This window comes from Niabella digestorum, from assembly GCF_036409055.1.
Lineage (GTDB): Bacteria > Bacteroidota > Bacteroidia > Chitinophagales > Chitinophagaceae > Niabella > Niabella composti.
This window is the reverse complement of the sequence record NZ_JAZGLY010000008.1, coordinates 57,192-114,862: the sequence shown is the minus strand read 5'-3', so window position 1 is coordinate 114,862 and position 57,671 is coordinate 57,192. Positions and strand designations below refer to the sequence as shown.

The window sequence follows — 57,671 nt, the reverse complement described above, 5'->3', positions numbered from 1 at the left end:
CAGTACTATGCTGTCTGGTCGTATCGCTGGGTTGGTAGGCGTACAACGTTCGGGTTTGCCGGGTAGTAACTCTGCCGATATCTGGATTAGGGGTATTCAGACATTTGGTGGAAATGCTAGTGGTGCACTGGTGATCATCGATGGTATTCAGGGTCGTGATTTGAACAGTGTGGATCCGGAAGACATCTCGTCCTTTACCATCCTCAAGGATGCGGCGGCTACTGCCGTATATGGATCTTTAGGTGCGAATGGTGTAATTCTTATCAACACTAAGAGAGGTAAATCTGGTAAGGTAAACCTTATGTTTAACTATAACGAAGGTATTACCATGTTTACCAAAGTGCAAAAGATGGCCGATGCTAAGACCTATATGGAGCTTAAGAATGAGGCTATGATTGCGGCAGGATATGCACCTCAATTTTCTCAGGCTTATATCGATAGCACCTTATCCGGAACAGCCAATCCATACGTTTATCCCAATGTGGATTGGTTAGATCTTCTGTTTAAGGATGTAGCTCCTAATCGTCGATTTAACTTTAGCGCATCGGGTGGTACGGAAAACACACGCTTTTATACTTCGCTTGCTTACTATTCAGAAGATGCGTTGTTGAGAACCGATCCTGCAGTAACCTACGATGCCAATACGCGTTTTCAACGATACAATTTTACTTCCAATATCGATATGAATTGGACGAAGACTACTAAGTTCTATCTGGGCATTAGTGGTTATATAACCGATTATAATCAACCAGGGGCCGGAGCTACACAAGCATTTAGTCAGGCAATGAATGCAAGCCCCGTGTTCTATCCGCCTATGTACCCCGGAAACTTAGTAGCGGGTATTGCTTATGGTAGTACTCCTTCTCCTAACCCTTGGGCTGCAGTAACGCAAACCGGATATACCAATAGGTTTACCTCTAAGCTGAACTCTAATGCCAGCATTACACAGGATTTGAGTTTTTGGGTAAAAGGTTTGTCGGTGAATGCCATGTACTCATTCGACTTATATAATGAGTCTTCCCATAGCAGAAGACGATCTAGAACGCTTTATTATCTGAATCAGGCTCAGCCTTATAAGCCGGACGGCAGCCTGAATCTGGAACAAATGCTTACGGGTTCTGATAACTTAGACTTTAGTACGTCTAACTATGCTAACCGCCAGTTTACCTTACAGGCACAGGCGATTTACGATAGACATTTTAATGATCACCATATTTATTCCATGCTGGTGTATAATCAGTTGAGTCAGATTTATCCATTTACCAGCTCTTGGACTGACTTTATTCCTCACCGTCAGCAAAACTATGCCGGGAAAGCTACCTATTCTTTCCGTCAGAAGTATTTTGCCGAATTCAACGTGGGGTATAACGGTTCGGAAGATTATGCACCTTCACGCAGATTTGGTTTCTTCCCTTCTGTGGGTGTGGGTTGGGTATTATCTAAAGAGAAATTCTTCGAACCTTTATCTAATATTTTCCAGTTCTTCAAAATCCGTTATTCGAATGGTATTGCCGGTGCCCCCGGAACCGGATTGCGTTTCGGTTATTTAACGCTGATTACCACAAATGCACGCGGTATTACTTATGGTAAACCTGGTAGCAGTACAAGTGTTTCAGGTATTAATATTTCTCAATATGGAGCAGATGTAAGCTGGGCTACTTCACATACTCAGGATTTAGGTTTGGAATTTAATATTCTGAACAACAAGCTTTCGTTTGTTCTTGATTATTTCAGATCTCATCGTACTGGTGTATTCCTTACCCGCGCTGATTTTCCGGGATATGCAGGCTTGCAATACAATCCTATTGGAAACTATGGTATTGTAGATGCATCGGGTTTCGATGGTACTGTTGAATTGCAACCCATTCAGTTGGGTCTTAAATCGACAATATCCTTTAGAGGAACTTTCTCTTACAATAGAGACCGACTGGTGGAAAACAGACAGGCGCCTTATGCGGACCCTTATCAAGAAAGAAGAGGACAGAACATTCTGGCACAGTTTGGTTATGTAGCTGAAGGAATTTTCCAAAGTCAGGAAGAAATTGATAATAGCCCCGATCAGTCCTATTTGGGTAATCCCAGAGTGGGGGACTTAAAGTATAAAGATTTGAACGGCGATGGTGTGATCAATGCTTATGACCAGACCAAGATTAGCCGTGGCGATGTTCCCGATCTGGTATATGGTTTTGGATTTAATTTCACCTTAGGACGTTTTTATCTGAGTGCCTTTTTCCAAGGAATTAGTGGTGCCTACCGAACCTTAAGCGGTATTGCACGTGCACCTTTCTCTGGTGATGGAAACGATGGTAACGTATATGCTATCGTAACCGACAGATGGACAGAAGATAATCCAAAGGCTAATCCATTCTATCCTCGTCTGGCTTTTGGTAGCGTGGCTTCTGCCAATAACAATGTGCCTAGTACCTGGTGGGTGCGGGATATTGATTTCATAAGATTAAAAACTGTGGATTTTGGATATAATTTACCTAATGGAACTTTAAAGAGCATCGGTTTGAAAAATGCACGCATCTACTTTTCCGGTGTAAATCTGCTTTACTGGAGCAAGTTTAAGCTGTGGGATCCGGAAATGAATACCGGTGACGGTAATACTTATCCCAACACAAGAAACTTATCATTAGGTATACAGGCTAATTTCTAATACATTGAAAATATTATATAAAATGAGAAACCGAATTTTATTGATAACAGCCGTTCTGAGTTTATTCCTTGCATCATGCAGCAAGTTCCTGGATCAGGTTCCTGATGATGTACTCAAGGAAGAAGACATCTTTAAGTCCTTAGTAAATACAAGGGCTTATCTGGCACAGGTATATACGAACATGCCTGATGAATTTAGTTGTCGGTTTGCCCCCAGCAACTACGCCGGACCTTATACAGGCGCCTCTGATGAGGCCAACTATTGGTCTCTATCTTGGGTTATGTCCAACTCTATGAACCAAAGTACATGGGATAATACGGCAGGGGGTACGTTTTGGATCAACTGGTACAAACCGGTAAGAACCGCTACAGACTTTATCAAGAAAATAGATAACGCCAACCCTGCAGAAGTAAGTGACATGATCAAATTGCACTACAAAGGAGAAGCTAGAGCTATGCGTGCTATCTTCTATTTCTGGATGATGCGCTTATATGGACCTATCATTATTTTGGATAATGAAGTGCCTGTGGATGGCACAGGAGATGAGATATTCTTTGCGCGCCGTCCGTTTGATGAGTGTGTTGATTATGTAGTAGAGCAATTAGACTCGGCTTATATGGAGATTAAACAGTCTGTGCAAGGTACCGGACAGCGTCATGATAAACCGCTTACTTATAACAACGTGGTAGAATATGGTCGTGTCACATCAGGTGTTTGTAAGGCATATAAATTACAGGTGTTAATGCTGGCTGCAAGCCCGCTATTTAACGGTAACACCCGTTTAGCAAGTTTGAAGAATCACGATGGTACTCAGCTGGTAAGCCAAACTTACGATCCTAATAAATGGGTGCGTGCTGTAAATGCTGCAAGAGAATTTCTAGAGGAGTTCGATGGACTTACCTATACGCTATACCGTGAGTCTGATCCCGATCCTTGGGTTGCAGCTTACAAGTCTTGTAAAAATGTAATTGTTACAGATTGGAACGACGAATGGATTTTTGGACGTCCGATGTCAAGTACCGGAGATTACTGGTATGATATTACACCTAAATTGGTGGGCTATTCCTCATCTGTTGCTAAAGGAGCCGGTTTCTTGTCGGTAAACCAATCTATGGTGGATGCTTATGAAATGAGAAACGGATTGCGTATTACTAATCCGCTTTCAGGATACGTAAGCTCTGGTTTTTCAGATTTTAAGTCTCCTTATGATGTAAGGGAAAGACGTACATTCAATCAATGGGTAAACAGAGAAGCCCGTTTTTACGTAGGGATTACCTACAACAGAAGCTACTGGCAAAATCAAGCTGGCGATGTCGAAGTGATTCCTGTATTTGAAAAGAGCGGTAACTCCGGAAGAAGTCAGAGTACTTGGGATGTAACTTCTACCGGATATATTGTAAGAAAGCAACTTGCTACTACCGGTTCGGCCAGCAGGGGATGGGTATATTTAAGACTCGCACAGATTTATCTTGACTACGCTGAGGCCTTAAATGAAGTAGAACCCGGTCATCCCGATATTCTAAAATACCTCAACATGATAAGAGAAAGAGCCGGGCTGCCAGGATATGGTAGCGGACCAGGTCAAATTGAAGCTCCTACAACACAATCGGGTATAAGAGAGATTATAAGACACGAGCGTCAGATTGAGTTGGCATTTGAAAACGTACGTTACTTCGATGTACGCAGATGGTTGATTGCCGAGGAAACCATGGGTGCTGATGTATATGGTATGAATACTTTTGCTGATGGAGATGACTTTTATGAAAGAGTGTTGGTGCAAAAGAGAAGATTCTTGCCAAGAGATTACTTATGGCCTATTCCGCACGATGAAATCTTAAAGGATAAATATCTGGTGCAAAATCCTGGTTGGTAATAATCAGATTATTCAACAAAGTCTGAAGCGTAAAAAACAAAGAACATGAAATCAAATAACTATATAGAAAAGGCCAGACTGTTTAATATAAAAGGTTTGACAGCCTTGGCATTAGCCACATCTCTTTTGTCGGCCTGTGTTAAAAATGATGATCTAGTTTCTCCTCAGGAAGGAACCATATATATGCCACAAGCATATCAAGATAAATCCGTTATGACGCTCTATAAAATGGATGATCCGCAGAAAGTTACATTCGGAGCTTATTATGCGGGGTTCAATGGAGCACCAAGCGATATTACAGTAAAGTTCGAAGTGGATCCTGCCTATGTAGATTGGTACAACGAACTTAACTCTCATTTGAGTTACAGATATCATCTGTTTCCCGATAGTACTTATAATCTCACTGGCTTGGAAACCGTTATCAAAGCAGGTAAGAAAACTTCCGAACCACTTGCTATAGAGATTGAAGGCAAGAAACTCCAGTTTGGATACAAGTACATGCTTCCCATAAGAATTGTAAGTGTATCTGATGGAACAACTGATAGTTCACTATCCGTTACTTATTTCAGGCTGGATACTTTGCTGACACGAGTAAAAGACTTTACTTCTGAGGCTACTTTAACAGTAAGTGATGAAAACCGCAACGGGGCCGGTTCGGCAGAGGGGTCTCCTAAGCTGGTTGATGGTAGTGTGGATACTAAGTTCTTGAGTTTTGATTATCACTCTGAATTCTGGATGCAGCTTTCATTCAGCGAACCGAAGTTCATTGATGCCTATGATATGACCTCTGCTAATGATGCTGTAGAACGCGATCCACGCGACTGGCAACTATTGGGATCTAATGATGGCACTAACTGGACGGTGCTGGATACAAGAATAGATGAAGCTTTCCCTGACAGGAAGTTTACGCGTCGCTTCAATATTGAAAACCCCGGTAGTTACAGACATTATCGATTGAAGGTAACTCGTAATATGGGGGCTACATTATTCCAGATGGCCGAATGGCGTTTGTTGCAGTTCTATTAATAGATTCCCGATCATGAATGGAAGGATAAGACTTGCTTTTCTCCTATGGAGCGGCAAGTCTTATTTTTACCATATTTAACGATTGTTCCACTATCAGCAGTAGTAAATGAAAAAACTCATTTTAAATATCCTAGCTCTTATTCTTTGGACAAGCAGTTTTGCTCAAGAAAAAACAGCATTTCAGATAGCTGCTCCCTGGAGCGAAGTTTATGATGTACGCTCCGATATTGCTATTGTCTACGGTGTTAATGATGCGGGTGGCCATTTTGAAGAAAGGGTTAAAGGCTGGCGCGATAAGGGGTACCAGGTTCACTTTATGACCGGTGTAGCCTGGGGACAGTATCAGGATTATTTCTTAGGGCATTATGATGGCAAGAATCATTTGGATGAAGGCCAGGTTAATCGTAACGGTGATACGATATGGCATGGGAAAAATGTTCCGTATATCGTTCCTTCTGCAGGGTTTATTGCCTATTTAAAAACACATCTAAAGCGGGCTATTGATGCCGGGGTGACGGCTATACATCTCGAGGAGCCGGAATTTTGGGCTCGTGCTGGTTACAGTGAAGCTTTTAAAAAGGAATGGAAGAAGCACTATGGATTTGATTGGATGCCTCAGCATGAATCTCCTAATGCAACTTGGCTATCATCCAAACTTAAGTACCAGCTTTACTATAATGCTTTGAAAGAATGCTTTGCATTTGTAAAAGAATATAGTAAAAAGCAGGGTAAAGAGGTTGCTTGTTATGTGCCCACCCATTCCTTATTGAATTACTCTGCTTGGAGTATTGTAAGTCCCGAAGCAAGTTTAGCTTCTATAAAAGATGTGGATGGTTATATCGCCCAGGTATGGACCGGAACTTCAAGAGAACCCGTATATTTTAATGGGGTTAATAGGGAAAGAGTGTTTGAGAATGCTTTTCTGGAGTATGGAAGTATGATATCTATGATTCAGCCCACGGGAAAGAAAATTTTCCTTTTAACAGATCCCATTGAAGATAGATCTCGCACATGGGATGATTATAAGAGAAACTATCAGGCTACTTTTACTGCTAAACTCTTATATCCCTCGGTTGCAGATTATGAAGTAATGCCTTGGCCTGATCGTATTTATCGAGGAAGATTTCCGGTAGAAAATAGCAATGAAAGGCAACCTATCTCACCTGATTATGCAACACAGATGCAGGTAATGGTGAATGCGCTGAACACAATGCCCATTTCGACTAATAAAGTCAGCGGAAGTCAGGGGATAGGAGTGTTGGTATCCAACTCTATGATGTTTCAGCGATTCCCTACCCACGAAGGATACGAAGATCCTCAATTGTCTAATTTTTATGGAATGGCTATGCCGCTTCTCAAAAGAGGAGTGCCGGTTGAGATTGTGCATATGGAAAATCTAACGCATGAAAATGCATTAAAAGACATTCGAGTGTTGATCATGAGCTATTCCAATATGAAGCCTTTGAGCGAAACTTATCATAAAGCTTTAGCAGATTGGGTGAAGCAGGGTGGTATATTGGTGTATTATGGACGAGACAATGATCCTTATCAACGTGTGAACGATTGGTGGAATACTAAAGGGAAGAAGTATAAAGCTCCGTCAGAAGATTTATTTCACAAATTGGGACTCTCTCATGAAAATCATTTTTCAGGACAGTTTATAAAAATTGGAAAGGGCATGGTGTGTGTGAAACGTCAAGATCCCAAGGAATTGGTGATGCTGGCAGGAGGCGATCAGGAATATATCGCTTTAGTAAAAGAAGCCTATGAAAAATATGCGGGCAACGCAGAACTAATACTAAAAAATCATTTTACAGTTCAAAGGGGCGCGTACATTATTGCTGCGGTAATGGATGAGTATGATGAGCAATCATTGAAGATTAAAGGACCTGTAATTGATTTGTTTAATCCTATGCTGCCCGTACTGGATACTAAGGAAGTAGCTCCGGGCGAACAGGCGTTTCTACTGAATCTAAACATGATTCGCTCCGATGCCCCACAAGTATTGGCTTCAGCATCGCGTATTTATGAGGAAACGACCACGAAAAATAGCTACTCGTTTATAGCTAAAAGCCCGTCAAATACTATTAATGCACTGCGAATAAAACTTCCTCGAAAACCTACATCTGTATCAGCATTGAAAGGTGCTGAGGTTCTTAATTTAATTACGAATGCATGGGATGCCCGTTCCCAAACTTTATTGCTACGTCTTCCTAATTATAGCGAAGGCGTGAAGATTACGCTAGCTTGGTAACAAGCTATAAAGCGTCAGGTTTACTAATTTCTTAACGGTTTCATCAGAAAGGAAATGATTAAAAAGGGTTTTTTATTGCTGCTATTGATATCGTCATGGACGGTTTTTGCTCAAACACATAATTTAGTACGTTATGTCAACACGCTTCAGGGCACCAACTCTAGTTTTGAGTTAACACATGGAAATACTTATCCTACAGTAGCACTACCATTTGCCATGAATACTTGGACACCACAAACGGGTAAGAATGGCGATGGCTGGAAATATCAGTATACTAAAAATACTATTAGGGGGTTTCAACAAGCTCATCAGTGTAGCTCTTGGAGTAATGATTACGCAGTATTTTCTTTTATGCCTGTTATTGATAAGCTTGTTGTTAACGAGGATCAGCGTGCAACAAGCTTTAGTCATGATAATGAAATCGGAAAGCCTCATTATTACAAAGTGACATTAGATAATCAACTTGTAGTAGAAATATCACCTTCGGAGCGCGGTGCCCATTTGCGGTTTACTTTTCCTAAAGGACACACTAGTTATCTTGTATTAGATGGGTATACAGGACTCAGCGGAGTGAAAATTTATCCGGAGCAAAAGATGATTACCGGATATGTGAATAATGGAAGGGGCATGCAAAAAGGATGGAAAAATTATTTTGTGGCTTATTTCGACCAACCTTTTGAGGATTACGGTACTTGGGAGAATGAGAAAAATACGATAACTCCGCGGTCGAAAGAGGCTGAAGGTAAGGGACGGGGTGCGTATATTCAATTTAAAGAAGGCGCGAAGGTTCAAGTAAAGGTAGCTTCCTCGTATATCAGCGAAGCACAAGCCCAGCTGAATTTAAAAAAAGAACTAGGTAGTGATGCATCGCTAGAAGCTACCAAAGCTAAGGCTGCAACCATATGGAACAAGCATCTGGAAAGAATATTGGTGGAGGGTGATTCGGAAGATGATAAAGCCACTTTCTATTCTTGTTTTTTCAGAGCTAGCCTTTTCTCCAGAGCTTTTTATGAGATAGATGAAAATGGTAAGCCGTATTATTTTAGTCCTTACGATGGCAAGGTGCATAGCGGATACATGTTTACCGATACGGGTTTCTGGGATACATTTAGAGCGCAATTCCCCTTAAATATTATTTTGTACCCTACTATGCATGGTCGTTATATGCAGGCATTATTGGATGCTCAGGAGCAATGCGGATGGCTGCCTTCATGGAGCTTTCCGAATGAGCAGGGCAGTATGATTGGTAATCATGCCATTTCATTACTAGCCGATGCTTGGATAAAGGGTGTACGTACTTTCGATCCGCAGCGCGCTTTAGAAGCTTATTATCATGAAGCTAATAACAAAGGACCTTGGGGGCCGGCAAATGGTAGAGATGGTTATAAGGAGTATAATGCATTAGGTTATGTACCTTACCCCGAGTACAGAGAAGCTACGGCAAAAACGCTGGAGTATGCTTATGACGATTTCTGTGGGTATCAGTTGGCAAAAGCTGTGAATAGTAGAAAATATATGGATGCCTTTGGCCCCAAAATGTATAACTATAAAAATGTCTTTAATCCGGCTACAAAGTTTATGGAGGGTAAAGACAGTAAAGGTAATTGGAAACCAGATTTTGATCCTGTAGAGTGGGGCGGCCCCTTTACCGAAGGGAATGCCTGGCATTGGGTATGGTCTGTTTTTCATGATATCAACGGATTGATTCAACTGATGGGAGGAGACAAGCAGTTTTGTGCAAAGTTGGACTCGGTGTTTACAGTTCCTAACGATGTAAAAGTGGGTACTTACGGCTTTATGATTCATGAGATGACGGAAATGGTGAAAGCCAATATGGGGCAGTATGCTCACGGGAATCAGCCTATTCAGCATATGCCTTATTTATACACTTATGGTCGCCAGCCTTGGAAAACGCAGCTGCGTGTGCGGGAAGTGATGCGTCGGCTATATAACGCTACGGAAAATGGTTATCCAGGCGATGAAGATCAGGGGCAAACCTCCTCTTGGTATGTACTCAGTGCTTTGGGCTTTTACAGCGTATGTCCGGGCACTGATCAATATGTTTTAGGCAGTCCAATGTTTAAGAAGATTACCGTTACGCTGGAAGACGGTAAAAAGTTTATAATAAAGGCAGATAAGAATAGTGATACGAATGTATATATCCAGCGTGCTAAATTGAACAATCGCACATATACAAAGAATTACATTACTTACAGTGATATTGTGAAAGGAGGGATATTGCACTTGACGATGGGGCCCCGGCCTAACTATAACAGGGGTATTAAGGATGCAGATTTGCCGTTTTCTGTTTCGAGAAATAATTAAAGCAATTTTTTGTATATTCGATAGCAGCCCGATAGGGCTGCTTTTTTGATTGTATAAGCCTTTTATTGATAGGTAGTTAAAATGTTTACGTTTTGTAAATATAAATTTTGTCGCTATTACATAATATTTATCTTTACGGCAAAAACGATTTTGCTTTAAATGTGAAGTAGGGAAGTAAGAAAAGGTATATTGTTGGTTAGTGATATGTTTGTATTGTTCTATTACAACGCGAGTGCTTGCATCGAATAACTGCGGTGGAGGAATGCGCTTATGAAATATTTTTTATAAACTGAAATACATGAATCGTAAGGATTTTTTACAACAATCAGCCCTGTTAGGTGCAGGATTTGTGGCAAGCGGATTTTCGTTTGCGAAACCTTCTAATGATTTTCCGGTAGTACGGGTTCCTGAATCGAAGCGACATTTCAGAAGTGAAGCTATTGAAAATGCCATCAAAGCATTTCAGAGGAAGGTTAAGAATAAAGAATTGGCTTGGCTATTTAACAACTGTTTCCCGAATACTTTAGATACCACAGTATTTTATAATGAGGTGAATGGTAAGCCGGATACTTATGTAATCACCGGTGATATTGATGCTATGTGGTTGCGCGACAGCTCGGCACAGGTATTTCCTTATTTGCAATTTGCTAAGCAGGATACAAAGCTTCATAAGCTGATTGCCGGTGTCATTAATAAGCAGGTACATTTTATCTTGAAAGATCCTTACGCCAACGCCTTCTTTAATGATGATAATCGGGTGAGTGAATGGAAAGACTCTGATATAACCGATATGAAGCCCGGTGTTCATGAACGCAAATGGGAGATCGACTCTCTCTGTTATCCCATTCGTTTGGCATGGCATTTCTGGAAACAGACAGGCGATACCACGCCTTTTGATTTGCAATGGAAAGAAGCAATAGCTTTAACGTTAAGAACATTTAAAGAGCAGCAGCGTAAAGATAGTTTAGGCCCTTACAGCTTTCAGCGTAAAACATCCTGGGCCACAGACGGTGTTCCTATGGGAGGGTATGGATATCCCGTCAAACCCAATGGGCTTATTTGTTCTATGTTTCGTCCTAGTGACGATGCAACTATTTTCGCTTATCTGATTCCTTCCAATTTCTTTGCTGTAGTGAGTTTACGTCAGGCGGCGGAAATGGTAAGTGCTATTCATAAAGATGCCCGACTAGCGGCTGATCTTAAAGCATTGGCAGATGAAGTATCGGCAGCTTTGCAACAATTTGCTATTACAACACATCCCAAGTTCGGAAAAGTGTATGCTTATGAAGTGAACGGTTTTGGAAGTTATGTGTTGATGGATGATGCGAATGTGCCTAGTTTATTGTCCTTACCTTATTTGGGAGCAGTGTCGGCGGCAGATCCTATTTATCAGAATACGAGAAAATATGTATGGTCTGATAGCAATCCGTTTTTCTTTAAGGGCAGTGCAGGAGAGGGTATAGGAGGACCACATATTGGTTTGGATATGATATGGCCAATGAGCATTACCATGAAGGCTTTGACCTCAAAAAATGATCTGGAAATCAAGCAATGCATTCAAGTATTGCAAAAGACGCACGGGGGTACTGGATTTATGCATGAGTCATTCCATAAAGATAATCCCGAAAAATTTACACGTAAATGGTTCGCATGGGCTAATACTTTGTTCGGAGAGTTGTTATGGAAGACTTTCAGTGAAAAACCTCATTTGCTTGTATAAAAAATAAGATGTAACCCAATGGGTGTTGATGCTTTTGTATGGTATTGTGCTCGGAGAGAATCCAAACCATCAATTATAGTTTATAAATATTAGAACTCATTACATGAATAGAAAGTTGGTAAAATCAGCTGTGGCATTGTTGGTAATAGGTCTTACATCAGCTACTAATAATAATGTGTTAGGACAATTGCGCGACTCTCTTAATGCCAAATGCTATACCGAGGGGGCGTATACTCTTTGCATTGAAAATAATGCAAGCGATTTTAATCCTATTACAGAGAAAAGACTAAAAGAAACTTTTTTTAAAACTTATCCTCGTCTGGCCAAAGAATTTAATCCACAAACAGCCAAGACCGTAATCTTCCGAATTGATACGGCTTATGATGGTGTGGCTGCTGCAGCAAGAAATGTAGTAGTTTTCAATCCCGGATGGTTTAAAAGCAATCCGGAGGATATTGATGTAGTCACCCACGAAGGTATGCACATTGTACAAAATTATGGTCGTAGTGTAGGACCTTGGTGGCTTACCGAGGGGATTGCCGATTATGTGCGCGAAGTATATGGAGTGAATAATGCGGCGGCAAAATGGAGTCTGCATAGTCCCCGTCCAAATGAAAAATATGACAATGGTTACAGAATTACCGGACGTTTTTTATTATGGATTGAAAAGCACGTAAAAAAAGGATTTGTAAAAACCCTGGATGCAGCTTTAAGAGATCACACTTATACGGCTGATATCTGGGAGCAACAAACAGGAAAAACGATTGATGCGCTTTGGGAGGCATACGTTAATAATCCTAAAATACCGCAATAATAGTTTTAACGGTACATTGTATTATTACACAAGTTCTGCAAACGATTTTTAAATATACACCGCAATGAAGAAAACGTTTATAGCAGTCATCTGCACGTCGCTGTTGGCAATAACAACCACAGCCCAATCACTCGTAGATTATGTAAACCCGTTGATGGGTACCATGTCGAAATTCGAATTATCGAATGGGAATACTTATCCGGCAATTGGATTGCCTTGGGGGATGAATTTGTGGACACCCCAAACCGGTAAAATGGGAGATGGATGGGTATATAAATATACGGACGACAAGATAGTTGGTTTTAAACAAACCCATCAACCTTCGCCGTGGATGAATGATTACGGCTATTTTGCCATTATGCCTATTACTGGGAGCAGAAAGTTTAAAGAGCAAGATAGAGCTAGCTGGTTTTCTCATAAAGCAGAGATTGCAAAACCGCATTATTATAAAGTATACCTAGCGGATTATGATGTAACCACTGAAATTACTCCTACGGAAAGAGCTGCTCGTTTTCGTTTCACTTTCCCTAAAACCGATAGTGCTTTTGTAATTATCGATGCCATAGACAGGGGGTCTTATGTAAAGATTATTCCTTCAGAAAATAAGATTATTGGCTACAGCACGCGCAATAGTGGAAGTGTTCCGGAGAATTTTAAAAACTTTTTCGTAATTCAGTTTGACAGAAAGTTTGATTATAAAGCTACTTGGGATGAGGATCATTTCACCGATAGCGATGAAATAAGCAGCAAGCATGCAGGCGCCATTATCGGATTTAAGGGATTGAAAAGGGGGGATGTAGTCAATGCCAAAGTTGCTTCTTCTTTTATCAGTTTTGAGCAAGCTGAACTGAATCTGAAAAGGGAGATTGCCTCGATGGGATTTGAAGAAGTGAAAAATAAAGGACAAAGAATATGGGAAGATATTTTGGGAAGAATAAGAGTATCAGGAGGTAGTGAGGAACAATTACATACTTTTTATTCTTGTCTATATCGTATGGTGTTCTTCCCCTTGCGTATGTATGAAAAAGATGCGACCGGCAATATTGTACACTATAGTCCTTATACCGGCAAAGTAGAGCCTGGTTATAAGTTCGCTGGCACAGGTTTTTGGGATACTTTCCGTGCCTTATATCCATTCCTACATTTCGTTTATCCTTCAATTGCTACAGAAATGCAGAAGGGGTTAATCAGTGATTACAAAGAAGGAGGCTGGTTGCCCGAATGGTCTTCGCCAGGCTATCGTGGCGTTATGATAGGTAATAATTCCGCTTCGGTAGTGGCCGATGCTTATCTGAAAGGTTTGAGAGGATATGATATTGAAACTTTGTGGGAGGCATTGAAGCATGGTGCCAATAATGAAGGACCTCATGCAACTGGCAGAAGAGGGGTGGAGTACTACAATCGTCTAGGATATGTACCTAACGACGTTAAGATTAATGAGAATGTAGCACGTACTCTCGAATATGCCTATGACGATTATGCTATTTATGCATTGGGAAAAGCACTAGGCAAGCCTGATTCTGAAATTCAAATTTATAAGGAGCGGGCTATGAATTATAAGAAGCTGTTTGATCCCGAAACTTTATTAATGCGTCCCAAAAATGAGGATGGCAGTTTTACTAAGTCCTTCAATCCTTATTCGTGGGGTGGTGCTTATACCGAGGGTAACAGTTGGCATTATTCATGGAGCGTATTTCAGGATATTGAAGGACTAAAGCAGCTGATGGGCGGTGATAAAATGTTTGTTCAGATGCTGGATTCTGTTTTCATTATGCCGCCCGACTTTGGTGACAACAGCTACTATCGCTCTATTATACATGAGATGCGTGAGATGCAGATAATGGGGATGGGACAGTATGCACATGGGAACCAGCCTATTCAGCATATGGTATACTTATACAATTATGCTGGACAACCTTGGAAAACACAATATTGGGTACGTGAGGTGATGAACAGATTGTATACTCCGTATGCCGATGGATACTGCGGTGATGAGGATAATGGACAAACCTCTGCGTGGTATGTATTTTCGGCTTTGGGATTCTATTCTGTAACCCCTGCAAGCACCCAGTATGTAATCGGTGTACCCCTATTTAAAAAAGCGGAGATTACGTTTGAAAATGGAAAGAAGCTTCAAATAGTTGCGCCGAATAATAGTCCTGAAAATCGATATGTTCAGTCGATTACTATTAATGGAAAAATTAGTACTAAAAACTATTTTGAGCATTTCGAATTGCAGAAGGGCGGAACGATTGAATTTAAACTAGGTGCTCAACCCAATAAGCAAAGGGGAACTAAAAAAAGCGATTTCCCGTTTTCAATGAGTCTTCAGCCCTAAAAAGTAGATAAGTCACCCGAAGTATTGGGTGACTTATTTTTTTTAACTATATTTGCTTAATCGAATAAGCAAGATAGGTAAGGCCATATGAGTTGAATGAAAGAATGCTGTTTATTGATTGTTTGCTGTAAATAATTATTGCTCATTTAAAACATTTTAAAGTGATATTGACCCGTATCATTACCTGTATTCTGCTTGTAAGTAGTTGTAGTCTTTTATCGCTCGCACAAATTAAAGTAAGTTTTGAAAGCGAATTGCGTCGGTTGATGGACATTCATGTATTACCTCAGTACATCGAAGGAACTATTGTGAAGCAGATTTCTTCATACGATACTACAGGTGGTAACGACGACGGATTTAATGGGTATTACTCTTATATAAGAAAGGAGCCGTCGGGAGGTCTAGTGATTTTTGAGGCAAAAGAGCAGGGGGTGATTGAACGGATTTGGACGCCAACACCTACCCAAGATACGTTAGATTTTTATTTTGATAATAATAGTAAACCTGGATTTAGCATTAGGTTTTGCGATCTCTTTAATAACAGAATCTTTCCATTTGTAAAACCAATAGCAGATCAGAAAGTAGGAGGAAATTATTCCTATGTTCCTATCCCTTATAGAAAAGGATGTAAGATTGTTTTTCGAGGAGAAAAAATCTTATTTCATCAAATACAATATCGCGAGTATGACGAAAGGTATAGTGTGCAAAGTTTTGATATAGCAACTGTTTCAAATCATGCCTCATTGATTAATAAAATAAGAAACATTTGGAATAATGACGATAGATCGATATACAACTTTTATCCTGGTGGATTTCATGTGCTGCGTAAGAATATTCGGCTCTCGCCGGGTAATACTGCATCATTAGCACATTTACATAAGGGGGGTAGAATATTAGGAATTGAGCTTAGTCCATCTCATGTTTTTGAAGGATTATTTAAGCAAATAGATCTGAAAATATCTTGGGATGATGAGAAAGCTCCTGCAGTATATGTACCGTTGGCTGATTTTTTTGGCTTTGCTTATGGGGTGAGATCCATGAAGAGCTTGCTTTTAGGAGCTAATGATGCAAAATTGTATTGCTATATTCCAATGCCTTTTGATAAGAAAGCTTCCATTGAGTTGGTTTATAGAAAGAGGGATGTAGATACCGAAATTCTCGATTTGTCAGTAGTAGTATATTATACTGATGAAAGGAGGAATGTACTTAAAGAAGGGCGGTTTTATTGTTATTGGAAAAATGAAAATCCGCCACTAGGAAAGCCTTACGTGTTTTTGAGTGGCAATGGAAAAGGGCATTACATTGGTACTTTACTACAGGGTCAGGCAACAGATTTTACTCATTTTACAGAGTATTTTGAAGGGGATGATTATACTGAAATTGATGGCAAGATGACCATGCACGGAACCGGATCGGAAGACTATTTTAACGGAGGATGGTATGCTCAGCCAGGAGGTTGGGTGGAGCGATTAGGATCACCGTTGAGTGGATGTCTTGAATACTCGCTACCCTTGGGTAGAACTGGGGGATATCGATTTTTTCTTTTGGATAAAATGCCTTTTAAGAAAAGTATTTTACATACAATAGAGCATGGGCCTGAACAAAATAATAGGGCTGTAAATTATATATCAGCAGCCTTATATTATGCAGATCACCCGGTTACAACTATTAATCTTCCCACTAATGAATCGACTAAAATATATACGCCAGATACTTTGACTTTTTATACCAGATTAATGCGCCATTTAACTTATAATGGGAGCTTGATATTTAGGAATGAGAAAGCGCAATTAGTGGGAAGTGAAAACGCCTCGTTAAATATTAATGCACTAGAAATCCCTAAGGGTAGATATGAATTGTATTTGCATATTGAAAAATCTGAAGTGGAAAGTATTGAAATAAAAATTGCAGATGCTAGTAATGTGCAGAATTGGCATAATGTGAGATTTAATAAAGATAGGCTTCCTGCAAATATATTAATTGGTCGAGTGGATATTTCAGTTCCTTCCATTCCTATAAACATTTTGTTTAAGTGTAAGAATGCTAATCCTGGACTTGTATTCGATAGAGTTGCATTGTATAAAATAGATAATTAACTACCGGACTATATTTAGGAAATGGGAGTTGTCATGCGCTTACATTACTTATTATTTCTTTATTTAATCCTTGGTGGTTTTACTTTTGGTATAAGGGGGCAGATTCAATCTTTAGGGCAAAATTATTTAAGTGTTAAAGCCTACGATCTGGATACAAATTTGGTTACCCCTAATTCACTTCCGGAGGCACAGCAATTATATCGGTATTTTAGATCTGTATACGGAAATAAGATATTGTCCTCTGTAATGACATTAGGCAGTTTTGATGAAATAAACTGGTTAAAAAATAATACCGGTAAAGAGCCTGCCATAATAGGTCTGGATTTTATGCATTGCTATCGTGGGTATACATGGTATGATAATGAACATCCCATTAAAGATGCAATTAGTTATTGGAGTAGAAACGGCATTGCAATTTTTTGTTGGCATTGGAGAGATCCATCTAGAAGAACAGAAACATTTTATACTCGGGGAACTCATTTTGATGTTAGTAAGATTTTTGATGTTACTTCCGCTGAGTATAAGGCTATGATAAGGGATATTGATTCAATAGCTAGTTTATTAAAGATACTTCAGTACAAAGGTATTCCTGTACTTTGGAGGCCTCTACATGAAGCATCTGGAAAGTGGTTCTGGTGGGGAGCCAAGGGCCCCGAGCCGTATAAAGAGCTTTATAGAGTAATGTTTCACAGAATGGTAAATACTCATGGATTGAGAAATTTAATCTGGGTATGGACTACGGAATCTGATGATGAAGAGTGGTACCCCGGTGATGCGTATGTGGATATTATTGGTAGAGACTTATATAAAAAGGGGAATCATCAATCTCATATAAAAGAATTCAATAAAATTAATGCATCGCATCGTGGAAAGAAAATGATTGCACTAAGTGAGTGCGGTTCTATTCCTTCCCCTGATAATTTAATAAAAGACAAAGCATCATGGTTGTGGTTTATGCCTTGGTATGGCAACTTTGTTAGGAATGCATCGTATAATTCATTAGAATTTTGGAAGGAAGTTTTGCATAACGAATACGTTATTACGCTTGACAAAATGCCCTCTTTTAAGTAGGATGAATAGAGAGAGAATATAATGAACTAATGGCCTGCAATCATAGTTTCAAACTAGTAAAATGAGACAATATGAATAAAGTTGTTCTTATAATATTTTTATTATTGGCTTGTTGGTGTCATATGAATGCTCAATCTGTTTATTTAAGCAAGGACAGTGGCGAGCAAAAAACGTTGACATTATCCAAGAAGCGGTTAAAAGACAAAATAAAAGGAGGCTGGGCCGGACAAGTAATTGGAGTTACTTATGGCAGTGTTACAGAGTTTAAATACAAAGGAACATTTATTCAAGATTATCAACCTATTGAATGGTATAATGGATATATAAAAGCGCAGTTTGAATCTTGGCCTGATCTGTATGATGATATATATATGGACTTAACTTTTGTGGAAGTAATTGAACGATGTGGTGTAGATGTTCCAGTAGACTCGTTTGCAATTGCATTTGCTAGAGCTGGATATGTTTTATGGCATGCAAATCAGGCAGCAAGATACAATATTCTCAACGGTATATCACCTCTTCAAAGTGGGCATTGGCACAACAACCCACATGCGGATGATATAGACTTTCAAATTGAAGCGGATTTTGCAGGACTTATGCATCCGGGTATGCCCAATGCAGCAGCGAATTTTGTTGATCCTATCGGTCATATCATGAATTATGGAGACGGTTGGTATGGTGGTGTGTATGTTTGTGCATTGTATACTTTAGCCTTTGTTACAGATGATATACCTTTTATAATCAGGGAAGCACTTAAAACCATTCCGGCTCAAAGTACATTTTATAAGTGTATTAATGACGTAATAAACTGGCACCATAAGTATCCCAACGATTGGAAGCAAACCTGGTTTGAGTTACAGAAAAAGTGGTCGTCTGATATCGGTTGTCCGGAAGGTGTTTTTGATGCTTTTAATATTGATGCAAAATTGAATATGGCGTATGTGGTGCTTGCACTTTTATATGGCAAGAGTGATTTTGGAAAAACATTGGAGATCGCCACAAGATGTGGACAGGACTCGGACTGTAATCCAGGTACGGCCGGAGGTATACTTGGGACAATCAAGGGTTATAGTAATATTCCGGAGTATTGGAAAATGGGATTGTCAGACATTGAAGATAGACCCTTTAAGCATACATCACTTTCTCTAAATGCAGCCTATGATATCAGTTATAAGCACGCAATTGAGATGATAAAGAGACATGGTGGTGAGGTTAGTAATAGTAGTGTAACAATTTTGCTACAGAAACCCACATCTGTTCGCTTTGAGCAAAGCTTTGAAGGATTAGTACCTAAAAAGAAAATAGGTGTAGATAGGATAGGGGATAGTATTATTGCCTTTGAGTTTGAAGGTACAGGTTTTGCTTTGAGAGGAGAGTCTATAAAAAAAGAACCTCATAGTGCAGATTATGTATTCGACGCTATCTTATATTTAGATGATCAGATTATGGAGCGAGCCAAATTTTATACAAATTTTCTTACGAGACGATATGAGTTATTTTGGAAATATGGCTTAGAAAATAAAAAGCATATGGTCAAAATCATTATTACCAATCCATCGCCCTATTATGAGATTAAACCGTGGGATTGTATTATTTATGGAAAATGATAATAAATTTTTACTAATATATAAGATCTTTGCAAAGAGATCACTTTTTCTAATTTACTAGAAGATAAAAATAATTTTTGGAATTAATAATTTGAGTTATTATATTTGCTTACACGTTTAAGTTGATTTAATTTTTATTGCTTGCTATGTTTATTGGTTAAGAGTTTAAGAGTTTTTGCCATAAAGTATCAGAAGAGGAACCTAGTTTGCTACGTTAAAGTATTATAAGTTGCTTTTAGTTGAGGAAAAGAGGATAGGAGTTTTTTTAGATTGATTTGCTTATACGATTAAGCATTGTGTATATTTTCTAACTGCATATGCTTCATAAAGGAAGGATTTTCTGCGACTTAAGAATTATACTCTAATAATTAAGCGATGATGTGGGAAGATAAAGAGTGTAGGTATAGGAAGATAATTGGAGTGTATTTATTCAATTGTTGAAACTGCAGAAATAATTCCTAGAGGTGTATTACAAAACAAATACTTCAAGCTATGAGCCGGATTTTCTTGTTTTCCTTTTTAATGTTATGTATTTCCTATCTGGGGTGTTATAAACCCTATGAGATAAAACCGGATACTAATCCACCAGGAAACGTTACTAACCTGATGGTGGAAAAATTGGACGTTGATGTTAAAATAAGTTGGGAGTCGCCAACGGACGATGATTTGGTGGGCTTCCATATAGCTTTGTATAACGCCGCTAATCAAAGGGTGGTTTTAACTAAAAATGTTGCCAAAGACACTACGGAGTATCTTATGGAAAGAGTGCCTGCGGGTACTTACTATGTAGTAGTTAGGAGTAGAGATATTCAGAATAATTTGTCGGAAGGAGCAAAAGAATCATTTGTCTTTTTAAGTAAGGCTCCGACTAATGTGCAACGGATTAGAACTGCTCTCAACTGGAATGTAATACACGTAAATTGGGATTCGTTAACCACTGATGATTTTATAACAGAAGTAGAAGGCCAAAAGATATCCGAGCCTGTAGATAGTATTATTGTGGAAGTAGACTCGGCTTACCGACGGTATGTACTACCGCCAACAGCAACAGGGGTTGTGATTCCAGATTTGCCGGATGGAGTACATTATATCAATGTGTATACTCATGGTGCATCGGGTTACTATTCCAATGTATATTCTCAGACATTTAGCCCTATCACCTTTGGTGAAAAATTTGTAAGAGTTACCGGAAATGGTTATGACTTTTATATTGCCAAGTACGAGGTAACCACAGAAGAGTATAGGAAGTTTATTGTAGAAGATCTCAATATACTAGAACCCACTGCTCCTTATAGGGTTGACAACTCTAAAGTAGAGCCGGACGCTTGGTTTAAGTGGTGGTATGGAACCGATCCTGCCAGTCCGGGGGTTATGAAATTACTAGGCTTTAATACGTTTGAGTTTTCGCTGACTCCTGATCAAGGGTGGGCTGCTAACAGATATGCATCTAATGCGTCGTTTGGTAGGGCAACCTGGGAAGGAGCTATGTTGTACTGCTTAATCAATTATAATGGAAGATGTCCAACAGTAGATGAATGGCTGTATGCAGCAAAAGGTGGTGCATTAAGTCAAGGGTACGATTATGCAGGAAGTAATGATCCTGATGAAGTAGGCTGGTGGGGATGGGTACCAGGTACTCCAAGCTTCCTCAATCCTCCTGGCCTGAAACGCCCTAATGAACTGGGTATATATGATATGAGCGGAAATGCGTCTGAGTATACTTATGAGTTAGAGCCTAATGGCACAGCTTCGTTAGGTAAGAGTATTATTATAGGAGGCTCAATGGGACCTATTCACTTCTGGGGTAATGAAGGTGAGGATTTTGGACCGGACAATACCTTAAAACCTAAATTAAATGATCCTGCTATTGTCAAGAAAACGGGAGCAAAACAAAATGAGGCCATGTGGCGAATGGGTATAAGAGTTTTAATTCCTCATGAAGAGATTGTTAAGCCTCGATTCAACAGGTTCAAATATGAGCCTTAGAGGATTGCTGTCAATACAATTTGCTTGACTAGTTATTTGGTATAAGCAATTGCTTAATACTAACATGGAAAATATATTTCTAATTATTGCCATATAGTATGTTGCAAGATTGCAACTGCTTTAAAACAAACTGTATGAAAAATATATTCTTAGCTTTCTGTCTTATAATATGTTTAGTATGTTGCAAGATTGCAACTGCCCAAAACCAGACTGTAAAAGGCATAGTAGTTTCAGAAGATGGAACACCGGTTTCAAGAGTGACTGTTACAGTAAAAGGCACGAATACCGCAGTTATGACGAATGAGGATGGTGTTTTTGAAATTTTGGCAGATGAAAAAGGAGTTCTGGTATTTAGTGCTACCGCCATGGAGACTCAGGAGGTTCCCATAGATGGAAGATTAAATATTAGAGTAGTATTACGAAAGTATACTAAGCAATTAGATGATGTTGTTGTGATAGGATACGGTTCTGTTCGCAGAAGAGATCTTACCGGGGCTGTAGCCACTTTGAATAGTGATGAGCTGAATAACAACCGTCCTCTTACTATTCAACAGGCACTTCAAGGTAAGTTAGCCGGAGTAAATGTTTTAAGTAATGATGGTGCCCCAGGAGGTGGTATTTCAATACAAATTCGTGGTGCTAATACCTTTAGTGGTAGTGGAGAACCGTTATATGTGGTGGATGGTGTTCCAATAAATATTTCTAATTCTTCCGCAACTCCCTTAGAAGGAACTGTTGCTGATCCTAACAGCTATACTAAGAACCAGACGAACGCATTGGCTTTCTTAGATCCTAAAGATGTAGAATCGATACAAGTACTTAAAGATGCTTCTGCTACTGCAATTTACGGATCACGTGGTGCAAACGGAGTTGTAATTATTACTACAAAATCGGGTAAGCAGGGCCGTCCACAGTTGGATTTTTCAACTGAGCAGGGATGGAGTCATATCATAAAGTTTACGGAAGTAATGTCGGCAAGGGAGTATACCCAATATATTAACGATGTATTGTATTGGACGAATTATTGGAGACTCTATGACCCTGCAACAGGTACCAGCAGTTATAAGCCTAATCCGGAAGATTTTCCTTACCCTGGAATCTTTGATTATGCCCAAGGAGTTTATAAAAAAGGTCCCAACGATTATAGCGATGAGAGAAACGTTTGGCAAAGAGCCATTATGAGATCCGGTCGTAATCAACAATATTCGATAGGTGTTTCTGGAGGAACAGCTAATACTACCTACGCATTGAGAATAAGCAGAGCCGATCAACACGGTATTGTGGATAATACAAGATTTCAACGTAATGGATTCAATTTTAACTTAAACCAAAAAGCATTTAAGTGGCTCTCTTTGGGGCTTAATTCTAACCTTTCTTATATAAAATATAATCTAGTTAATACAGCCAATACGAATGATCAGACAACGATGGGACTTATTAAGACAGCAATTTATGCTCGTCCTATTGATGCTGAAGCACCTCTTAGTTTTTTGGATGAGGGAGGATTCTATGCTACTTCTTCGCCATTGGCATATGTAAATACACCGGATGTTACAGATCAAACCTCTGCATTTACGAATATTTACGGAGAAATTACTTTCTTGCCCTCATTAAAATTACGATCTAATCTAGGATATCATTACCATCAGAGCCAACGTCATAAGTACTACAATAGTAATCTCTATGAAGGAAGGCACAATCAATTTGGAGAGGGGTATGCTCAGGAAGGATTTACTCGTAATGTCAATATGAGTTTTGAAAATACGCTTACCTATGATAGACATTTTCAAAAACATCATTTAAATGTGATGGGTACACTGAGTATGAACCAATATGAGTGGAATAACCAAAGCATGTCTGTGCGTGGTTTTGGATCGGATGTTACACAGGGATATGATATGGGGCAAGCTGTGGGTATACCCACACTTTCATCTAGCAAGGGACAAAGCAACCTGATGTCTTATTTAGGAAGAGTAACTTATAATTACGATAATAGGTATTATGCTACTGCATCAGTGCGACATGATGGTGCTAGCAACTTCGCAGCAAATAACAAATGGGCAACTTTTTCATCATTTGCTCTCGCGTGGAACGCTGCTAATGAAGCGTTTTTGAGAGATGTAAAGTGGATGGACTTGTTTAAATTTAGATTTAGTTATGGGTATACAGGAAATCAAGGAATCGGTGCATATGCTTCATTGGCTCGGTTAATTGCCAATAACTACCCCTTTGAGGGGACCCTGAACAATGGTTTTATAATTAGTGGCGTAAACCCTGGTAACGCTAATTTGAAATGGGAAACTACTCGGCAAAGCAACTTTGGTGTGGATTTAGGTTTGTTCGATTCTCGACTGAACTTTACAATGGATATGTACTATAAAAAGACCTATGACTTGCTACAATATAAGTCTGTGGCAATGAGTACAGGAGTACAGCGCATGCCAATGAACATTGGAGCAGTAGAAAATAAGGGTTTGGAACTTACATTATCAGCAACACCTATTAAGAATAATAACTTTACTTGGGATTTTTCTGCTAACTGGTCTACTAACAAAAACAAGATTCTTAAGTTTGGCGATAATCCGGATGCTCAAGATCTGTATGGCCCTTATAGGTTAGAAGGCCTGATATTAAAAGAAGGGTATCCTATTGGACAGTTGTATGGGTATGTAGAAGATGGATACTGGAACTCAATTGACGAATATAAGAATAGCTCATTTTATAAGTATATCCAGGAAAACGATCCTGCTTCTCTTCCAACCGATGAATTAATAGTACAAAACTACTTGGGAGAAATTAAATACAAAGATTTGAACAATGATGGTCAGTTGAATGAGTATGACCGTACTATGATTGGAAATGTAAATCCTGATTTTATATATGGCTTTACAAACAGATTTGAATACAAGAAGTTTTCATTGAACATCTTCTTTCAAGGCGTATATGGAAATGATATATTGAATGCAACATTGTTAAACTTTAATACAACTTCTACATGGCCCAATAGACCTCCAGGGTTGTTAGATCAAGCGTGGACTCCTGAACGCAGTGTCTCCAATCCTGAAATTATCAAGTATCCCAAACTGGGACAAAACCTTAACCGTAGTGTGCGTTTTTCAAGAAGGTATGTTGAAGATGGTTCTTATTTGCGGCTGAAGAATATTAGTCTGTCTTACAGAATTGATAAGCTATTTAATCTAAGAGATGTTAAAGGTATAAACATTACTTTCAATGTAAATAATGTATTTACCATTACTAAATATACAGGATTTGATCCTGAAGTAAACTCAGCGGGGTCAGGAAATGCCGCTTGGCGCGGAATTGACGTAGGAGCATATCCTTATGCAAGAACTTATATGCTTGCAATGCAGGTACAATTCTAACGATTAAGATTAAAGCTGTTTGATATTGATAAAAACTATGTGAATTTTTCAAAAATATATACTATGAAAAAGATAATCCTTTTGGCTCTCTTTTCTGCGCTTATATTGCAGGGATGTAAAAAGTTTTTGGAAGAGAAGCCATTTGATTTCGTATCTCCGGAAAATGTGTATGATTCACCTAAAGGGGTGAAACAACTGGTTACCGGAATGTATGGAGTATTTTTTAGTACAAATTTGTTTAGAACTGAAGCTTGGATATACCTTACCAGTTGTGATGATGACTGGACAAATGGATTAGATTGGGTAATGGGGACTTATGGTGTGGGGAACTTTACCGGAGGATGGGTGTATAACAACTCAGGTAATGACCCTTATTATGTGTTCTACCGACTCATAAGAGCTACTAATACTGTATTGGAAGTATTGCCTAATGTGGAGTTCTCTGCTGAAGAAACATACCTAAAAGAACAGTTCGAAGGAGAAGCGTTGGGTTTACGAGCAATGGCTTATTTTTATTTGGTGCAAATGTATGGTCCCGTCCCATTGCGTCTTCGATCCGATGATCCCGATAATATGTCCCGCTCGTCAGTAAAAGATGTATATGCTCAAATTATTGATGACTTGCATAAAGCAGAAGATAAGTTGCTTCTAAATTCTAGAAGAACTTCAGCTATTAAGAGAGGACATTTCACCAAAGGTGCTGCACAATTACTTTTAGCAAAAGTTTATAGTACCATGGGTTCCGGTTCGCTTACTAACGCACAAATAAGTGTCACTACTCACGCAAGTCGTACAGCCAGTGGTGAAATTGTTAGAACCAGCCATACTTTTACTAAAAATAAAGTTGCAGGATATGATTTTGATCCAAAAATTGTTTATGATTCAGCAAAACAGGTAGTAACAAGATTAATTAATACGAGAGAGTATGAGCTGGAGCGTTTTGGTAATAACTGGAATCCCGCAAATTTTGGTGGTAAAGACTTTGTGTTTGCTTTAGAAACAGACTCAAGTACACAAGTGGCTTATACGCCTTATAATAAGTTCTTTACACCGCCGGGATTAAAAGGTGCTGGATGGCTTACCTATGTAAAAGATTTTTACTATATACATGACCCTGATGATGAAAGAGGCATGTATGGAATTTGTCATGAATGGAAATCCAATAATTTGATGCCTAATGGGGTATGGAAACGCCAGTTCTTTCCGGCAGAAGATAGTAACAAGGTGTATGAAAAATATGGAAAAGCAAATGTAGAGACTAATATCAACAGTAACTCCATTTACTTAATGAAGTGGTATTTGGGAAATGCAGCTAATCCTCAGGTATTATTAAATGTTAATGATGCAGGAACATTAATAAGTACTCCTACGCAAAACTTCCCTTTACTGCGTTATGCTGAGGCCTACTTAATTTTAGCAGAAGCAGAGAATGAGCTAAATGGACCTACTGCATTAGCATATGATGCTCTAGATCTTTTACGTAGCTATAGATATAAAGAGGATGCCCCAAAGATATCTCGTACCATGACTCAGGAGCAGTTACGATCCTTTATCTTGGAAGAACGAAGTAAAGAGTTTGCCGGAGAAGGATATCGACGATTTGACTTGATTAGATGGGGTATCTATTTACAAGTAATGAATGCAGTGGATATACGCAGGCCGAATTTGAATAATGATAATGCAATTATTTCAAAACGTAGAGAACAGAAACATTTATTGTATCCTATCCCGACTATAGAAATAGATGGTAATCTCGATTTTGGACCTAATAATCCGGGATGGTAACGTGTAGATATATACTATTAAAAAATTTGAAGTCGATGGTGCTAATGTTACATTTTAGAATACTAAGAGTATTGATATGGTTGCTGGTTACAATAAATGTTCAGGCGCAGCAGTCTGAAAAGAAACCACTTATTACTATAGGAAAGTTTGAGAAAATTTTTGATCAGAGTATAGGTGAAAACGATACTTGGTATATCAATGATCATTGTTTTATTCAGGCGGGTGACGGCCAATGGCATATGATTGGTATTACGGGGAGAGAAGCGCCCCATCCATGGGATGAAAGCAATTTTGCCCATGCTGTAGCGGAGAGCTTGACGGGAAAATGGGAAAAGAAAAAATATGCCCTTCGTGTTCGACCAGATCTAAATGAAACGGTGTTATGGGCCCCACACATTGTAAAACACAATGATTTGTATTATATGTTTTATTGTGGTGGGCATCCGGATCATCGCAAGTATCAAATTAATCTTGCTGTGAGCAATGATTTGTACGAATGGAAGCGTTATGCTGGCAATCCTATATTCATGGACGGCTATGATGCAAGGGATCCCTTTATCTTTCGTGATGAGATAAACAACAGATGGATCATGTATTATACAGCCACCAGCAAGCCGGAAGGAGGATATAGAATTGTAGCTGCGAAAATTAGCTACGATTTATTAAATTGGTCTCAGGATAGATATGTCGTTTTTAAAGATCTGACAGACAAGGGGACCTGGGGTGGGAATACAGAATCTCCCATCGTAATTCAACGCGAAGACTGGTATTATTTATTCATAGGGCCCGGTCCTAATTATAAAACAACCAAAGTTTATAGAAGCAGAGATCCTTTTAATTGGGACATTGAAGATGAAGTAGCAGTGCTAGAAGCCCATGCACCAGAGATTATTCAGTATAAGGATAAGTGGTATATCAGTCATTGCGGTCTTAAACAAGGAGGACTTTACCTAGCTCCATTATATTGGCATGATGAACTGGAAGAAAAACTAAAGGAGAAATAGTGTTCAGATTTAAGATGAACAGCTTTCAATTTTAAAAAAACATAAAAATAATGATGAAATTTTATTTTAGTCTTTCATGTTTACTAATATTCTCGGTAAATATCTGGGCTCAATCATTGGGTTTATCAGATATTGTAGTTATAAAGGATCGTGTAAAATCCAAGCGGGTGAGCTCCTATGATAGAACCGGCGGCAACGGTGATAACATATACATGATTAAGCCGGGCGAAAAAAGGGTAATATTTGACGTGAAAGGCGCCGGAGTAATCACTCATATCTGGATGACACTTTCTCCAAGACCGGATGTTTTAAATCGATCGGATGTCATTCTTAGAATGTATTGGGATGGAAACTCTTATCCCTCTGTACATGCGCCCATAGGTCCTTTCTTTGGACAAGGATGGAATGAAAGTTATGATTACGTCGCATTGCCTCTTTCTGCAGGCCCTGCCGGAGGAACGGCCTTGGTATCTTATTTTCAAATGCCTTTTGCAAATGGAGCTAAAATTGAAATAGAAAATCAGGCTGATACAGCCGTCGAGGCGCTTTATTTTTATATTGATTATGAAGAATGGGAGTCATTACCTCCCAATATGGGACGTTTCCATGCTTGGTTTAATAGGCAGATTACAGAAGCTCCACCAGAGGGAGAAAACGAATGGGAAGCTATTAGACCGTATGATAAGAATGTTGATGGCAAGAGGAATTATGTTTTCGCCAATATTAAAGGACAAGGACACTATGTAGGGGTAAACTTTTATGTACAAAATCCAACTATCATGTGGTATGGCGAGGGGGATGATATGTTTTTCATAGATGGAGAAGAGAGGCCATCGATTCATGGAACTGGTACCGAAGATTATTTTAATACGGCATGGTGTCCGAGAACCCCATATTTGCATCCTTATTATGGATATCCAAGAGTTTCGAATCATGAAACTGGTTGGTTGTACCGAACTCATGCTTATCGTTTTCACATAACCGATCCTATTCATTTCAACAAAAGCTTAAAAGCTTCCATAGAGCATGGACATGCCAACGGTTTAACCTTGGATTTGGCTAGTGTGGCTTATTGGTATACAAAAGAAGCCACCGATGTAGGCCCTATACCTGATAAGGAAGGACGTAAGTTTATGCCTGCTATCACCGCAAACGATATGTTGCGTTGGCGTCATGAGTGGAGAAAGAGCATGGGGAATGACCCTAAACTATGGGGTAATGAACGTAAATAAGGACTCATTATTTCTCAAATGTTGAGTATATTCAACTCTATAATTGTATATATAACTTGTATCTATTATAAATTGAGTACGCTGACATCTCGTGAGTGTGCTTGAGAAATTTAATCTTAAAAACGAAGATTCATGAAAAAAAGAAGTAGTATTTGGATATTGAGCTTGTTGGTTATGGTTAGTTGGGCTTTTGCTCCTTTGCAAAAGAAAAAACCATTTACTATAGTTTTACTACCGGACACGCAGAATTATGCTGAAAAGTATCCGAACATATTTCGTGCTCAAACTACGTGGGTAGCTGATAAGAAAAACAACATAACATTTGTTTTGCAATTGGGGGACATAACTAATAATAATAGTCCGGAACAATGGCATGTCGCCAAAGAGGCATTCGAAATTATGGATGGAAAAGTTCCCTATTCTTTCGTGGTAGGTAATCACGACATAGGTACTCATGGCTGGACTGATACTAGAAATACAAACTTATTTAATCAATACTTGCCTTATAGTAAGTATTCTAAAATGCCCAATTTTGGAGGGGCGTTTGAAGATGGCAAAATGGATAATACTTGGTATGCATTTAAAGCCGGCGGCTATGACTGGCTCGTACTGAACTTGGAATTTGGGCCACGTAATATTGTACTAGACTGGGCTAATGAAGTTGTACGCAAACATCCAAAGCATAAGGTTATTGTTAACACGCATGCTTATATGTACTCTGACGATAAACGGATTAGCGTACGCCATAATCATAAATGGACCCCTCAAAGCTATGGAATCGGTAAAGACACAGGCCCTAATCAGGTGAATGATGGTGAAGATATGTGGGAGAAGTTTGTCCGCAAGCATAAGAACATCATGTTTGTATTTAGCGGACATGTTTTGAATGAAGGTGTTGGAACATTGGTAAGCAAGGGAGATCATGGTAATGATGTATATCAAATGTTAGCTAATTTCCAATCCGGCGTTATTGGATCCGAGAATGGTGGAAATGGTTTTTTAAGACTGATAACGATCGATCCTAAAAAAAAGAAAGTTATTGTTAAAACCTATTCTCCCTATTTGGATCAGTATAAACAAACACCCGAACATAATTTTCAGTTTGACAATGTCGCCTTTTAGTGTCTTCTAAGACGAGTGAATATATTTATCTCAGCACTATTGTTACTATGCTTTTGGGTAGAATTATTTATAATTGTGTAACAAATTTTTATTAGTGAAAAAGAGGGTTTCTATAAAAGATATTGCGGAGAAAGTAGGCGTTTCAACGGCACTTGTTTCTTATGTGTTAAACGGAAAAGAAAGGGAAGCTAGAGTAGGGCAGGAGATTGCAAAAAAAATACGTAAGGTCGCAGCAGACCTGAATTATCAGCCGAACCTTATAGCTCGAGGACTAAAATTCGGACGTACTAACACACTAGGCCTTATAGTTGCCGATATTTCCAACCCCTTTTTTGCTACATTGGCAAGAAGTATTGAGCTGGAAGCACAGAAAAATGGTTATACTGTACTTTTTGGAAGCAGTGATGAACAATTGGATAAATCCCAAAATCTTATTAATACTTTTTTAAGCCGACAAGTAGACGGATTGATTATTACACCTGTAGCCGGATCTCAATCACAGATCGAGGAGCTAAAAACTAAGGGTATTCCGTTTGTGTTGATGGATAGAGGTTTTTCTGATCTTGAAACCAGTGTGGTGGTAACAGATAACCATGAAGCTATGTATAGTGCTGTAAAACTACTTACCGATAATGGTTACAGAAAAATCGGAATGATTGCTTACGATACGCCGCTTACGCATATGCAGGATCGTATAAAAGGATACAAAGATGCCCTCAAGGATGCAGGTATTCGTTTCCAATCTAAATGGTTAAAGAAAGTTCCATTCGAAGATTACAAGGAGCGGGTAGCCAGGGCTGTTTTGCAGTTGATTGATAAGAAATCTCAACCTGTAGATGCGTTGGTATTTGCTACTAACAGTATTTCTGTACAAGCGTTAAAGATTATTCATGCTCAAAAACTCGTAGTTCCCGATGATCTGGGAATTATTAGTTTTGACGAGAGTGATGCTTTTGAATTTTTCTATACTTCCATTACCTATATCAAGCAGAACCTGAATGAAATCAGTAAAAAGGCTGTTCAGACATTGCTTAAAAACATTAACAGCGTTACCCCTAAAGTAGAAAGAGTAATAGTGCCTTCAACAATTGTCGTTGGAGTAAGTAGTGGTAAAAAACTAAAAGAAAAAGTTGTCGTTTGATGATTTTCTTTATTAGCCGTAATTTAAACGTGTAAGCAGGCAATTTTGTATTTTTGTTTAGAAAGTATCGATATGAAAAAAAATTTACTACTACTACTTGTCATTTTCGCCACGATTGCTGCTAAGGCACAGCAAGGCAAGTTCAACGGCCTTGATATGAACATGGGTAATCTGTCTAAATTGTCAGACGCCAAGACCCGTTCCATTAGCCCTGAAAACTTTACCGGTGAAAAAGGGAGAGGTGGTATGGCCGATCCTGCAAAGGATAAGGGAAAACGAAATGTAGCCAATGCTGCCCACGAAGCAAGAGATTTAGGAGTGGGTTGGAAAGTGAACCCTTTCATTATTATTGAACCGGGAGAAACCTTTACGATGGCTGATATTCAGGGACCTGGTGCTATTCAGCATATCTGGATGACGCCTACAGGCAATCTAAACTTTTCGATTCTTCGCGTATACTATGATGATGAAAAAGATCCTTCGGTAGAGTGTCCTATTGGCCCATTCTTTGCCTCGGCGTGGAATGAGTTCTCACCTCTGAATTCACTAGCAATGACGGTAAACCCGGGAAGCGCATTTAACAGTTATTGGAAGATGCCTTTCAGAAAACGCATCAGAATTACAATGGAGAATATTGATAGCCAGCCAATGCGCCTATATTATCAGATTACCTATGCATTGACTGAGGTAGGCGAGGATGAGGCTTACTTCCATGCACAATATCGCCGCAGCAAGCCCAATATGAGCTCTCTGCATACCATTGTTGATGGAATTAAAGGTAAAGGACATTATGTAGGTACCTATATGGGTGTTGGTGTCAATAATAACGGCTGGTGGGGCGAAGGCGAAATTAAGTTTTTCATGGATGGCGATAAGGATTATGCCACTATCGTAGGAACCGGTACCGAAGATTATTTCTGCGGCTCTTACAATTTTGAAAATAAACGTACCCGTCAGTATCAGGAGTTTTCTACTCCCTATGCCGGATTGCATCAGGTAATACGTCCCGACGGATTATATGCCTCTCAGATGCGTTTTGGAATGTACCGTTGGCACATTATGGATCCTATTCGCTTTGAAAAAGATTTAAAAGTGACCATTCAGGATTTGGGATGGCGATCCGGAGGTCGTTATCTACCGCAAAACTCTGATATCATTACTGTGGCATATTGGTATCAAACTGAGCCTCATAATAAATTCCCTAAACTTCCCAGTGCAGATGTGTTAGAAGTAAACTAATAAAACTTTACATCCATGAAATATTTTTCTTTAACGATTGCGTTGGCCGGTTGCTTAATAACGGCATGCAACAGCGGCACAAACAATAATGATTCATCAGCTAATACCACAGATAATACAATGGAAAGTTATGCCCAAGGCAGTTTTGGATACGATGTCCAATTTTTGCAGCAGCAAGATAGCTCGCTTATTATACTTAAAAGTGAAGATGGATTAAGTCAGGTCATCGTATCGCCAAAGTATCAGGCAAAAGTATTCACTTCAACTGCCGATGGTTTGAGTGGTAAGAGCTTCGGATGGGTGAATTACAAAGCTTTCGACGGACCACTGGATGAGCATATGAATGCTTACGGTGGCGAGGATAGATTATGGCTGGGACCCGAAGGCGGTGTATTTTCACTTTATTTTAAGCCCGGGGCTAAAATGGAGTTTGCCAATTGGAAAACTCCTGCACCCATTGATACGGAGGCTTGGACATTGGTGTCTGCCGATGGTGTTTCTGTTGTCATGAGTAAGGATATGGAGCTGCTGAACTATGCAGGAACTACTTTAAAGATTAAAGCAGATCGTAGTGTCACGTTAATCGGTACTGCAGATATTCATTCCGATTTAGGCATCACGCTGGACAACTCAGTAAAAGCGGTAGCGTTCAGAACCGAGAATAGTCTTACTAATGCGGGTCCAAACCCCTGGGACGAGCAAAGTGGAGCTCCTTGCATGTGGAGCTTGGATATGTTTGCTCCTTCTGAGGGTTGCACTATTGTTATTCCTTATAATGATAAAGCCACAGGTAAAGTAGCTACTACTGATTATTTCGGAGAAATAGCAGCGGATAGAATTACGTATAAAGATGGCATCCTTTTCTTTAAAGCTGATGGTAAATCACGAGGTAAATTAGGAATTCCACCTGCACGTGTAAAAGATGTTGCCGGTAGCTACGATGCCACCCATAATGTACTCACTATCGTAAAATTTGATATTCATCCTTCCGGAAAATACTTGAATCAAGAATGGCGTACCGACCGCGAGCCTTTTAGCGGTGATGCCATGAATGCTTATAATGATGGCCCCCTGGAAGATGGCAATCAGATGGGGCCTTTTTATGAAATTGAAAGTGTTTCACCTGCAGCATTCCTGAAACCCGGCGAAAAGCAAGTGCATAAACATAATGTGTATCATTTTATCGGCAATAAAACCGCTTTAAGCGAAATCGCTAAGAAAGTGTTGGGCGTTTCGGTTGAAGACATTGAAAAGATATTTAAGTAGGCAGTTTCTATAAAGTGTGTTAACCAATTAATTTTTGAAAACTAATGGCGAAAAAGCAAAAGTTACAGAATAACAAATATCCGAGAATTGGTATTCGTCCTATTATTGATGGACGTTTAGGAGGTATTAGAGAATCGCTAGAGGCGACTACTATGGCTATGGCAAAGTCCGTGGCCGAATTATATACCCGTGAGCTCAGATATCCTGATGGTACTCCCGTAGAATGTGTGATTGCCGATACTACCATTGGAGGTGTAAAAGAAGCTGCAGCGTGTGCGGAAAAATTTGAGGCCAATAACGTGGGTGTTTCTTTATCGGTAACGCCTTGCTGGTGTTATGGTTCAGAAACAATGGACATGAATCCTTATATACCTAAAGCAATATGGGGATTTAATGGTACGGAGCGTCCGGGTGCTGTTTATCTTGCAGCCACACTGGCAGCACATAATCAAAAAGGACTTCCTTGTTTTGGTATATATGGAAAAGATGTGCAGGATATGGGTGATACTACAATCCCTGCAGATGTGGAAGCTAAACTATTGAATTTTGCAAGAGCAGGGCTCGCTGTTGCTATCATGCGAGGGAAGTCCTATCTGGCCATAGGTTCTGTGTCCATGGGAATTGCTGGCTCTATCGTAGATCCCCAGTTTTTCCAGGATTATCTGGGTATGCGCAATGAATATGTAGATTCCACAGAAGTATTACGTAGGATTCAGCTGGGTATTTATGATCATGATGAGTTCAAGCGCGCGATGGTATGGGTAAAGAAATATTGTAAAGAAGGAAAAGATCTGAATAGAAAAGAAAAGGTAAAATCACGCCGTGAAAAGGATAAAGACTGGGAGTTTGTTGTGAAGATGACTATGATTATCCGAGACCTGATGGTCGGAAATCCAAAGCTGGCTAAGATGGGATATGAAGAGGAAGCATTAGGTCATAACGCTATTGTTTCCGGATTCCAAGGGCAACGTCAGTGGACCGATTTCTTACCGGATGGTGATTTTTCCGAGGCTTTGTTGAATTCTTCATTCGATTGGAACGGCATTCGTAATCCATATATAGTAGCAACCGAAAATGATTGTTATAACGGCGTTTCTATGCTGTTTAATTATTTGCTCACCAATACAGCACAGATTTTTGCTGATGTACGTACCTATTGGAGTCCGGATGCTACAGAGCGCGTGACAGGGTGGAGACCCGATGGTATAGCAGCAGATGGGTTTATTCATTTAATAAACTCGGGTTCGGCTTCACTGGATGGTACAGGCCGGCAGTCCAAAGATGGTAAACCGGTAATGAAACCTTTCTGGGAAATTACACAAAAAGAGGTGAAAGCTTGTCTAGACGCTACAGAATGGAGCCCTTCCAATCGTGATTACATGCGTGGTGGAGGTTTTTCATCTACTTTTTTAACCAGAGGTGGTATGCCGGTTACTATGTGTCGTTTGAATTTGATAAAAGGCCTAGGGCCAGTGCTGCAAATTGCAGAAGGTTATACCATTGACTTGCCCAAGCATGTACATGATATATTGAACAGACGTACAGACCCTATATGGCCTACCACATGGTTTGTACCTAATACTACTGGTAAAGGACCATTTAAAGATGTATATTCTGTAATGGCTAATTGGGGTGCGAATCACGGCGCTATTAGTTATGGTCATATTGGTGATCAGTTGATCACACTTGCCTCTATGCTTCGTATTCCTGTGGCTATGCACAATGTAGATGAGGGACGTATTTTCAGGCCTTCTGCATGGGGTGCATTTGGTATGGATCCTGAGGGATCGGACTATAGAGCTTGTTCTGTATATGGACCTTTGTATAAGTAGGCAAATTATCTGAGGGCTTGGAAGTAGCTTGTATCATTATAAATTCAAAAGTGATATTAGCCAAGAAATCTGTATTTTACTGCCCCTCAATATCAAAACGATTTTTAAATATGTCAATGAAAAAACAATCACTGTTTGTAAAGGACGGTATTAATTACGCCGCCCCGTTTGCTGCCATTAGTTCTTTGTTCTTTTTGTGGGGTGTAGCCCATGGTTTGTTGGATACACTGGACAAGAACTTTCAGGACATGCTGCATCTGAAAAAATGGCAATCTAGTTTTATTCAGTTTTCATTATACGGGGCTTACTTTGGGATGGCCATTCCTGCGGGTTTGTTCATGAAGAAGTACGGATATAAGAAAGGGGTGATTTTTGGGTTGCTTCTTTTTGCTTTTGGAGCATTATTGGCTGCAGCTACAGCACCTGCACAGTCTTTTGTGCTTTTTTTATTGTGCCTTTTAATTATCGGTTCGGGACTTACTACATTGGAAACAGCAGCGAATCCTTATACTACCAAATTAGGACCGCCCGAAACAGCAGAGCGTCGTATTAACTTCTCCCAATCATTTAATGGTTTAGCATGGGTGGTAGGGCCATTGATTGCGTTGTATGTTTACGGTAATCAAAGTCATGTTGAGGGTGAAAAAATGATGTCGATCGTATTGCCCTTTGCACTGATAGGCCTAGCTGTGTTGCTGGTGGCTTTTATTTTCATGAGATTGAAGTTGCCTGAAATTACAGAAGAGGACGAGCTGGCAGCTCATGGAGGAGGACATGGTATTTCGGCAGTACCTGCTGCAGAGACAGACGCCGATATCAATGATCCTTCCAATCCCCGTTATGTGAGCAAAAAGCCACTGTGGCAAAATCGGCATTTTAAGTTGGGCTTTATTGCTCAAGCATGTTATGTGGCGGCGCAAACAGGGGTATTCAGCTATCTGATAAACTTCGTTACCGATCATGATATGCATCCACGCTTTGATGTAAAATATGGGCCGTATTTTTTGTCCATTGGATTTGCATTATTTATGATCGGACGGATATCAGGTAGTGCGATGATGAAATATGTGAAGCCTACAAAATTATTAGCACTATATGCACTTGCAGTGAGTGTGTTATTGCCTATAGTGTCTGCTAAATTGGGTTGGACTTCTTTGATCGCATTATATGGTGTTTTCTTCTTTATGTCAATTATGTTCCCTACTATTTTTGCGCTAGCTATTAAAGGGTTGGGAACAAAAACTAAGCAAGGGGCATCTTTCCTTGTGATGGCTGTGGCAGGAGGTGCCGTATTTCCCCCAATAATGGGTTTGGTAGCAGATACTTACGGTATGGCTGCAGGTTTTTTGGTGCCTATTCCGCTTTTCCTGTTTATACTGTATTATGCAATAAAGGGGTATAAGGTATTGGCATAATCCACAATCTAATAATTCAACCGTCTTAGGATGGTTTATACTTTTTTTAGGTAGTAACCTATAGGCTGTATTATTTATTCATATTTCATTTTCAGGATACTGAAAATAAGCCTTTGCCATGTCTAATTCTATCTATGATATTATCACTACGCGCATGTACTTAAAAGTGTTTAGAATACTTGTTATTGTTTTTTTGATTCCATATACTTTGCTTGCCCAGCAAAAATCGGATATCCCCTCGGGGCTTAAGCGATTTGTTGCTTCAGTAAGCGCTTCAAAAATTGGAGAAGCTGTAGCTGAAATAGATTTTAAAAGATTATCTAAGGATCTGTATTATGGGCGTGTACGTTGGAACCTTTCTGCCAGCGTGCAGCAGAATGCTGTAGAAGTGACGGTGATTCCAGCTTTTCAGCCTAATTTTCATTGGGCACCCCATTTAACACCTACAGATAATCATATTATTCCACAACATGTATTTCGGGCACCGGCGTTGATTGTTGCTGATAACAGTTATACCTTTTCTCTCATTCCGGATTTAGATTTGATTAAAAAGAACAGTCTTCCCTGGATGATGGACCTCAATGCCAGAGATAATCGTCTGATGTTGGGACTGGGTAAATCCAAAATTACTGATCATGTATTGTATGAAAGGGAAATTGGGATGACGATCCCGTCAGGCGAAATGGTTATAGGTTTTTATCTATTGGTATCCGATAAGGCGGCTGCTATTCATAATCCATTTCATCGTACGATAAATTTTATGTGGACCCAATGGGGCGAGCCTTTATATAAAGTAGGGGAACCTTTGCACCAAAAGAGTATGGAGCCTTATGTGAAGCATACTTATGAGTGGGCGTTTAAAAACTGGAGAGATGCAGTATGGCAGGAATTTGATTTGAATGGTAAAAGGGTGGGAGCTCCGGTATTTATTGTGAATACCACACAAAGCCCCAATTATCCCGGACAAGTGAATGAGCGTGAATTTCGTTCAATATGGAATCAGGCTTGGTTTAACTCCCTACGCTCCGCACAGGGATTATATCGATATGCGCTACGAACACATAATGACACCTTAAAGAAGTATGCATTAATGACCAAAGAACTGGCATTAGCATTCCCGCAAACCAATGGTCTGTTTAAAAGCGTTATTGCTGTAGAGATGGAGCAGGTAGAAATAGATGGTAAAAAGGTTAATCGTTCCAAAAGCTGGGACACTCGCTACTTTGGCAATTCTAATCGTAATCCCTATACTTGGGATGCACGCTTATCTCCATATCATATTGCCGACATGAGCTTTACAGCTTATTGGATGCTGGTATGGTATAATGAGCTTGAACAAGACCACCGGCTATTATCGTATGCAAAAAATTATGCAGATGCTTTAATTCAACTTCAGGATGCCGAAGGCTTTTTCCCTGCATGGATGAATCTAGAAACATTACAACCGATGGAGCACCTACAACAGTCTCCAGAAACTAGCGTTTCAGTAACATTTTTATCCGCCATGTATAAGGCTACGGGTGATGTACGTTATCTGCAGGCTGCAGAAAGAGCAATGAAGGCGGTAATTACTAAGATAATCCCACAAGGGCAATGGGAAGATTTTGAAACATACTGGTCGTGCAGTCGTGTAGGAAGTGATAAGTGGGTAGGTAAGAAGGTAGCGCGCAACAATATGTTCAAGCAAAATACTTTTTGTATTTATTGGACTGCGGAGGCATTATTGGAGCTATATAAATTAACTCGTAAGAGGGAATATCTCCGATGGGGCCAACGTACACTAGATGAACTGTTGATGGCTCAGGCTATATGGCAACCGCCTTTTATAGCGATACGGAGTCTGGGAGGATTTGGTGTAATGAATGCTGATGCCGAATGGAACGACTCTAGGCAAAGTCTTTTTGCTGGATTGATTATTGAGTACGGAAAAGTACTGAAGAACAAGCAATATATACAACGTGGATTAGCAGCGTTGCGTGCTTCTTTTACCATGATGTATACACCCCTTAATCCTTCTACCATGAAACAATGGCAGGCGCGATGGCCATTCTTCGGAGAGAAAGATTATGGTTTTATGATGGAAAATTACGGGCATGACGGGGTGACTAATGATGCCGGCTTGGGCATTGGCGAATTTACCATTTACGACTGGGGTAATGGCGCTGCGGCCGAAGCTTATAACCGGCTTGTGGACAAATATGGTCGTCGCTTTGTAGAGGAAAATTAGCTAGTGGCGCTGTACTTTTTGTGTCGCTGCCCGAGAAATATCTTTAATGCAATAAAACCTATAATTCCTGCAATTAAAGAAGATATCAAAATCATCAGTTTGGCATTGTTGATGATTTCTGCATCTTCAAAAGCCAAGAGGGTAATGAATATGGACATCGTAAAACCTATTCCTCCAAGAAAGCCCACACCGTTTATCAGCTTCCAGTTAATATCACGTGGAAGCCTGCATATGCCCATTTTTACTGTGGCGAAAGAGAATAGAAATATTCCTATTGGCTTACCAAGAATAAGTCCTAATGCAATTCCTAAAGCATAATGCTCATTCAATAAACTGCTAAAAGAAGAGTGTACGGTAATAGCCGTATTAGCTAAGGCAAAAATAGGTAATATGATGAAGGCGACGGGTACATGCAAGAATTTTTGCAAGATGTATGAAGTGGAACGTTTATCACCATTGCCGAAGGGTATGGCAAATGCCAGCAGTACGCCGGTAATGGTGGCGTGTACACCACTATGCAGCATGTACCACCACATGAATACGCCGCCAATCAAATAGGGAATTAGATTTCGCACTTTTAGGCGGTTTAGGATGAGCAACACCGTCCATATTCCCAACGCTATTAAAAGATTGGACCATAGCAGGTCTTTGGTATAGAAAATAGCAATTACGAGTATCGCTCCCAAATCATCAATTACGGCTAGTGCAGTCAGAAATACTTTGAGTGATAGAGGTACCCGATTACCCAGTAGCGATAGTATTCCTAGTGCAAAGGCGATATCTGTAGCCATGGGAATACCGGCTCCAGATTGGGTGATGCTTCCTATGTTCAGCGACAAATACAAAGCCGCCGGAATGAGCATGCCTCCTAATGCCGCAAAAACCGGCAGTAAAGCATTTTTTATTTTAGAAAGTTCTCCTATGTAAATTTCTCTTTCCAGTTCCAGGCCGATGAGCAGAAAGAAAATCGTCATCAAACCATCATTGACCCAATGCTCAATGGAGCCTTCTCCAATTTTGGTATTCCAAAAGTGATGATAACTGTCATGGAAAGAGGAGTTGGCTATGGTCAACGAAATGATAGTACAAGCTATCAATATCAAACCACCGGATCTTTCGCTTTCTACAAATTCCTTAAACAACTTTGTAGCTCTCATAGTACTTCAAATTCGAGACAAATATAGCCATTGTAGTAAAAGGCTATGGGTGTAATGAAAAATGATATGCGGGATATCCTCCTTAAACTTTATACATTCTATTTGCTGAATTTATATATTCCAACGGATCAAAGGTCTTGTCGAACGACTCCTGCAGCTCTTTCATCTTAATCTCCAGATCGCGAATACGGCTGCCCAGCTGTGGATCATTTTTATATTTTTCAAATAGCTCTTTGTACTTTAAAAGATTTTGACTGATGCGAAATGTAACCTGACCAAAACGCTGCTTCAGCGATTGTACATCGTTCATCTGTATATACGCCTTTTGTCTCCATTCTTTAGGATTCTGATCACGTTCTGTTGCCACAAACTGTGCTGCTTTGTCGCGCAGCATGGTGAGGTATTGATAGCGTTTTTCGGCATCGTTTTCTTTCGAAAATTTGGCTTCAAAGTCGGCAGGAGTTATTTTTAGAATTGCTAGATTTTCTTTTAGCGTTTTGTCAAATTTCTTTTGCAAATCTTGTAGTTCGGTAGTAATGGCTTCCCACTCGGTTTCGATGCGTTCATTATCGTAATTAAACTGACTGATCTTCATGGTAAGGGTTAGCATCTCTTCACTTTGCGCTTTTAGGGCTTTTTCCTTTTTCCCTAAATTGTCGATATAGGATGTCATGCTTGAGAAAAGTGCCGAAGTGATGGGGCCGGTTACGGGAGCGCCTTTGGTAAAATTACCCGCAAAGTTCAGCAGATTATTAGTGACCGTCAATACAGGGCTTTCAGCTTTTTTCTCCTTTACAAATGCTGCATATTGATTATACCATTTGGTATAACCGTCGTAATTCATGGGATTGCCCGTTTCACTCAGTGAGTTGAAGAATGCTTTCGTAGAGTTGAACAGCATCAGCGGCTTGATTTCTCTATCCATGGATACGAGGTTCACCAATGCCGACTGATAATTGGCCTGAAAAAGATTGAGCTCATTTGCTTCGATGGCTTTTTGTTTTTCTTCAATCGCCTGTAGACGTTCGGCCAGTTTATCGGCCTTATCTTTTACATCTTTTGAGGCTGCTATGGACTTATCCAACATCGATAGTCGCTGATCCAAAGATATTACAGTGGAATCAATCGATCTTGTTTTCTGCTGGAAAACATGTTGGATTTCATTCAATACCTTGTCTCTTAAATTCATTTCCTGTTGAGTACTATCATTTACCTGTGCAACGGCTGTACTAGTTGTAAACACGAATGAAATGGCCCAAAGCTTTTTCATAACGCAAAATTTATGATGGTAAAGAGATATATCGCAAACAAAAGCATTGCTCAATCCAACAAAGATAATCTTATCAAAGGCTTTAGCGAAATATAAACGGGTGAAGTTCACTCCAATAAAAGTTTAAACAGGCACAATAGTTGTCTGATAGCTAAAAAAATCATAAAATTACCGTCAATTATAAAAAAGCTTTTTTTGTAAGCGATTCAGGTTTTAATTTTCGAGATTCTATGAAGCAACGCATCGTACAAAAGCCCTGTTTTTTTGTATTCGCATGGATATTATTGTGTAATTTTTCTTTACGCGCGCAGGATATCGTTTCCAAAATTGAAAATTATGCCGCAGCCTATAGTGCAGAGCGGGCATATCTGCATTACGATAAGTCCTCTTATTTTCCGGGAGAAACCATCTGGTTTAAGGCATATGTGTTGAATGAGCTGGCCCCGGCAACAGAAAGTAAGAACTTTTATGTCGACTGGATTGATGATAAGGGGCAGGTACTACATCATACAGTAGCACCTCTCGTCAATGGGCTTACAAACGGTCAGTTTGATATTCCCGAGGATTATAAAGGAAAATTCATAGCGGTAAGAGCGTATACGCGTTGGATGCTCAATTTCGACTCTTCTTTTCTTTATAAGAAGACCATTAATATTATCCAGAAGGATGTTACCAAAACCCCTCAGCAAATAGTGGTGAAGCCTGTGTTGGAATTCTTTCCCGAAGGGGGGGATATTATTGCCGGTGTATTAAATAAGGTAGCCTTTAAAGCCCGTGATCAATGGGGGCGACCCGTTAAAATCAAAGGTGTTGTAACCGGTGCTGATGGGAAGACCATTGACAGCCTGCGCATAATACACGACGGTATGGGGTTTGTGATGCTTACGCCTCCAGCCGGCGCTAGCTTTACAGCCAAGTGGAAAGATGAACAAAATAATACTTACACGACGCCTTTGCCAGCCGTAAAGACTACTGGTGCCAATATTCAGGTGGCAGTAAGTGAGGGGCGCAGGAGCTTCAAGGTAAATCTTTCTTCTGATCTCGCCTCTCGGATGGACAGTGTGTACATCGTAGGTACCATGTTTCAGCATGTAGTGTTCAATATCGCTAAATCTACCCAATCGGAAATAGTGGGTGTGGTTCCCATTGAAAACCTTCCGTATGGTGTACTCACCATTACGGTTTTTGATAAAAACTGGAATGCTTTAACCGAGCGTATTACTTATATCGATAATCATGCTCCCTATATTTTCAAACCCGAAATGGAAGTACAACGTTGGGGGTTGAGTTATCGTGCAAGAGATGAAATAAAAATTACGGTGCCGGAAAATATAGCTTCTTCCTTATCTGTATCGGTGACTGATTTGAACATTGATGCCGATACCACTGAAAATATTCTTTCTACATTGATGTTAACCAGCGAACTAAAGGGTAAGGTTTATAATCCGGCTTATTATTTTAAGGATCCTTCACTTGTAAAACAACAGCATCTGGATTTAGTAATGTTAACCAATGGTTGGCGCAGAATCAACTGGCAGCAGGTAACGAAAGGAGAATTGCCTAACATCGTTTATCCGAGGGATACATCGTATATGACGCTTTCGGGTATTGTGCAAGGTTTTGTTCCGGGTTCTTTGGGGGATGGTGCGATGGCCATGATGATCGTAAAACAGAAAGACAAGGAAAATCAGATGTATTTGGTGCCTATAAATCGCAACGGAACATTTGACGATCCTTCTGTTGTTTTATTTGATACTGCCCAGATTTACTATCAATTTCAGGATAAGAGTTTAGAAGGTGCAACCATACAGTTTTTCCCCAATAAATTACGTGTGCCTCCTGTAGGTAAGAATTATGCCGATGAAATTTTTCCCGATACTACTGGATTGGCCCGTCACCTGATGCTGGCTCTGGAACATAGTGAGAATGTTCAGAAGACAAAATATAAAGAGCTGGAAGCTGTGACGGTGAAAGCTAGAACAAAATCCTCCGTGGAGCTATTGGATGAAAAATATGCTACGGGATTGTTTAGCGGGGGTGATGCTATCCAATTTGATGTATTAAACGATCCCTTTGGAAAGGTGGGCGATATCTTCACTTATCTGCAGGGAAAAGTGGCCGGATTACAAATAAGTGGACAAGGCTCTAATGCTAGTTTAAGCTGGCGAGGTGGTGCGCCGCAGTTGTATTTGGATGAAGTTCCTACCGATGTACAAATGCTTTCATCCATCAACATTAATGATGTGGCTTATATTAAAGCCTTCAGACCTCCGTTCATGGGCGGATTTAATGGAGGAAACGGGGCTATAGCCATTTATACCCGAAGAGGAGATGAGGCTAGGAGTGAGAGTCAGGGTATTCCTAACAGCAAAGTATTTGGATATACGCAAATTCGTGAGTTTTATTCTCCTCGTTATCTACGCCCAGAGGAAGATCCCGGAGCCGAGAGGGATGTGCGTACTACTTTATATTGGAACCCGAACGTAACGGTAAACCCGAATACCAAGCAAATTGTGTTGTCTTTCTACAATAATGATGTTACTGATGCCTTCCGCGTGGTGATTGAAGGAATGACGGTAGATGGAAAGTTGGCTCACTTGGAAGAAATTATGGAATAACAGCCTAGGTTTTTCTCAATGAAAAGCCCGAAGAAGTAAAACTACTGCTTCGGGCTTTATTATTATGGTTGATATGAATTACTCCTCATTGTTGAAGTAAAGCTTATAAAATCTTCCTTTTTCATCTTCGCCGTGCTCAATTTTGCTACGGTCGCCGTGAATGTAAATGTGAAAATTTTTGTCCAGCTTTATCACACTTTTATAATGACGCTGTTGCCGTTTTACTGCTGCTGGCGATATGGAGAAGCTATCTTCAATGCTGATTGCTTTCTCCGCTTCATAGTGCTGTTTATAACGATTGAAGCTTTCGATATATTCCTGATGAAATAACACTTCATTATTAAAGGTTTCCTGATCGAAATGCTGTTTCTCTTTGAAAAAATTCAGGCTGCGGTTCAGCAAATCGGCCTGATCGGCCTTGGTAACATTGTATTCTTCTGGTAAATGCTCTATTACATATGACTTGTAAAGGGTCATCGTGCTTTCGGTATTAAAGTATTGATCCTTGCGCTGTTCCACTTTCAAAAATGCGTCTGTCCAATAACGGGCTTCGGCCGATTTACCTTTTCCGTCTACAATCGAAATCACAAAACCATTTTCTCTATCAATATTATAAATCATGCATCCTTTATCTAATTTGCTGATATTAATACCTTCTTCACTATCCACCTCAAAATTATCTTCAATAGGAGAAACTTTGAGGAATGGTTCTTTATTTTCCGATTTGAAAAGGCCCACTGCATCTACCGTGTCTCCATTAAGCAATCCTTCCTTAAAATATACTACAAAAAAATCGCCTCCTTTGATATTAGGATGGCTGCTTTGATTATAAAGGTGTTGTGCCAGCAGCTTTGACTGTGCCAATGTTTGTTCGGGCTTGTCAAAAATGGCACAAACGGATTTCCACACTTCATTGTTGCTAATATGGCCTTCGCTCGTAAACTGAAAATATTCCTCCGATTTGAACGGTGTTAAAAAGTACTTGACCAATAACTCTTTTACTTCCGGAGTCAATGCCAGCTCTTTTTGGGATAGATTCAAAAACTCACTTTCTACCTGATTTCCTACGCGATGTAAACAAATATGTGTAATAGCCGATCCTTCAAAATACTGCATAAGCTTGCTTTAAAAATGGGGCGTAAAGTAGAGAAAAATTAGCCATCAGCAATCGGTTATGCGGATATTTTTGCTGATTCTGACGTATAACCGAGCATAAGGTAATTGTTGTCCTATTTTTTGATGATTTTTTAGTTCCGATTTCAATAAATAACAATCTGAATATCTTACCTTATACATCATAAATTCTTGTTACCTTTGCACGCCCTGCGGGATTTTAGTATATGAAGCATATTAGAAATTTTTGCATAATTGCCCATATTGACCATGGTAAAAGTACCTTGGCCGATCGTTTATTGCAGTCTACCAATACTGTTAGCGACCGTGAAATGATGGACCAGGTTTTGGACGACATGGATCTAGAGCGGGAGAAAGGTATTACTATTAAAAGTCATGCCATCCAAATTAACTATCGGTCGAAAGCAGGTGAGGATTATGTGTTGAATCTGATCGATACGCCCGGCCACGTAGACTTCAGCTATGAGGTGAGCCGTGCACTGGCAGCCTGTGAGGGCGCCTTATTGTTGGTAGATGCTACTCAGGGTATTCAGGCGCAGACTATCAGCAACCTCTATCTGGCTATTGATAACGATCTGGAGATTATTCCCGTAATCAATAAGATCGATATGGACGGTGCCATGATCGAAGAGGTAAAGGATCAGATTATTGATCTTATCGGCTGTAAGCCTGAAGATATTTTGCTGGCGAGTGGACGAACCGGGCAGGGGGTAGATGAAATTCTGGAAGCTATTGTGCAAAGAATTCCACCTCCCGAGGGCGATGAAAATGCACCGCTCCAAGCACTGATTTTTGATAGTGTATTTAACAGTTTTCGCGGCATTATCGTGTATTTCCGTGTGATGAACGGAATTATACGAAAAGGTGATAAAATTAAGTTCGTTAGTACCGGTCAGGAATATGAAGCGGATGAAGTGGGTATTCTGAAGCTCAAGATGACCGAGAAAAAAGAGATAAAGGCCGGCGATGTGGGGTATATCATTACCGGTATTAAAAACGCTAAGGAAGTGAAGGTGGGGGATACCATTACAATGGCCAATAATCCCACCCCCGAAGCTATTAAAGGTTTTGAAGAGGTAAAACCGATGGTATTTGCCGGGATTTATCCTGTGAATACTGATGATTTTGAGGAATTGCGCGACTGCATGGATAAGCTGCAACTTAATGACGCTTCTCTCACTTTTGAAGTAGAAACTTCGCAGGCGTTAGGTTTCGGTTTCAGATGCGGCTTTCTCGGCATGCTGCACATGGAAATTATACAGGAGCGCTTGGAGCGAGAGTTCAATCAGACGGTGATCACTACTGTTCCTAACGTAAGCTTCCTAGCATATACTACCAAGGGCGAAACCATTGTGGTAAATAATCCGTCGGAGTTTCCTGATCCAGTGAAAACCGATCGGATCGAGGAACCCTATATTAAAGCGCAAATCATTACCAAGCCCGAGTATATCGGTAATATTATGACGCTCTGTTTGGGCAAGCGCGGCATTCTGGTAAATCAAAATTACCTGACACCCACCCGTGTAGAGCTGGTGTTTGAAATGCCGTTGACAGAGATAGTATTTGACTTTTACGATAAACTAAAATCACAGACTCGCGGTTATGCATCATTCGATTATCATCCACTAGGATACAGAGAGAGTGATATTGTGAAAATGGATATTCTGCTGAATGGTGACAAAGTAGATGCACTGAGTGCGTTGATTCACCGTAGTCGTGCGCAAGAGTTCGGACGCAAGCTTTGCGAGAAACTGAAAGAGTTATTACCGCGTCAGCAGTTCCAGATTGCAATTCAGGCGGCCATTGGCGCTAAGATTGTAGCCCGGGAAAATATTTCTGCATTACGGAAAGATGTAACCGCTAAATGTTACGGTGGAGATATCAGCCGTAAGCGGAAGCTGTTGGAAAAGCAGAAAGAAGGTAAAAAGCGGATGCGTCAGATAGGAAATGTGGAGGTGCCCCAGGAAGCTTTCTTGGCAGTACTGAAGTTGGATGATTAGTAGGTGTAAACCCGCTAAGGAATGATGTATTAGAAAAAACATTTTGCTGCTGAAAAATCATCTTTTTTATTAAATTTGCGCTCCCAAAGTTCTTAATACTTTAATCGAGTTGGTTGCCCAGGTGGTGAAATTGGTAGACACGCTACTTTGAGGTGGTAGTGCTGGTAAAACGGCGTGCTGGTTCGAATCCAGTCTTGGGCACAATAAAAACCCCTTCTGACAGAAGGGGTTTTTTATTGCAGTAGGAATGAGTATGAAGTGAACTAATATCAATCATGTACCTGACAAGCTTCCAATACATTCCCGTCCGGGTCGTAAAACATAAAATACTTGGTGTAAGCATCCTCGATAATTTCATCTGCTTTCACACCTCTGTTGACCAATTCCTGGCGTAGTGCAGCGGCATCAGGTGTTTTAAAAATAGGGTAGCTGGCTGTGTCTTTATTTACTACGATAGCTTGTTGAGTGCCCCAAATTGTAAGGCTTACACCACTTTGGGTATCTAAGACTGCTAGTTGCATGTTTGCATCCTCAAACAATACACTAAAGCCCAGCTTTTCCATGTACCATTCTTTTGAAACGGTGAAGCTGCTAACTCTTATAATAACGGTATCGATACCTTGTAGAAGGTTGTTAATAGCGTTTTGCATTTTCGAGAGTTTTGTTTTGGTATGAATACTATTGGGCTTCGAATTTATTAAAAATTAGTGTTGGATTTATATGGCAATCGCAGTTTTGTGGGATACTATGCGTCCATGGCACTAGGAGATTATTTCATCAACCCTTTCGCTAACTTTCCCAATCGCTTTAGCTTTTCTTCTATTTGCTCCGACCACCGTTGTCCATAGCTTAGGCGTAGGCAGTTGTTGAATTGGTTTTGTAGAGAGAACATTCTGCCCGGCCCAATGCTGATTTTCTGACGAATAGCTATATCGTAAAGTTCTTCGGTGTTGATATTTTTACCCAGCTCTATCCAAAGCATAAAACCTCCCTGTGGTCGACTCACTTTTGTGTCTTCAGGAAAATATTCCGATACGGTTCGTATGAATTGTAAACTGTTGGCATGCAGTTCAGCTCTTAGTTTACGCAAATGATGTTCATATCTGCCTTTTTCTAAAAAATGTGCAATGGCCTGCTGGGTGATGGTAGTAGAAGAAACGGAGTGTGTAAATTTCTGATGAATAATTTTCTCCTTAAAACGTCCGGGTGCAATCCAACCTACACGATAACCCGGTGCCAAAGTTTTGGATACGGAACTACACCATAATACCCATCCTTCCTCATCGAAAGCCTTACAGGGCTTGGGGCGACTACTTCCGAAATATAAATCACCATAAAGGTCATCTTCAATCAACGGAATGCCCTGTGTGGCTAACATTTCCACTACAGCTTTCTTGTGGTCTTCGGGCATGCAACTGCCTAAAGGATTATTGAAGTTGGATACCAAAACACATGCTTTTATTTTTTTAAGCACTTTTTTCAATGCCTCTATTTCCACTCCTGTTACAGGATGCGTAGGAAGTTCAAGTACGTGTAGTCCCAGACTTTTGGCCAGTTGTAAAATACCGAAGTAAACCGGACTTTCAACCGCAATGGTATCGCCTTTCTTTGTAACTGTCATGAGCGCAAAAGAAAGCGCATTCATGGTTCCGGCTGTTGTAACAATATCATCCTCATGCATACGTCCGTTCCAGGTGTAAGTGAGCCAAGCAATATTCTTGCGTAGCTCGAGACTGCCCTGTATTTCTTCATATTCAGTACCTCCACCTTTGAGACTGCGCATGGCATGCATCAGTTCTTTATTAAGCCTAGCGATGGGTAATAATTCATTTTCCGGTACACCTAATGAGAATCGCGTGATGCTTTCATCACTGATACGCGCGTATACTTTTGCAATCAGTTTTTCCGTTGCATCTACTTCGCTAGGTCCCGAAGGCCGGCTGACCGATGGAACTGATAACCGCGAAGGTTCATAACTAACATAAAATCCTGACTGCGGACGCGAAGTAATCAATCCCTGCGCTTCTAGCTCCCAGTAGGCCTGAATTACAGTATTCAAGCTTACGCCATATTCTTTATGTAAAACCCGGAGAGAAGGCATTTTATCCCCTGTCTGAAGTGTTCCGTTTTTTATTTTTTCGGCTAAGGTAGTGGCAACCTTTCGGTATAATAATTCTTTCATTGCTTTAAACTGTATCTATCAAAAATACAAAAATTGTATCTGTATCCATATAATGTTTTTTCGTTCTTTTGTTGCTGACTTTAAATGTTGGCAGTATGCATATAAGAAATACCCTGATTTCAGAATTACCGTTGGTAGAAGCTATTTATGCAGAAGCTCGGGCCTATCAGTTACTGCAAAGTGGTTATAGCTGGCCGGTGTTTGAGCGTGCTTTTATCGAAAATGAGATATTGGAGAATAGGCATTATGTTTTAGATGATGGGCAGGGCGTGTTGGCCGCTGTATTTTCTATCGTATGGAAGGAACCGGAAATATGGAACGATACAAAAGGCAACGAAGCGATTTATCTGCATCGTATGGCAATTTGCAATCAATATCGTGGTCAGCAGCTGACTCGAAAAATAATAGACTGGGCAATTGTAATGGCCCAACAGCTGCATAAAAAATTCGTACGGGTGGATACTTGGGCGCAAAACAAGCAGTTGACCGATTATTATCAGCACTTGGGATTTCAGTGGGTGGGGCGTAGAAAGTTACCACCACAAAGTCATCTCCCGAAACACTATAATAATATTGAGGTAAATTTATTTCAAATAGTAGTATGAAACAGATTTGTGTTGAAAATTATCGGCCTGAATGGAGGCACTATTTTGCTGCTCTTAATAAAGCCTGGATTGAAAAGTTTTTTGTAATGGAGCCAGTTGATGAATATGTATTGTACCACCCCGAAGAAGCTATTCTACAAGATGGAGGAGTGATTTTATTTGCTGCATATGATCACCAAATTATAGGCACAGTGGCACTGAAGAAAATTGACGATACCACTATGGAACTGACTAAAATGGCCGTGGATGAGGCATTTCAGGGATTGGGAGCCGGAAAGCTATTATGTGAAACAGCCATTACGAAAGCCCGACAAATAGGTGTAAAAAAAATAATCTTGTATACGCAAAGCTCGCTACAAACGGCGTTAGTTATTTATAGAAGATTAGGTTTTAAGGATGTTCCTATTGAAGTTGGAAAATATAAGAGGGCAGATACCAAAATGGAATTGATGCTTTCAGGTAGTGCTGTACCTAATTCCTGACAGAAAATTATATGGATGCTAGGTGTCTTTTCGTTGTAATACATAATAGTAATGGAACAAAAATATCATAAATTGGATTTAAGAGTAGGGTATGAGCAAATGGATGTGAAAGCCATTCATCATTTTCTTAGTCAGCATAGCTATTGGGCTAAAGGCATCCCGTTCGATATGGTAAAGACATCCTTAGCGCATTCTTTTTGCTTGGGATTTTTCGATAATGCTAAGCAAGTAAGCTTTGCACGTCTGGTAACGGATTATGCTACTTTTGCTTATTTATGCGATGTATATGTATTGCCTGAATACAGAGGATGCGGATTATCCAAGAAAATGATGCAGCATATCATCAAACTCGATTTTGTACAAAGGCTACGTAGAGTGATGTTGGCTACCCGGGACGCTCATGGACTTTATGCGCAATTTAGCTTTAAGGCTCCAGCCCATCCTGAAGTATATATGGCCATAGAGCGAGGATATGATGTGTATGAAGAAAAAACGGCAAATTGATATTGCGATTCATTTAGTAGCATGTGATAACTTGCCCAAATAGACTTTTCTTAATGCGTCATCTAAATAAAGTGAAATTTATAATAATAGGCTGTCCTGTTTAACCGAGACAGCCTATTCAATCATTAGCTATTGATAGTTATTCTTTAACGAAGGTCAGCGGCTGAGGGATTTCGCGCACTTCAACGGCGCCATCGTAGGGCAATACCGGTATATCTTGGGCTAGCTTTACCGCCTGGTCTATATTTTCTGCGCGAATTACAACCTGACTCACTACGCGTCGATTGTCGGATAGCACTGATTCTTTCTTGATGTTTTTAGCGGAGCCGGTAACAGTATAACCTTCCCCCGGAAAAGCAAAACTGAACACATAGATTCCCTTAGCTTTCCAGTCATCTATCAATGCTTGCCACTGGGGAAATGCTTTCGCTGCAATTTCCGTACTATAGGAGAGTGGCACTCTTACCAATAAACTAAAATGTTTCATGGGCTGATGATTTTGGTGGGTTTGTGCGAATGATACATAGGGAATTAACAAACCTATGCTGAACAGTAATGCAAAATGGAGTGTCTTCATACAACGATTAAGTTTTACAGCAAAGTTCCCTTTAAAATTCTTTCTTGCATTGTAAAAAATCATTGATTTTGGGCCAGTATAATACGAAAACCTTTGGTAGTAGCTAATACTATGGGAATTAGAATGCACATCCAGAGCGATTGTTGATAGTGATGGTATTCATTATGTGCCATGTGCGTAGTAAAAGCTCCTATGGCGAAGGGTAACAATAATAATGCGCCTATGCTTTTCCAACGAGCATTTTTGATGCCATATAGCATAAATAGTACACCTAGAACTTCGGCTATACCTATAGCGAGTGTCCAGGGAACGTTAAAGCCCATTTCGTCCATTGCTTGGACCATTGTATTTTCAAGTATTACTTTGCGTAAACCTGCATATCCGAAAATAATAACTACTGCAGCAAATGCTATCCAATGAATAAATACTGTTGATTTCCTCATATTCTTAATATTTTTGACAAAGGTATTTTAGGCAGTTGGCCTTTTTTAAAACAGAGAAATTTGTAGGAATTGGAAAAGCATTCATTATGGCCTATTCAGTAAAAATATCCTCGACCAATTTTCAAAATAAGACCCATCTCAAAGAGTTTTGCAGCATTTTTAAGGCGCTGGATTTCATTGGTGGTAGATGGATGGTAAATATTCTGTCATATTTATTATCTTCATAGGCATTCTCAGTTAGCGAATGAAAATAGCTTATTATATAGTTGCTTATATTCAATAGGTGTAAGGCCGGTAATTTTTTGAATGCGATTCGAAAAGCTTTTAAATCGGTATAACCTACTTCAAACATTACCTCTTTAATACTCATTCTACTTGATTCGAAAAGGCGTTTTGCGGCTTCTATTTTCACACGTTGTATATATTCAAGAACGGTATTGTTTGTAGCAGCCTTAAATCGGCGTTCCAGGCTGCGGCGGCCCAATGCATATTGTTGGGCTAAGTCTTCTACTGTAAGGCGTTGATCCACATGTTGCTCAATATATTCCTGTATTTCTCTTATGGAGTCGTCCTGATGTTCCTTCTGACCCTGGAAGATGCTATAGGCTAACTGACTTTCGCGATTTAAGCCAATAGCAAAATATTTAGCCACAAGTACGCTAAGCTCTCGGTTGGTATATTTCTCAATGAGATGCAATAGCAAATTCCAGTAAAAATGAGCCCCACCGCTTGAATAGATACCTTTCTCTTCCGTTACAATATGTCCGTTTTGAACATGTACTTCAGGATATCGATGCTGTAGCAGATTTTGAAAATTCCAGTGTGTAGAGCAACGTTTCCCGTTTAGCAAGCCTGTTTCTGCCAACAGAAAAGCACCTAAACATAGAGCTGCAATTTCTGCACCACGCTGATATTGTTGTATAATCCACGGAATAAACGCTCTATTCAGCTCGATGGCTTTATTCAAATCGCCAGATAGGGCAGGGATAATAATCAGATCCGTTTTCCTTACATCTTGAATTAACTTATTAGTATGAATGGTATACGTACCGTCATACTGCTTCACATTATTTTTAAGTCCTACCAATTCGGTTATGAAATAAGGCTTCTTGCCTTGTTCCGTTAGAAAGCGATTTACGGTGTCAAAACAGTATTTGGGATCCGCTATGGCCTGTATGACCGCAGACTGGGGCACAAGAATGCTTACATGCTTCATATTTGCCATAACTTATATTAATTGAAGGTAAAGTTAGGAGAAATGTCGCAAAATGCCCCAATTATGTCATTTACGTACCTCATGTTGCATACTGGACAGTAGTAGTTTTGATTGAAAATTTAAACCATGGAATGACGGGCAGTTTCTCAACCCGTTTAGAGGGTTGATAAATTATAAAATAGATTATTTGCCGGTTTTTAATTTTGGGCGGACTTATGAAATTGATGATGCACCCCAAGTCTGTGAAAAGATCCATTGCTCTTGGTCTTCCCGAATCTGTTTGGGGCCCTCTAGATTTATATCTCTTTATCGCCACTATTTTATGTTTATTGAAGTGGCTGTATGGTGTCTGTGTATGTTATTAGCATATTAGGTAGGTGCTGTGATGGTACAAGTGGTGAGCGGTGAAGGGGCATGTCTTTTCTAGTTGTGTTTGCAATACTGATGGTAGCAGCTGAGTTTTTCGAAATATAAATTTTAGAAGTTTCGCACTAAAAAACAATTAGCATATGTCTTTTGAAGCATATATTGATAACATCAAGAAGAAAACAGGAAGTACCCCTGAGGCTTTTAAAGAAGGGATGGAAGCTGATGGCACATTTAGTCCTCAGATGAAAGCTTCTATTTTGTGTAGATGGTTGGCCGAACACTACCAGTTGGGACATGGGCATGTCATGGCCATTTGGAAATATTTTAAAGCAAAAGGATGGATTGTATAGATGAATAAATAATTTCGAGCATTACAAAACCTTTTTAAATTACAAGTAAATGAGAAAATTAGTATTGCAAACCCAATGTACCATTAATGGTTTTATTGGAGGTGTTAATGGAGAAATGGATTGGGTGACTTTTGCCTGGACTCCAGATATCATAGCCTATGTAACGGAACTTACCAACTCAATGGATACTATTCTGCTGGGTCGCAAACTGGCCGAAGGCTTTATCCCGCATTGGGCAAGTGTAGCTGCAGATCCCAATAACCCCGAATATGAGGCCGGTAAGATTTTTACAGAAACTCCAAAAATTGTTTTTTCGAGAACCTTAACGGAGTCGCCTTGGGATAATACCACTATAGCTAAAGCCGATTTAGTTCAAGAAGTAAATGAGCTAAAACAACAGGATGGAAAAAATATCATAGCATATGGTGGAGCGGGCTTTGTATCTTCTTTAATTGCGCATGATTTAATAGACGAATATCATCTCTTTATCAATCCTGCTGCCATAAGCTCGGGGCTTTCTATTTTCGGAGCATTGAATGCCCTCAAGCATTTTCAACTAGCCGATGCCATAAAATTTGAATGTGGTATAGCTGTTTTAAAGTATCAGCCAAGCCGATAAATAAATTTATTTGACAAGAATGGACCTTTCAATAATTGATAATTTTGATACTACGATGAAGGAGTTTATTCGTCTTATTGAGACCACTCCTGATTCACTACTCAATAAACAACCTGATGAAGAAACCTGGTCAGTTGCCCAAATAGGCGATCATATACAAAAGACCTTACAAACGCTCGCATTAGCGCGTGATCATGCGGTGCCATCTAATCGTTTGCCAGATGAGAAGGTCGCTCAAATTAGTGCCATTTTCCTCAACTTTAATGTGAAGTACAAGCAGGAAAAAGGTGAAGCCACTTATCCTAGATTAGAACCTATTGATAAGGCTGAGCTGATCTCCGCATTGAGATATATTGCGAATGAGATTGTGATCTTTTCTAAAAACAATGATTTAAGTTTATTGATTGAAAACTTCGAAGTTCCATTTATAGGGAAGCTAACCCGTTATGAATGGCTACAGTTGCAAATAGATCACACGAAGAGGCATATACACCAGATTCAGCATGTAAAACGTTATCTGCTGCAACAATCAGCATAACATTTTGTTGTATTTTGTAGATGTACTTTGCCAATCGTGTATTGGTTGCATCGATATAATTATAAGCTATGAAAAAGATAGGCCTAATAGGCGGCACCAGCTGGGTATCTACAATTGACTATTATCGGATTATTAACGAGTATGCAAATCAGAAGCGCGGAGGATTACATACGGCTGAAATTATTCTCTATTCCGTCAATTTTCATGAGTTTCAGAGCTACCTGAGAAATTATGATTGGGATCATCTCACTATATATTTTTCCGAGATTACTGAAAAGCTCATTAATGCCGGTGCAGAGATTATCCTTTTAGGAGCCAATACGGCACATGTTGTATACGATCCTCTGCAGCATCGGTTTCCACAAGTGAAAATTATACATATTGCCCAGGCAACAGGTAAGCAAATTTTGAACCACAACCTTCGCAAAGTGGGGTTGCTCGGGACGAAATTTACCATGGAACTAGATTTTTATCGTTCCAAACTCGAAAATATGGGTATAGAAGTAGTAGTGCCTTCTTCTCAAGAGGAGAGGGAGTATATTACGTATACTTTAGAAAATGAGTTGGGACGTAGTATTTTCAAGCCCGAAACACAAAAGGAGTATTTGGGAATTATACAACGCCTAAAAGATCAGCATAAAATTGAGGGTGTGATTTTGGGTTGTACGGAAATTCCCTTGCTGATTAAACAGGATGATATCGATATTCCGGTTTTTGATACTACTAAAATTCATTCCTTAGCTGCTGTAGACTTGGCTCTGGAGTAAAATGCAGGAATATCAAAAGGGTAAGTTATGAACAGTAAGACGAGAAACCGTTTTAAGTTGTGTGTACTTACCCTTTTTCTTAATATTTCATTTGTAGTTTTACACGTACTCATATAATATTTATCGAGATGCAGTGCCTGCAGAGCTGTTTGGTTTTTGAGAGCGCAGAGCTTGTGTAGCAACAATAATACCGATAAGTCCTATAATGGAAGCGAACAACGATCCTGCTTTTCCTCTACCGGAACCGAATACTGCTCCTGCCGTTACGCAAATATGAATGATGCTAAATAAAACGGCTGATAAACTTAACACTAATCCAATATTAACTAGTTTTTTCCTGCCTGTTCTCTTAGCTCGAATGCTTAATACGAGCCCAGATATTCCCAGTATGAATTCTGTCAGCCCGAATACTCTTGCTACCGTAATCCCTTTTACATAGCCTCCTTCATTGAATAGTTTCGGATTATCGGTTATTTGAGAGGATGCTTGTCCGATGGTACATAGCAATAGGATGATCATCATCAGGGCTGCAATATGGTTTTTCATATCTATTTTTTATGGCAAAGCTATTTTTAGGCGACAATAAAAATTTGTATAAAAACGACATTCTACAAAACTTGCACAATACCCCTGTCGCTAGCAGCCTTATATGCTGTCTTAAAGTATTTTTTAGGACTGAGACCTGAAAGTTCTTTGAAATCACGGCTAAAATGTGCTTCATCATAAAAGCCGAAGTCTAAGGCAATGTCAATAAGTCTATCATTTAAAATGGGCTTTGTTAATAAAGCATTGAATCTGACAATTCGCAGAAACTTCTGTGGAGCAAAACCTGTAAGCTCTTTGAACTTTCGCTCAAATTGTCGGAGTGATAAATAATGATTTTTGGCCAAAGCGTTTACCGATACTAAGTTGTAATTGTTCGAAAGTGTCTTAATGGATCTACAAATGGCCGTATTCTCAGATTGAATATTTCTTAATAAAGATTCAAAAAAACGGATAGCGATACTTACCCGCTCTTGATTATTAGTAGCCAGCATTATCTTTTCTTCTAGTTCTTCACCAGTTTTCCCGCAAAGGGCTCTCATGTCTAGCATTTGATTTGTCAATGCGCAAGCCGGTATTCCCAGCAATTGCTTTAACGTATAGGGATAAAGATAAATACCAAAAATACCGAAGCTTTGGTCTGAGGTAATTGTGCTGTTATGAAGTGTTTGACCGTATATGCCGGAGGCTAATATGCTGGTTGGGTTAGTAGCAGATTGAACTTTGAACTGACCTTTATAGCAGAAGGTGATTTCACAGCAATGATGGGCGAACGAAAGATGGGTGAAAATGTTTTCGGGTGAAGCATCAAACTCCAAGAACCAGAACATTCTAATGTAATCAGAAAGATGCTGAGGAGGAGCGATGATTTGGTGTTTTATT

General features: G+C 39.7%; 42 protein-coding genes and 1 tRNA gene (1 of these 43 only partly in view). 33 read left to right on the top strand and 10 right to left on the bottom strand.

Going from position 1 to position 57,671, the window contains the following annotated elements; translation table 11 throughout:
* The 23 genes from V2H41_RS12560 to V2H41_RS12450 all read left to right on the top strand — a co-directional run.
* Positions 1–2,659, top strand: partial view of a SusC/RagA family TonB-linked outer membrane protein gene (locus V2H41_RS12560; protein WP_330975506.1) — the 3' portion only. It extends 434 nt beyond the left edge of the window; only the last 2,659 of its 3,093 coding nucleotides appear in the window; its start codon lies beyond the left edge, outside the window; its stop codon occupies positions 2,657–2,659.
* 22 nt (positions 2,660–2,681) lie between these two features.
* Complete coding sequence (locus tag V2H41_RS12555; protein WP_330975505.1) at positions 2,682–4,532, top strand: RagB/SusD family nutrient uptake outer membrane protein; 1,851 nt, start codon at positions 2,682–2,684, stop codon at positions 4,530–4,532.
* Positions 4,533–4,577: 45 nt separating this feature from the next.
* Positions 4,578–5,558 carry a BT_3987 domain-containing protein gene (locus V2H41_RS12550; protein WP_330975504.1) on the top strand — a complete coding sequence of 327 codons (981 nt, stop codon included), beginning with the start codon at positions 4,578–4,580 and terminating at the stop codon, positions 5,556–5,558.
* A gap of 106 nt (positions 5,559–5,664) precedes the next feature.
* Entirely contained in the window at positions 5,665–7,812 is a 2,148-nt protein-coding gene (locus V2H41_RS12545; RefSeq protein WP_330975503.1) for a type 1 glutamine amidotransferase family protein, read from the top strand.
* 54 nt (positions 7,813–7,866) lie between these two features.
* Positions 7,867–10,137: a GH92 family glycosyl hydrolase gene (locus tag V2H41_RS12540; RefSeq protein ID WP_330975502.1), complete on the top strand. Its 2,271-nt coding sequence runs from the start codon at positions 7,867–7,869 to the stop codon at positions 10,135–10,137.
* Between the two features lie 298 nt (positions 10,138–10,435).
* The gene (locus tag V2H41_RS12535) at positions 10,436–11,857 is read left to right on the top strand and encodes a glycoside hydrolase family 125 protein (RefSeq protein ID WP_330975501.1); all 1,422 of its coding nucleotides are present in this window, start codon (positions 10,436–10,438) and stop codon (positions 11,855–11,857) included.
* 103 nt (positions 11,858–11,960) lie between these two features.
* Positions 11,961–12,671 carry a basic secretory protein-like protein gene (locus V2H41_RS12530; RefSeq protein WP_330975500.1) on the top strand — a complete coding sequence of 237 codons (711 nt, stop codon included), beginning with the start codon at positions 11,961–11,963 and terminating at the stop codon, positions 12,669–12,671.
* Between the two features lie 64 nt (positions 12,672–12,735).
* Positions 12,736–15,009, top strand: coding sequence for a GH92 family glycosyl hydrolase (locus V2H41_RS12525; RefSeq protein ID WP_330975499.1), 2,274 nt, complete (start codon positions 12,736–12,738; stop codon positions 15,007–15,009).
* A gap of 167 nt (positions 15,010–15,176) precedes the next feature.
* Positions 15,177–17,105, top strand: a complete 1,929-nt coding sequence (locus V2H41_RS12520) for a glycoside hydrolase family 172 protein (protein ID WP_330975498.1) — start codon at positions 15,177–15,179, stop codon at positions 17,103–17,105.
* A 33-nt stretch (positions 17,106–17,138) separates the two neighbouring features.
* Positions 17,139–18,176 (top strand): glycosyl hydrolase, encoded by a 1,038-nt coding sequence (locus V2H41_RS12515; RefSeq protein ID WP_330975497.1) that lies wholly within the window; start codon positions 17,139–17,141, stop codon positions 18,174–18,176.
* Positions 18,177–18,247: 71 nt separating this feature from the next.
* A complete protein-coding gene (locus tag V2H41_RS12510; protein ID WP_330975496.1) occupies positions 18,248–19,783 on the top strand; it encodes an ADP-ribosylglycohydrolase family protein in 1,536 nt (511 codons plus the stop codon).
* Between the two features lie 492 nt (positions 19,784–20,275).
* Positions 20,276–21,769 carry an SUMF1/EgtB/PvdO family nonheme iron enzyme gene (locus tag V2H41_RS12505; RefSeq protein WP_330975495.1) on the top strand — a complete coding sequence of 498 codons (1,494 nt, stop codon included), beginning with the start codon at positions 20,276–20,278 and terminating at the stop codon, positions 21,767–21,769.
* Between the two features lie 134 nt (positions 21,770–21,903).
* Complete coding sequence (locus V2H41_RS12500; protein ID WP_330975494.1) at positions 21,904–25,152, top strand: SusC/RagA family TonB-linked outer membrane protein; 3,249 nt, start codon at positions 21,904–21,906, stop codon at positions 25,150–25,152.
* A gap of 63 nt (positions 25,153–25,215) precedes the next feature.
* Positions 25,216–26,937 carry a RagB/SusD family nutrient uptake outer membrane protein gene (locus V2H41_RS12495; protein WP_330975493.1) on the top strand — a complete coding sequence of 574 codons (1,722 nt, stop codon included), beginning with the start codon at positions 25,216–25,218 and terminating at the stop codon, positions 26,935–26,937.
* 35 nt (positions 26,938–26,972) lie between these two features.
* Positions 26,973–27,941: a family 43 glycosylhydrolase gene (locus tag V2H41_RS12490; RefSeq protein ID WP_330975492.1), complete on the top strand. Its 969-nt coding sequence runs from the start codon at positions 26,973–26,975 to the stop codon at positions 27,939–27,941.
* Between the two features lie 50 nt (positions 27,942–27,991).
* The gene (locus tag V2H41_RS12485; protein ID WP_330975491.1) at positions 27,992–29,173 is read left to right on the top strand and encodes a glycoside hydrolase family 172 protein; all 1,182 of its coding nucleotides are present in this window, start codon (positions 27,992–27,994) and stop codon (positions 29,171–29,173) included.
* A 132-nt stretch (positions 29,174–29,305) separates the two neighbouring features.
* Positions 29,306–30,295: a metallophosphoesterase gene (locus V2H41_RS12480; protein ID WP_330975490.1), complete on the top strand. Its 990-nt coding sequence runs from the start codon at positions 29,306–29,308 to the stop codon at positions 30,293–30,295.
* Positions 30,296–30,389: 94 nt separating this feature from the next.
* Positions 30,390–31,436: a LacI family DNA-binding transcriptional regulator gene (locus V2H41_RS12475; protein ID WP_330975489.1), complete on the top strand. Its 1,047-nt coding sequence runs from the start codon at positions 30,390–30,392 to the stop codon at positions 31,434–31,436.
* Between the two features lie 72 nt (positions 31,437–31,508).
* Positions 31,509–32,675 carry a glycoside hydrolase family 172 protein gene (locus tag V2H41_RS12470; RefSeq protein WP_330975488.1) on the top strand — a complete coding sequence of 389 codons (1,167 nt, stop codon included), beginning with the start codon at positions 31,509–31,511 and terminating at the stop codon, positions 32,673–32,675.
* A gap of 15 nt (positions 32,676–32,690) precedes the next feature.
* The gene (locus V2H41_RS12465; RefSeq protein WP_330975487.1) at positions 32,691–33,941 is read left to right on the top strand and encodes a DUF6786 family protein; all 1,251 of its coding nucleotides are present in this window, start codon (positions 32,691–32,693) and stop codon (positions 33,939–33,941) included.
* Between the two features lie 44 nt (positions 33,942–33,985).
* On the top strand, positions 33,986–35,773 hold the full coding sequence (locus V2H41_RS12460) for an L-fucose isomerase (protein WP_330975486.1): 1,788 nt from the start codon (positions 33,986–33,988) through the stop codon (positions 35,771–35,773).
* A 116-nt stretch (positions 35,774–35,889) separates the two neighbouring features.
* Positions 35,890–37,188 (top strand): sugar MFS transporter, encoded by a 1,299-nt coding sequence (locus tag V2H41_RS12455; RefSeq protein ID WP_330975485.1) that lies wholly within the window; start codon positions 35,890–35,892, stop codon positions 37,186–37,188.
* Positions 37,189–37,306: 118 nt separating this feature from the next.
* The gene (locus tag V2H41_RS12450; protein WP_330975484.1) at positions 37,307–39,415 is read left to right on the top strand and encodes a glycoside hydrolase family 88 protein; all 2,109 of its coding nucleotides are present in this window, start codon (positions 37,307–37,309) and stop codon (positions 39,413–39,415) included.
* Here V2H41_RS12450 and nhaA read toward each other — a convergent pair.
* Both nhaA and V2H41_RS12440 read right to left on the bottom strand, forming a co-directional pair.
* A complete protein-coding gene (nhaA, locus tag V2H41_RS12445; RefSeq protein ID WP_330975483.1) occupies positions 39,412–40,572 on the bottom strand; it encodes a Na+/H+ antiporter NhaA in 1,161 nt (386 codons plus the stop codon). The two genes, V2H41_RS12450 and nhaA, sit on opposite strands and share 4 nt — an antisense overlap.
* Positions 40,573–40,654: 82 nt before the next feature.
* The gene (locus V2H41_RS12440) at positions 40,655–41,842 is read right to left on the bottom strand and encodes a hypothetical protein (protein WP_330975482.1); all 1,188 of its coding nucleotides are present in this window, start codon (positions 41,840–41,842) and stop codon (positions 40,655–40,657) included.
* 230 nt (positions 41,843–42,072) lie between these two features.
* Between V2H41_RS12440 and V2H41_RS12435 the strand changes: the two genes are divergently transcribed.
* Positions 42,073–44,460, top strand: coding sequence for a hypothetical protein (locus tag V2H41_RS12435; protein WP_330975481.1), 2,388 nt, complete (start codon positions 42,073–42,075; stop codon positions 44,458–44,460).
* A gap of 78 nt (positions 44,461–44,538) precedes the next feature.
* On the opposite strand, the gene V2H41_RS12430 is transcribed toward V2H41_RS12435, so the two are convergent.
* Positions 44,539–45,576: a nucleoid-associated protein gene (locus V2H41_RS12430; protein WP_330975480.1), complete on the bottom strand. Its 1,038-nt coding sequence runs from the start codon at positions 45,574–45,576 to the stop codon at positions 44,539–44,541.
* 224 nt (positions 45,577–45,800) lie between these two features.
* On the opposite strand from V2H41_RS12430, the gene lepA reads away from it, so the two are divergent.
* Together lepA and V2H41_RS12420 are read left to right on the top strand one after the other, a co-directional pair.
* Positions 45,801–47,594, top strand: coding sequence for a translation elongation factor 4 (lepA, locus tag V2H41_RS12425; protein WP_330975479.1), 1,794 nt, complete (start codon positions 45,801–45,803; stop codon positions 47,592–47,594).
* Positions 47,595–47,709: 115 nt separating this feature from the next.
* Positions 47,710–47,795 (top strand) — tRNA-Leu (locus V2H41_RS12420).
* A 68-nt stretch (positions 47,796–47,863) separates the two neighbouring features.
* Here the strand turns inward: V2H41_RS12420 and V2H41_RS12415 are convergent.
* Both V2H41_RS12415 and V2H41_RS12410 read right to left on the bottom strand, forming a co-directional pair.
* Complete coding sequence (locus V2H41_RS12415; RefSeq protein ID WP_330975478.1) at positions 47,864–48,244, bottom strand: VOC family protein; 381 nt, start codon at positions 48,242–48,244, stop codon at positions 47,864–47,866.
* 119 nt (positions 48,245–48,363) lie between these two features.
* Positions 48,364–49,776 carry an aminotransferase-like domain-containing protein gene (locus V2H41_RS12410; RefSeq protein WP_330975477.1) on the bottom strand — a complete coding sequence of 471 codons (1,413 nt, stop codon included), beginning with the start codon at positions 49,774–49,776 and terminating at the stop codon, positions 48,364–48,366.
* A 95-nt stretch (positions 49,777–49,871) separates the two neighbouring features.
* On the opposite strand from V2H41_RS12410, the gene V2H41_RS12405 reads away from it, so the two are divergent.
* Genes V2H41_RS12405 through V2H41_RS12395 form a run of 3 tightly spaced genes read left to right on the top strand, consistent with a single transcriptional unit; the run spans position 49,872 to position 51,367 of the window.
* Positions 49,872–50,381, top strand: a complete 510-nt coding sequence (locus V2H41_RS12405) for a GNAT family N-acetyltransferase (RefSeq protein WP_330975476.1) — start codon at positions 49,872–49,874, stop codon at positions 50,379–50,381.
* Positions 50,378–50,863, top strand: coding sequence for a GNAT family N-acetyltransferase (locus V2H41_RS12400; RefSeq protein WP_330975475.1), 486 nt, complete (start codon positions 50,378–50,380; stop codon positions 50,861–50,863). Before V2H41_RS12405 ends, V2H41_RS12400 begins: the two co-directional genes overlap by 4 nt.
* A gap of 51 nt (positions 50,864–50,914) precedes the next feature.
* Positions 50,915–51,367, top strand: coding sequence for a GNAT family N-acetyltransferase (locus V2H41_RS12395; RefSeq protein WP_330975474.1), 453 nt, complete (start codon positions 50,915–50,917; stop codon positions 51,365–51,367).
* Positions 51,368–51,506: 139 nt separating this feature from the next.
* Here V2H41_RS12395 and V2H41_RS12390 read toward each other — a convergent pair whose 3' ends face one another.
* The 3 genes from V2H41_RS12390 to V2H41_RS12380 all read right to left on the bottom strand — a co-directional run bounded on the left by V2H41_RS12390 (position 51,507) and on the right by V2H41_RS12380 (position 53,612).
* Positions 51,507–51,944, bottom strand: a complete 438-nt coding sequence (locus V2H41_RS12390) for a YciI family protein (protein WP_330975473.1) — start codon at positions 51,942–51,944, stop codon at positions 51,507–51,509.
* 59 nt (positions 51,945–52,003) lie between these two features.
* Positions 52,004–52,387, bottom strand: coding sequence for a DoxX family protein (locus tag V2H41_RS12385; RefSeq protein WP_330975472.1), 384 nt, complete (start codon positions 52,385–52,387; stop codon positions 52,004–52,006).
* A 121-nt stretch (positions 52,388–52,508) separates the two neighbouring features.
* A complete protein-coding gene (locus tag V2H41_RS12380; RefSeq protein ID WP_330975471.1) occupies positions 52,509–53,612 on the bottom strand; it encodes a GlxA family transcriptional regulator in 1,104 nt (367 codons plus the stop codon).
* A 500-nt stretch (positions 53,613–54,112) separates the two neighbouring features.
* On the opposite strand from V2H41_RS12380, the gene V2H41_RS12375 reads away from it, so the two are divergent.
* From V2H41_RS12375 to V2H41_RS12360, 4 genes are all read left to right on the top strand, one after another.
* Positions 54,113–54,322, top strand: a complete 210-nt coding sequence (locus V2H41_RS12375; protein WP_330975470.1) for a DUF4287 domain-containing protein — start codon at positions 54,113–54,115, stop codon at positions 54,320–54,322.
* A 49-nt stretch (positions 54,323–54,371) separates the two neighbouring features.
* Entirely contained in the window at positions 54,372–54,941 is a 570-nt protein-coding gene (locus tag V2H41_RS12370; RefSeq protein WP_330975469.1) for a dihydrofolate reductase family protein, read from the top strand.
* Positions 54,942–54,960: 19 nt separating this feature from the next.
* Positions 54,961–55,479 carry a DinB family protein gene (locus V2H41_RS12365; protein ID WP_330975468.1) on the top strand — a complete coding sequence of 173 codons (519 nt, stop codon included), beginning with the start codon at positions 54,961–54,963 and terminating at the stop codon, positions 55,477–55,479.
* Positions 55,480–55,547: 68 nt separating this feature from the next.
* Positions 55,548–56,246, top strand: coding sequence for an aspartate/glutamate racemase family protein (locus tag V2H41_RS12360; RefSeq protein WP_330975467.1), 699 nt, complete (start codon positions 55,548–55,550; stop codon positions 56,244–56,246).
* Between the two features lie 120 nt (positions 56,247–56,366).
* Here V2H41_RS12360 and V2H41_RS12355 read toward each other — a convergent pair whose 3' ends face one another.
* Both V2H41_RS12355 and V2H41_RS12350 read right to left on the bottom strand, forming a co-directional pair.
* The gene (locus V2H41_RS12355) at positions 56,367–56,792 is read right to left on the bottom strand and encodes a DUF6223 family protein (protein WP_330975466.1); all 426 of its coding nucleotides are present in this window, start codon (positions 56,790–56,792) and stop codon (positions 56,367–56,369) included.
* A gap of 62 nt (positions 56,793–56,854) precedes the next feature.
* Complete coding sequence (locus V2H41_RS12350) at positions 56,855–57,655, bottom strand: helix-turn-helix transcriptional regulator (protein WP_330975569.1); 801 nt, start codon at positions 57,653–57,655, stop codon at positions 56,855–56,857.
* Positions 57,656–57,671: the final 16 nt, after the last annotated feature.

What these genes read in the sequence shown, in the direction of transcription:
- V2H41_RS12555 (WP_330975505.1), top strand. Translation starts at nt 2,682, where the DNA reads ATGAGAAACCGAATTTTATTGATAACAGCCGTTCTGAGTTTATTCCTT.
- V2H41_RS12550 (WP_330975504.1), top strand. Translation starts at nt 4,578, where the DNA reads ATGAAATCAAATAACTATATAGAAAAGGCCAGACTGTTTAATATAAAA.
- V2H41_RS12545 (WP_330975503.1), top strand. Translation starts at nt 5,665, where the DNA reads ATGAAAAAACTCATTTTAAATATCCTAGCTCTTATTCTTTGGACAAGC.
- V2H41_RS12540 (WP_330975502.1), top strand. Translation starts at nt 7,867, where the DNA reads ATGATTAAAAAGGGTTTTTTATTGCTGCTATTGATATCGTCATGGACG.
- V2H41_RS12535 (WP_330975501.1), top strand. Translation starts at nt 10,436, where the DNA reads ATGAATCGTAAGGATTTTTTACAACAATCAGCCCTGTTAGGTGCAGGA.
- V2H41_RS12530 (WP_330975500.1), top strand. Translation starts at nt 11,961, where the DNA reads ATGAATAGAAAGTTGGTAAAATCAGCTGTGGCATTGTTGGTAATAGGT.
- V2H41_RS12525 (WP_330975499.1), top strand. Translation starts at nt 12,736, where the DNA reads ATGAAGAAAACGTTTATAGCAGTCATCTGCACGTCGCTGTTGGCAATA.
- V2H41_RS12515 (WP_330975497.1), top strand. Translation starts at nt 17,139, where the DNA reads ATGCGCTTACATTACTTATTATTTCTTTATTTAATCCTTGGTGGTTTT.
- V2H41_RS12510 (WP_330975496.1), top strand. Translation starts at nt 18,248, where the DNA reads ATGAATAAAGTTGTTCTTATAATATTTTTATTATTGGCTTGTTGGTGT.
- V2H41_RS12505 (WP_330975495.1), top strand. Translation starts at nt 20,276, where the DNA reads ATGAGCCGGATTTTCTTGTTTTCCTTTTTAATGTTATGTATTTCCTAT.
- V2H41_RS12500 (WP_330975494.1), top strand. Translation starts at nt 21,904, where the DNA reads ATGAAAAATATATTCTTAGCTTTCTGTCTTATAATATGTTTAGTATGT.
- V2H41_RS12495 (WP_330975493.1), top strand. Translation starts at nt 25,216, where the DNA reads ATGAAAAAGATAATCCTTTTGGCTCTCTTTTCTGCGCTTATATTGCAG.
- V2H41_RS12490 (WP_330975492.1), top strand. Translation starts at nt 26,973, where the DNA reads ATGGTGCTAATGTTACATTTTAGAATACTAAGAGTATTGATATGGTTG.
- V2H41_RS12485 (WP_330975491.1), top strand. Translation starts at nt 27,992, where the DNA reads ATGATGAAATTTTATTTTAGTCTTTCATGTTTACTAATATTCTCGGTA.
- V2H41_RS12480 (WP_330975490.1), top strand. Translation starts at nt 29,306, where the DNA reads ATGAAAAAAAGAAGTAGTATTTGGATATTGAGCTTGTTGGTTATGGTT.
- V2H41_RS12470 (WP_330975488.1), top strand. Translation starts at nt 31,509, where the DNA reads ATGAAAAAAAATTTACTACTACTACTTGTCATTTTCGCCACGATTGCT.
- V2H41_RS12465 (WP_330975487.1), top strand. Translation starts at nt 32,691, where the DNA reads ATGAAATATTTTTCTTTAACGATTGCGTTGGCCGGTTGCTTAATAACG.
- V2H41_RS12460 (WP_330975486.1), top strand. Translation starts at nt 33,986, where the DNA reads ATGGCGAAAAAGCAAAAGTTACAGAATAACAAATATCCGAGAATTGGT.
- V2H41_RS12455 (WP_330975485.1), top strand. Translation starts at nt 35,890, where the DNA reads ATGAAAAAACAATCACTGTTTGTAAAGGACGGTATTAATTACGCCGCC.
- V2H41_RS12450 (WP_330975484.1), top strand. Translation starts at nt 37,307, where the DNA reads ATGTCTAATTCTATCTATGATATTATCACTACGCGCATGTACTTAAAA.
- nhaA (WP_330975483.1), bottom strand. Translation starts at nt 40,572, where the DNA reads ATGAGAGCTACAAAGTTGTTTAAGGAATTTGTAGAAAGCGAAAGATCC.
- V2H41_RS12440 (WP_330975482.1), bottom strand. Translation starts at nt 41,842, where the DNA reads ATGAAAAAGCTTTGGGCCATTTCATTCGTGTTTACAACTAGTACAGCC.
- V2H41_RS12435 (WP_330975481.1), top strand. Translation starts at nt 42,073, where the DNA reads ATGAAGCAACGCATCGTACAAAAGCCCTGTTTTTTTGTATTCGCATGG.
- V2H41_RS12430 (WP_330975480.1), bottom strand. Translation starts at nt 45,576, where the DNA reads ATGCAGTATTTTGAAGGATCGGCTATTACACATATTTGTTTACATCGC.
- lepA (WP_330975479.1), top strand. Translation starts at nt 45,801, where the DNA reads ATGAAGCATATTAGAAATTTTTGCATAATTGCCCATATTGACCATGGT.
- V2H41_RS12415 (WP_330975478.1), bottom strand. Translation starts at nt 48,244, where the DNA reads ATGCAAAACGCTATTAACAACCTTCTACAAGGTATCGATACCGTTATT.
- V2H41_RS12410 (WP_330975477.1), bottom strand. Translation starts at nt 49,776, where the DNA reads ATGAAAGAATTATTATACCGAAAGGTTGCCACTACCTTAGCCGAAAAA.
- V2H41_RS12405 (WP_330975476.1), top strand. Translation starts at nt 49,872, where the DNA reads ATGCATATAAGAAATACCCTGATTTCAGAATTACCGTTGGTAGAAGCT.
- V2H41_RS12400 (WP_330975475.1), top strand. Translation starts at nt 50,378, where the DNA reads ATGAAACAGATTTGTGTTGAAAATTATCGGCCTGAATGGAGGCACTAT.
- V2H41_RS12395 (WP_330975474.1), top strand. Translation starts at nt 50,915, where the DNA reads ATGGAACAAAAATATCATAAATTGGATTTAAGAGTAGGGTATGAGCAA.
- V2H41_RS12390 (WP_330975473.1), bottom strand. Translation starts at nt 51,944, where the DNA reads ATGAAGACACTCCATTTTGCATTACTGTTCAGCATAGGTTTGTTAATT.
- V2H41_RS12385 (WP_330975472.1), bottom strand. Translation starts at nt 52,387, where the DNA reads ATGAGGAAATCAACAGTATTTATTCATTGGATAGCATTTGCTGCAGTA.
- V2H41_RS12380 (WP_330975471.1), bottom strand. Translation starts at nt 53,612, where the DNA reads ATGGCAAATATGAAGCATGTAAGCATTCTTGTGCCCCAGTCTGCGGTC.
- V2H41_RS12375 (WP_330975470.1), top strand. Translation starts at nt 54,113, where the DNA reads ATGTCTTTTGAAGCATATATTGATAACATCAAGAAGAAAACAGGAAGT.
- V2H41_RS12370 (WP_330975469.1), top strand. Translation starts at nt 54,372, where the DNA reads ATGAGAAAATTAGTATTGCAAACCCAATGTACCATTAATGGTTTTATT.
- V2H41_RS12365 (WP_330975468.1), top strand. Translation starts at nt 54,961, where the DNA reads ATGGACCTTTCAATAATTGATAATTTTGATACTACGATGAAGGAGTTT.
- V2H41_RS12360 (WP_330975467.1), top strand. Translation starts at nt 55,548, where the DNA reads ATGAAAAAGATAGGCCTAATAGGCGGCACCAGCTGGGTATCTACAATT.
- V2H41_RS12355 (WP_330975466.1), bottom strand. Translation starts at nt 56,792, where the DNA reads ATGAAAAACCATATTGCAGCCCTGATGATGATCATCCTATTGCTATGT.